Source organism: Streptomyces nodosus (assembly GCF_008704995.1).
In the GTDB taxonomy this organism is placed as follows: Bacteria; Actinomycetota; Actinomycetes; order Streptomycetales; family Streptomycetaceae; genus Streptomyces; species Streptomyces nodosus.
This window is the reverse complement of sequence record NZ_CP023747.1, coordinates 1-57,671: the sequence shown is the minus strand read 5'-3', so window position 1 is coordinate 57,671 and position 57,671 is coordinate 1. Positions and strand designations below refer to the sequence as shown.

The following is a 57,671-nucleotide window of genomic DNA, read 5'->3' as shown; positions in this document are numbered from 1 at the left end:
ATCACCGACGCTGACGGCATGCGGATCACCTGCTTCGCCACCAACACCGCCGGCCGGCCCATCGCCGAACTCGAACTCCGCCACCGGCTGCGGGCCCGGGCCGAGGACCGGATCCGGGCCGCCCGCGCGAGCGGACTGCGCAACCTTCCCCTGCACCACACCGCGCAGAACAAGGTCTGGCTGGAGGTCGTCCAGATCGCTCTCGACCTGCTGGCCTGGATGCCCATGCTCGCCCTGACCGGCACAGCCAGGCTCTGGGAGCCCCGGCGTCTGCGGTTCCGCCTCTTCTCCGCGGCCGCCCAGCTCGTCACCACCGGCCGGCGCCGCATCCTCCGCCTCGCCCGCCACTGGCCCTGGACCCATGAGATCACAGACGCCCTCGAACGGCTTTCCCTCCTGCCGAACCCCGGTTGACCAGCAACTCTCCCGCCCCTACGAGAACACCAGCCCAGTCCGGAGCAGTGGAACCCGGTGCCCACCCGAGGCGACACTCGGGCCCCTGGCCTGCCCTCCACCAGCCGCTGAAAGCGAAACGGTCCACCGACTCCGTCGGCAGACCGTCATGCAAGATCAAGGTTAGCACTACCGAAAATGTGCAATTACACGATCACAAGCGCTCCGCCACGCTCAGCGCGAAGCATCGTCCTCTTTGAGCAGGGCACCTGCCAGACATCGATGTCTGTGCGGATGCGATGTGGCCGGACCAGATGCCGCCACCGCCCAGCGCGGTCCCGAGCGACGCTGACAGCAATCTCCACCATGACGTCGGACTGGACCAGGACGACGTCATGGATACCCTGCGCTTCCCAGCCAGCCGAGAACTTCCACCCCTGCCACGGATGTGCACCCGCTGGTGACGCGGTGCCGCCGACCGGGCAAACAACGACGGACCGCATCCGGTGCGCGAGGACGACCAGCACGCGCATCGCCCGCAGCAGCCCGGACCGCGCCGCAGAAGAGGAACCGGCCACTGAGTGCATCCGATGCCGCGCACCCGATGCCGCGGTGCGCACCGACGATGCACCGCATTCCACTCCCGTGAGCGGAGCCCACAGGCCGGGAGCGCACCGCATGGTGCGGGAGCGCGCGGCATCGCCAGTGACGATGCCGCGCATCCACCCTGAGCACGGCCCGGCCGGGGCGATCTTCCGGCGCTTCGGCCGCGCGCAGAACCAGACACTCCTGGAGGCGATCGGCAACCCCCACCGGAGAACGCACACGACACCCGCCAGCAGGCCGAGTACGAACCCCGTGAGCGGTAGTACAAGGAACAGCTGCCCCGCGCGGCCGAGCAGCAGAGGGCTGAGCGGGAGGCCCACGGCCCCGTGTGCGCCAGCTGCGGCACCCGGTTCACCGACCGATCAAGGCGGAAGGCCATTGAACTCCGGGTGGGACGCCCTGCGGGACACTCACCCGCACCTGCGTGACGACTGCAAGCAGCGGGCCGTCACCGCCGAACACCAGGCTGAGCAGGCCCTGCCCGTACGACAGAAGCAGGATCAGGCCGTGCCCGCGCAGAAGACCGACGGTACCTGGCTCTGGCGCTTCCGCACCTGACTCGGGCCGCCATCCCGGTCGCACGGGCAAGCCCAGGCCCCCCGGGCCAGCCCGCGCTGTCGGGGGCGGCTGGGAGGCTGGGACCCATGGACAGGGATAAGGAGTTGCTGTGCGGCCGGGTCTACGGAGAAGTCCACGACCATCCCCGGCCCGGCCTGAAGCCAGGCCGGGCCTATGCCGAACTGCCCGGCATCACCGGCTGGACGCTGGACAAGATCGACGATGGCGCCTCCCCCCGAACCGAGCTCGGGCAGTTCGGTCCCGGCGGGCGGGCGCTGTACGACCCTCGCCCGGGCGATGCGGTCCGCTGGTACTGGGTAGGCGACAGCGCCTGACCGTCGGCCACTCTGTCGGGTGAAGACGCCGTAGCGACGGAACCCGCCCGGCAGCGCGTGCGTAGTGCCGTACATGGATCCGATCAACGCAGTGCACGTAAGCCGGCCGGGCCTGGTCGTTGTCGACGTCGCGGCCGCTGATGACGCCACCGCGCTCGCCTTCCAGCAACTGCTCGCCGACCGGTGGGCGACGGCGACAGCGGAGCAGACGACGCGGGACGCGGGCGAGCCCGGCGTGCGGCTGCGCTGCTACCTGGACTTGAGTCAGTCGGTCGGCTCAGATGCGCTGGCCGAAGTGCTGCTGCGGCTCCGCGCAGAGGGACAACGATGACGACCGTCACTCAGGTGGCACCCACGGTTCCCGGCCGGGGTAGTTTCTCGTGGCCCCGTCCGCGTACGAGTCAGAAGTGGTCCTGGTTGGCGCGCTGCCGTGAGGCGAGGCCAGCGAATGCTTCCAGGCCGCTCCTGGGGTGCATGTACACATAGCGGTCGGCGGCGTAGACCTGCACGGTGTTGAGCCGGTCGACGAGGGAACGGGGGACGGTGCTCACGATGTTCTCCGGGCCCAAAGCCAGAAGGTGCCTTGGGCCGATGGGAAGTACGAGGGTCTGAGCATCGCCGAAGGCCATGCCGTACGTGGTGGTGCTTCCTTCCGTGCATATGGTCACTGCCGGGTTGTCGCCGATCAGGAACTGGCCTGTCTGGGGTATGAGCACCTCCAGCCGCCAAGTCGACGCCATGTCCCGCACTTTGTGGAAAACACTCTCGATGCTGGTGCGGAAGAGCTTCCCGCTCTCATAGTCGCGGACGATCGAGGACCGTTCGATGAGACGCTCAGCGAAGGCGCCTAGCGAACCCGAACCGGACAGATGCAGACCTGTTTCGCGCAGTGCCTCGCGGCTCAGCTGCTTCGGGAACTCCCTGACCAGCTTGCCGACCAGGCCCGCGCGAGCCTGCTCGAACGCGCCGGTGTGCACATCGCGGTAGTGGTGAGACCGGACGTAGTGGAGCACGACTAGGTCGCGCAGCGCTGCCACGTGAAGCGGGTCGGCGAACGGAATGCCAGCGTGCACGGCGGAGAACGCCGCAGGAATACGTCTCTCCACGGCGCACCACAGTTCTTCAGCGGACGTGGAGTCGAATGCGACGAAGTTCTCGGCCCAGCCGCATGCCCGGGTGCTCTTCAGCTTGTGCAGGCGTTCGGGGTTGCGCAGGTCGAACGGGAGCAACTGCCAGCCGTTGCTCTTTGGTCCGGGCATCGTGAACTGTTTGAGCAGGACTTGGGAGATGAGGTGCTGCCGCGATGTCTGCTGTGCCGTTCCCACACGCCGGATTCTGCCAAGTGCCCCTCTCCAGCTGCCAAGGTTTTCCGGACCGCAGACCGACGTCGCCACCGGTCAACGCAGCCTCACCACGGTGACGACCGCGTGCCAGGTCGTACCTGCGTTCCTGACCGTCATGGAAGTCGCTTCCGTTATGCGCGTCTCCAAGATGACGGTCTACCGGCTGGTCCACAGCGGCCACCTCCTTGCCATCCATGTCGGCCGGGCTTTCCGGGTCCCTGAGCAAGCGGTCCACGAGTGCCTGCGCGAGAGCTACCCGGGCGTGGAAGCCGGCGGCGAACGACCGAGCGACGGTGCGTAGACCCAGCCCCATGCCCCGTCGGCAGACTGGCGGGGGCAGAAAGGCTCTGCCAAGCCCCGCGCACTCGGGACGCCGCGCCCCCTGCAAGCGCGAACAGCACCGTCCCCGTGCCGTTCTCACCAGGGTCAGCCCACCACCGTGCGCTGACCCGCCAACTCCCCGAGAAATCCACTGCCGCCCGGGTCGGTTGACCTGCCACCATCAGACAGGAGCTCAATCAGGCAAGGGAACGATGGCCAACTTCCGATTCGGATCGAACGACTACACCGTCAACATCCGGGCACAGCAGCACGTCAACTTCTTCCAAGGCTGGGAGTACACCGCCTCGCCCTGACCTTTGAGGCGACTGCCCACGGCGACTACACCGTGGACGCGCCCTTCCTTGTCTCCGGCGCCCTCTGGATGCACGAGACACCAGGCCCCGCGAGCTGGATCGGCGTCCTTCACACACCGCGGCCGGTCGGGCTGAAGTCCCTCGCCACGAACCTCACTCCCAAGACGAGCGTGACCGACCAGCAACTGCGCGGACTGGAAAAGACGCGGACGGGCAACGACCTGCCCCTGCGCGCCGAACTCTCCCTGACTGCACTGGCAGAGACGACGCACTGGCCCGTCGCCGACGACCAGCAGATCATCCGCGTCCCGCACACGACGTGGAGCAACGCCCTCACCCAGCTCGATGCCGGTGCCTTCGTCGACGTCCTCATCCCGGTCACCACCGTGGACGCCCGGGCCACCGGCGCGCGACGGATCCGCGAGGCGAAGACCGCGATCCGTTGCCCTCGCCCGAGCGGCCCTCGATCCCGTACGCGAGGCCTGCAATACCCGGAGGGTCCACGACCAGGCGGTGCAGAAGAAAGCCGGGGAACGGGACCAGGAGGAGCGCTGGGCGATGCTCACCTAGAGCGCCTACGCGCTGTTCAGCGGCGCACCGCACGACGACTCCGGCACCACCGAGAACTTCACCTGGACCCGCGCCGACGCCATCGCGGCCGTCGCCACCGCCGCCAGCCTGCTCGCCCGGCTGGAAGACCTGCCGTAGTGCCCCAGGACGCACGAGGCTCCAGCCCGGCTACGCTTGCTGTCCGGGCCGCTTCAATACCTGCTCCTATGGCGTTCTCGGCGGCTTTACCATTATGGTCGCCAACACGGGCGGCCCGGCGATGTCGCTGTACCTGCTGTCCGCTGGCTTCCGCAAGCTCGGCGTCCTGGGTATTTCGGCGTTCTTCTTCCTCATCCTCAACGTCTTCAAGGTGCCTTTCAACGCTGGTCTCGGCCTGTTCGACCGGCCGCACGCTGCTCCGGGACGCCGTGCTCCTGGTCTGCGTCGTGCTCGGGGCACTGCTCGGCACGTGGGCGGTGTAGCGTGTCGATCAGTGGCTATTCGAACAGTTGGCGATCGCGGCTACCATCCTGGGCGGACTGCAGCTTCTGCTGCGCCGAGGCGTGTTCGGGCGGTGGGCTGTCCTGCTAGAGGTTGTAGCCACCCGACACCTCGATGTTCTGGGCGGTGACCCAGCGACTCTCGTCGGAGACGAGCGCGGCGATCATCGCGCCGATGTCCTCGGGGTCGCCGACCCGGCCCAGGGCGGCCTTCGCGGCGAGGGCCGGTACGACCTCGGGGAAGCGGGTGAAGGCGTCGTCGGCGATTCGCGTGCGGGTCGCACCCGGTGAGACGGCGTTGACGCGGATGCCGCGAGTGCTGAACTCTTTTGCCATATACCGGGTCAGCACGTCGAGGCCGCCCTTCATCGACGCGTACACCGAGTAGCCGGGCTCCAGGCCAGCCGCGGCCGTGGAGTTGCTGCTCGTGTTGACGATGGCTCCGCCGTCCGCCAGCAGAGGCAGCAGCTTCTGAGTCAGGAAGTAGGGCCCCTTGAGCAGAACCCGCATGAGCCCGTCGAATGTCTCTTCGGTGGTGTCCTCGATCAAAGACGTCCGGGAAAAGCCGGCGTTGTTGACGAGGTAGTCGAAGGTGTCGCGCTGCCAGGTGTAGTGCAGGACGCCAGCCACCGTGTCCCGGAAGGCCGAGAAGGTATCCGTCTCGCCGACGTCCAGGGGGAGTGCGACGGCCGTGCCGCCCCGATCCTCGATGACGGCGGCTGTCTCCTGACCTCCTCGCGCGTTGGCGTTGTAGGTGAGGATGACTCCGTTTCCGCGTTCGGCGATCTTGATCGCGGTGCTGCGTCCGATGCCGGAACTGGCGCCCGTGACGATGGCGACCTTCATGGTTTCCTCCTCGGCGATGAGTCAGTGAATGAATGCGGGGTGGGCGACTGTGCCGGTGATGTTATGCGTTGGGGTGTGGGCGTAGGGCTCAGGCGAGCCAGTCGGTTCGGGTTCGGCGGGCTGTGGCCGAGACGTGTGCCTGGGGGTAGAGGGCGTCGAAGCCGTGGAAGCCGCCTGCCCAGACGTGGAGTTCGGCTTGGCCGCCGGCTGCCCAGATGCGGGTGGCGTAGTCGGTGTCCTCGTCGCGGAAGACTTCGGCGGAGCCGGTGTCGATGTAGGTGTCCGGCAGGTTCGAAAGATCGTTGGCCAGCGCCGGGGAGACGTACGTGGGCACCGCGTCGTCGGTGAGGTCGCCGAGGACGGCGCGCCATCCGAACGCGTTCATCTCGCCGGTCCAGACGCCGGGTACGCCGGAGTACTGGCGGCTGGAGGTGGTGGTGTTGCGGTGGTCGAGCATGGGGCAGATCAGCATCTGTGCGGCGATCGCCGGGGTGCCGAGGTCGCGGGCCAGCAGGGTGAGGCCGACGGGTCAGAAGGCGGCCTTGCCGCGGACCGGGACGTGGGCGGTGTACTCGGGCTCTTTGGCCAGCAGCGGCTCGATCCGGGCCATGAGGGCCTGGGCGGCCTCGCCGGCGAAGAACCGGTGGTGGTCCTCCTCACTGGTCCAGCCCCCGGTTACGTGGACGATGTTGGGGTTGGACGCGGACCGGGAGAGGAGGTAGACCATGCAGTGCTCGCTCGCGCCGGGGCTGCTCTCGTCTAAGCCGGTCAGCAGCAGGTCGACCAGCCGGTCGCCCGTGCCGGGCCTGGCGGTCAGAGTGATATTGAAGCCATAGGTGGCGATCATGGAGCCTCCTCGGTGACTGGAGTATCGAGAATCCATTCAACCCAGGTGACCTGCTCAAACAATAGAACGATGCTCGCTCCTGCTTGCACGATCCTCGCTGTCCCGGAAGCACGATGGCCCGCATCGGTGTTGCAATGGACGTATGTGTCTCGAAGAGCTCCGTACCCTGCTGGCCCGGCATGTCCGGCCCGACTTGACCACTGCCATTGACGGCGTCCTCATCTCGAAGGTCGACCGGTCGGATCCGCCGGCGCCCTCCATGTCCGGCACGGTGCTGGCGGTCATCGCCCAGGGCGCCAAACGCCTCGCCCTGGGTGAGAAGGTTTACGAGTACGGCCCTGGCCAGTACCTGGTCGCCTCCGTCGACCTGCCCGTCACAGGGCAGTTCACCCGGGCCGATCCCGGACAGCCAGCCCTCGGCTTCGGCCTCACCCTGGAGCCGTCCGCCGTCGCCGAACTACTGCTGCAGGCCGGTCCCGGCGACCTTCCCCACGCCGACGGAGGCATTCCGCCGGGGATCGCCGTCAGCGATGCCCCGCCCGTGTTGCTCGACGCGGTGGTCCGGCTGCTGCGCCTGCTCGACGAGCCCCGCGACCGGGCCGTGCTGGCACCGCTGGTCAAGCGCGAGATCCTGTGGCGCCTGATCACCAGCGAGCAGGGCGCGACGGTGCGTCAACTCGGCCTCGCCGACAGTGGCCTCAGCCATGTCTCCAGGGCCGTGCGCTGGATCCGCGAGAACTACGCGCAGCCGTTCCGGGTCGAGGACGTGGCGCGCGTGTCCGGCATGAGCGCCTCCGCCTTCTACCGCAACTTCCAGGCGGTGACCGCCATGAGCCCCATCCAGTTCCAGAAGCAGATCCGGCTCCAGGAGGCACGGCTGCTGCTCGCCACCCACCCGAACGACGTCACCGGAGTCGGCAGGCGTGTGGGCTACGACAACCCTTCACAGTTCAGCCGCGAATACCGCCGCCAGTTCGGCGCACCCCCGAGCCAGGACGCCGCCCGCCTGCGGGACGCCACGCGCCCCCCCCACAGATATCCTTTCCCGAGCCCGCCGGACAGGCAAGGTCGTTCGGTCAGGTCGTTCGGTCAGCTAGGGTCCGTCTTCACAGATACTCGGCGCTGACTACCGCCGGACCTGGCGCACAGCCGGACAGCTCTGGGGCATCACCCTCGTCAACTACCAGTTCATGGTGCTGTTCCACAAAGCTGTCGAACTGGCCATGGACCGCTGGGGCATCGACGAACAGGACACCCTCTTCAGCCAGTTGCTGTGCGGTGGGCGCCAGCTCAAAGGCGCGGAAATCGCGCTCAGTGCCGTACACCTGGCCGAACAGGTGCGTGCCGACACGGCACTCCACGATCTGTTCCTGACCGGCCAACCACATGCGATCTGGGACCGCCTGGCAGCGGGGGAGCTTCCTCTCCAGTTCACCGAGGGGGTACACCGGCACGTCGAACGGTACGGCGACCGCGGCATCGCCGAACTGAAACTGGAGAAGTCCAACCTCCGCGACAACCCCTGGGAGCTGATCCGCCTCGTTCAGCAGTACACCGCGAGCGACCTGACCGTCACGGCCATGGAAGAAGTCGAACGCGCAACCCGCCTGGCGGGCGAGGCACTGCTGCATTCCAAGCTCCCGCGAGCCCGACTGCGGCGCGCCGTGCTACTCGCCCTGTTCGACCGGCTGCGCACCACCCTGTACTACCGGGAAGCCGGCCGGTACATGCGTAGCGAGCTGTTCGGCTACAGCAAGCACATCATCCGCGCCCTCGGCGTCGAGCTGCACCGCCGCGACGTGCTCGACGACCCGCAGGACGTGTTCTTCCTCGACCTGGACGAACTCTTCGGCTTCATCGACGGCACGGGCTCCACCCGCGACCTGGCGGGAGTGGCCGCCCTCAGGAAGCGCGACCTGGAGAAGTCCCGGGCACAGCTACATCCCGCTGCCTCGTTCGGACCGGGTCCGGGCGGAGAGGGGCGGCCGACCGGTGCCGCTGCCCCGGCCGGTGGCCGGTCGACCGAAGCGGACGGCCACGGGCCGGTCGACCAGTAAGCGTCATGTGGCCGACCGACCACTGGCCGGGGCTCGTCACATACGGCCGGGCACGGCCGACAGGATCCCGAACGGCCGCTGACCCGAGACGTGCCTGGTCAGTCGGCCAGTGCCGTCAGAACCACCTGCCTGGCCTCGTCCTGGACCTGGCGGAGGTGGTCGTCGCCCCGGAAGGACTCCGCGTAGATCTTGTAGACATCCTCGGTGCCCGAGGGGCGGGCGGCGAACCAGGCGTTCTCGGTGGTGACCTTTACGCCGCCGATCGGCGCGCCGTTGCCCGGCGCCTCGGTGAGCACGGAGGTCACCGGCTCCCCGGCGAGGGTGTCCGCGCTGACCTGGGCCGGGGAGAGCCTGGCCAGGCGGGCCTTCTCCTCACGGCCGGCCGGGGCGTCGATGCGGGCGTAGGCTGGCTCGCCGAAGCGTTCCGTCAAGGCGGCGTAGTGCTCGGACGGCGTCTTGCCGGTGACCGCGGTGATCTCGGAGGCGAGCAGGGCGAGGATGATGCCGTCCTTGTCGGTGGTCCACACCGAACCGTCCCGGCGCAGGAAGGACGCCCCGGCGGACTCCTCGCCGCCGAAGCCGATCGTGCCATCGACGAGTCCGTCCACGAACCACTTGAACCCCACGGGCACTTCGACCAGGCGTCGCCCGAGGCTGGCGGCGACCCGGTCGATCATGCCGGAGGACACCAGCGTCTTGCCCACGCCCGCCTCGGCGGGCCACTGCGTGCGGTGAGCGTAGAGATAGGCGATGGCGGTGGCCAGGTAGTGGTTGGGGTTCATCAGCCCGCCGTCCGGGGTTACGATGCCGTGCCGGTCGGCGTCGGCGTCGTTCCCGGTGGAGATCTGGAAGCGGTCGCGCTGCTCGATCAGGGAAGCCATCGCGTAAGGCGACGAGCAATCCATGCGGATCCTGCCGTCCCAGTCCAGCGTCATGAAGCGCCAGGTGGGGTCGGTGAGTGGGTTGACTACGGTCAGGTCGAGTCGGTGCTGTTCGGCGATGCGCCCCCAGTAGGTGACGGATGCGCCGCCCAGCGGGTCGGCGCCGATCCGTACGCCCGTGGACCGGATCGCGTCCAGATCCAGCACACTCGGCAGGTCGCTGACGTAGGCGTCCCGGAAGTCGTAGCGGCCGGTGCCGGGCGCGGCCAGCGCCCGGGTGTAGGGGACACGCCGCACGTCCTTCAGACCGGCCGCGATGATCTCGTTGGCCCGGTCCTGGATCCAGGAGGTGGCCTGCGAGCTGGCCGGGCCGCCGCTCGGCGGGTTGAATTTTAAGCCACCGTCGGTGGGCGGGTTGTGCGAGGGGGTGACGACCACGCCGTCCGCGAGGCCCGAGGAGCGTCCTCGGTTGTGGGTGAGGATGGCGTGCGAGACCGCCGGAGTGGGGGTGTAGCCGTCGGCGGTGTCGATGAGCACGGTGACGTCGTTGGCGGCGAACACCTCCAACGCCGTGACCCGGGCTGGCTCGGACAGGGCGTGCGTATCCGCGCCGAGGAATAGCGGACCATCGGTGCCCTGTACGGCGCGGTATTCACAGATGGCCTGACTGGTCGCAGCGATGTGGTCCTCGTTGAAGGCCGTCGCCAGCGACGAACCGCGGTGCCCGGACGTCCCGAACGCCACTCGCTGACCCGGTTCGGCCGGGTCGGGGTGGAGCGCGTAGTACGCGGTCACCAGCCGGGCCACATCGATGAGGTCCTCGAACTCGGCCGGCTTGCCTGCTCGTTCCTGCTGCATGGCAACTTACTCCTCATCATTCGATCGAGTATCCGGTCGCGATTTCATTCTTCCCTCTCGGGGAACGGAAGGTGCCACCGGCTCGGCAGCGGTGGCGATCTGCGCCGGGCCGGATAGCACCGGTACGGTTCGCGGCGCACACTGCGGGCGCCGCTCGTACGAATGGCGCCCGCGGGCGTCCCCGAGAGCAGGATTCCGCGGGTGTCCGGGCCGGAGCAGGACATGCCCCGCGAGGTCCCTGCCGCCCGGAACACGCCGACTCATGTCTGTATTCCGTGCCCCGAAACGTACCGGATATGTGTGCGTACGGGGCCGCTCACTCGCTGCCGCCGGCCGTGTGTGCGGGGAGCGGGGGGCAATCGACCTGCCCCGCCATCCCCCAGACGTACTGTCGGCGAGTGCACGGCCGCCCAGTCGCTCGAACTGCTGCTGGGTATTGGCGGCGGGCGAAGGCCCGCGGCTCGGCGTCGGTGTGACCCCGTGCCTGTTCGTCATGCTGTCACCCAGCCCAGGAACCACTGCGCGGTCTTCGTTGACGAGTTGCCACGTGTGGTGGGGACTTCGCTGACGATCTTCACGCCGGACATCGCCGCAATCCGTGTCACTGAGGTCTTTTCAACCTGCAAGTGAGCTGGCGTGATGCATGGTGAGGACAGCCTGGACCAGGCCCGTGATGTGGGTGGTCGAGCGGCGGAGTTTGCGGAGGAGCCGCCAGTTCTTGAGGGTAGCCATGGCTTGTTCGACGAGGGCACGGATTTTGGCCTGGGATCGGTTCACGGCCTGCTGACCTGTGGAAAGTGTCTCCCATCGGCCGCGGAAGGGAAACCGGACCGTACCGCGGGCGCCCTGGTAGAACGGCTCCTGGCAGTGCGGGCGAGGCCCATAGCAGCTGGCCGAACGGATCGGCGATGACCTGCACGTTCATGCCGTGCTTCTTATGCTTTCCCGAGTAGAAGGGCCGGTCGGCGGCGATCCGGTCGATGGGCAGGAGCGTCCCGTCGAGCAGGACGTACGCTTTCGTCGAAGCAGCCCGGACGGCCTCGTCGAGGGTCGGTGCCAGTGCGGCCAGCAGGTCGACGGCCTCGCTGATGTAGCGGTAGACCGTGCTCGTCCCGACCCCGAAACCCGCCGCGAGCCGGGCGTACGTGGTTTCGCTCTGCAGATGCGCCAACACCGGCAGGGCTTGACGGCCGACCGGGAGCCGGCGCCAGCGGCTCTTGATCCGACGATGGTGTTCTCGCAGGCGAGCAGCGAGGAAGGACAGGGATCGACTGGACACGTCCAGCCCACACGGGTAGACAAGCATGCGAAGCCTCTGGTGAGTACGGGGTGATCTTGGTCGTGAACCCGTCTACGAGGGGCTTCACTCATCTGACGAACCAACTGGCCAGCTCATGAGGCAAGTTGGCAAAGGCTCATTGGCTTCGCCACTCCCGTCCAACCATTGGATCAACGCCGTCGATACGCACCTCATGTTGGTGGCAGGCGCCGCCGTATATCTGTGAGGTCTTTCGACGAGCGCGGCACGACGCCTGGCGGTGCCAATCCGCAAGGTCAGTTTTTGCCACCTTGCCAAAGCCGATGACGCAGATATCCGCCTGGAGGCTGTCCAATATATGGATCTTGCCGCCTGCGCGGAGGGGTGCGAAGGTGTGAATGTTGCATGTTCTGTCGAGGGAGTTCCATGGATACTCTGAGTCGGCTCATCCGCCTGGCACGCCTGCGCGGCAGCAGCGAGTCCGCTGCCTCGTCGTGGGCCGGCACACCATGGACAACCCGCAGGCCAAGGCCAGGCAGGCTCCCTTTCCCCTGCTGTTGAGCGGAATGTGCGAACTGGAACTGGACCTCACAGGTTGCCGGTTCGAGCCGATGGCGGGCGACGAGGGGCTGCTTCCGTGGGGCGCGGCACACCGGCTGCGCGTCGAGGGCCGACGCGCCGCCGCGAACGTCGAGCGCGGAGAAACGGGCCTCTTCGCGTTTGTGAGCAACGCGACAGCCGAAGATCTGGAACGCGACGCGAACGTCGCGGACAAACACCTCGGTTGACTTCTTCTGCGGTCACCACACCTGGCAGCCGGGCCCGGAGCAGATCCTGATGCACGTGCTTTCCGGCGTCGTTCACTTCTCCCTGCATGGACCGGGGCTCGGCGCTGCGGATCTGTCGGCCCCTGTGTCCGGCACGCCGCTATTGACCAGCTTGTCCGGCCGGGATCCCGCTGGCGAAGACCTGCATCTGGTGGATGCGTGACGACGAACGCACGGTGTACACGACCGTGTGACCTGGCCTGAACCCAACGGCCGGTCTCTCTGCTCCCCTCACTTCCAAGAATCCACTGCTCCACCCACACCCACCGGTCACCTAGACCGCACGCGAGCGAAGGAATTCGATGCATTTACATCGTGAGTCCATGTTGTGTTCCCTCAGCGTGGCCATGGTCCTCCTGGCCGCCACCGCATGCTCCTCCTCCCACGACGGCAACGCGGTCGCGGACGGGCCCACCGCAGGTCCAGCCAAGGGCACCATCACCTGGTTCGCCAACCAGTTCGGGCCGACGGACGTCGACGTACGGAAGACCCTTATCACGGCCTTCGAGAAAGCTAACCCGGGTATCAAGGTCGAGCTGGAACAGGCTCCCAGCAACTCGGACACCTTCCGCGCCGCACTGACCGGTCAGATCTTCGGCGGATCCTCCGGTTTCGACGTCTATAACGGAGACGTCACGTGGCCGGCGCAGTTCGGCAAGGCCGGGCTGGCCCTCGCCCTCAACAAGTACTTCCCGGCGAGTTACTGGAAGACCTTCTCGCCCGGTCTTGTGGACAGCGTCACCTACAACAATATGATTATGGGCGCGCCCCTGTTCACGGACCATGCCTTCCTCTTCTACCGCAAGGACCTCCTTGAGAAGGAACACCTGCCGGTTCCCACGACGTGGGAGCAGATGCAGAGGGCGGCGCAGAAACTCCAGCAGGACCGCCTGGTGAAGTACGGGTTCGCCGGGCAGTGGGCCTCGTACGAGGGACTAACCGCAGGCTGGACCGAGTTTGCCGCCGACGCGGGCGCCCGGAGTGTCAACCAGGCAGGCACCAAGGCCACGGTGGACTCCGCTGCCTCTCTCAAGGCTCTGACGTTCATGCGTGGCCTGATCACCAAGGGCATCGCCCCACAGGCCATCACGACTTTCAAGGAGCCTCAGAGCGAGACCCTGTTCACCTCTGGGCAGGTGGCGTTCGAACGCAATTGGACTTACGCCTACGCCGACGCGAATTCCCCGGCCTCGTCCATCGCCGGGAAAGTAGGGATCGCGCCGCTGCCCACCTTCGCCGGGCAGCCGGGCCCTGGCTACTCCGTCACGGGCGGCTGGAACATGTACCTGAACCCCCACAGCAGGAACATTGGGGCCAGCGTCGCCTTCATCAAGTGGATGACCGGCGCCCAGGCCCAGAAGACCTTGGCAACAGCAGGGGGTGAGATCCCGACCAACGCCTCAGTGCTGGCTGACCCGACGGTGCAGGCGTCGAACCCCGCCTACCCGATCGCGGCGAAGAACAAGCTGCGGGCACGCCCGTCCCATGTTGTGGCCTATCCCCAGGTGAGCCAGGCAATCTACAGGAACATCAATGCCGCCCTCACCGGTGGCGCAAGCCTCTCCCGGGCTCTAAGCAAGGCGAGTAGCGCCATCACGTCCGCCCTCGGGAACAGCGGACTCTGACCCTGCCCGGGGGGCCCGGCTTCACGTTCCTTCCGCCGATCGACGAAATCTTCCCGAGGTGTTGTCATGACAGTCGCTCCAGTCGAGAAAGTGCTTCCTGAGCAACAACCCCAGAAAACGCGTCCCCAGCCACAGCACCAGTCACCTCCGGCCGGCCGTGCGGAACGGCACATGGTGTCGGCTGGCTGGGCTTTCTCCGCGCCGTCCCTGCTCGTCGTCGCCGGTGTCATGGTGTTCCCGATCGTCTTCTCCGTGGTGATGTCGCTGAGTAATGTCAATGCCACAGTCAGTGGATTCCACCTAAGTGGTTTGACGTTCGACAACTACTCAATCCTCTTTCACGCGGACCGTTACTGGCATTCCCTTTATTTCACGGTCCTTTACACCATCGGTACGGTTTTCGCTGAGATCATCGCGGGAATGCTGATCGCGTTGGTCCTGGAACGCCTCAAGTCCGGACGCGGATGGATGATGACTCTGCTCCTGATGCCCTGGGCGATCGTCAGTGTGATATCCGCCGAACTCTGGGACTACATCTACAACGGCGTCTACGGAGTACTCAACGCCGCCCTGAGCCCCCTCTTCGGGCACGACATCAACGTACTCGGCACGCCGTTGGGGGCCACCGTGGGTATGGCCGTCGCAGATATCTGGAAGACGACACCGTTCGTCGCCGTCATTATCCTGGCCGGCCTGGTCATGTTACCCGGCGACGTTATGGAGGCCGGCCGGATGGACGGTGCCAACGGCTGGCAGATTTTCTGGCACATCCGGTTCCCGCTGATGCGTCCGACGCTGTCTATCGCGGTGATGTTCCGCATTCTCCAGGCTTTCGGCCTGTTTGACCTGCCTTACGTGCTGACCAACGGAGGGCCTGGGAACAGCACTGAATCGCTGGCGCTCTTGGGTTACCAAGTCCTCTTCGTCGATCTCAAATTCGGCCCCGGAGCCGCTGTCGCGACCAGCACGGCGGTGATCGTGCTGATCGGCTGCCTGCTGTTTCTCAAAGTGTTCCGCTCGCAGGTCGGACAGGAGGAGATCTGACATGACGTCCCACGGTGCAGCGGTGACCCCACGGACCGCAACGTCGCCGAAATTCCATTCGCGTAGGCGTGCCCGGTACGTGAACGGCACTAACCTGTCAGTCCTCCTGGTCGTCCTCTTCGTGTCGCTCCCGCTGTACTGGCTGGTCGCGACGTCTCTGAAGGGCACCAGGGAAGTCGCCACGGCCAACCTGTTCCCGCACGCCCCGACAGGGAGCCAGTACAGCACCGCATTCTCGACCTACGACTTCGGCACTTACATCGAGACGTCAGTAATCGTCGCGGTGGCCACCACCGTCCTGGTCCTCCTGCTGGGGATCGGTGCCGGGTACGCCCTGGGTCGGCTCCCCCTGCGTGGACGCAACGGCATCATGGTCAGCCTGTTGATGATCTCTTTGTTCCCGGCCGTGGCTCTGGCCGCGCCGTTATACCTCCTCATGCGAGGTATCGGCTGGCTGAACAGCTACCAGGGGCTCATCCTGGCCTACACCGCCATGACACTGCCCTTTGCCATCTGGATCCTGCGCAACTACTTCATCTCCATTCCCAAGGAGATGGAAGAGGTCGCGAGGATGGACGGCGCGTCGCCGCTGCGCACCGTGGTGTCAGTGATCCTGCCTCAGGCCACCCCTGGCATCTTCACAGCGGGGATCTTCACCTTCGTAGCCTCGTGGACGGAGTTTCTGATCGCGCTAACGCTGAACAGCGAGGACCGCTACCGCACCATCCCGGTCGGGATCGCACTCTTCGGAGGCCAGTTCACCACGCCGTATGGGACGATCTTCGCCGCGTCGACCGTGGCGATGCTGCCCATCGCCCTCCTCGTCCTCGTCTTCCGGCGTGCGGTGGTGTCCGGGCTGACGGCGGGAGCCGTCAAGGGCTGACCGGAAAAGAGCTGTTCCTTCCGTCCGTGTCGACCCGAACCGGCAGCCAGGCGCGACAAGGTTCGATCGGGCCGGGGCCCGCCCCAGGGCCGCTTCAAGGGCTGTACCCGCGTTGTTCGCGGTGACTCGGTCGCGCCTGGCACCGCCGTTTGCAGCGCCCTGTCGACCAGTGCGGGACATGGTCGACAGGGTAGGACGGCGGCCGGTGAGCCGGGCGACCAGTCGTCTGATCTCGCCGAGGCTGTGGATCCGCCGACCGTTGGCGCCCCCGCACGAGCCGCGTTCCACTTCTGTCGCGGCAGGCCGGGAAACTGGTCGTGGAAGACGTCGGCTGGCGCCATGATGGCGGCCGTTCGTCGCGGTTCGACCGGGGACCTACCGCCGACGCAACACCGTCGAACGCTGCTTCAACTGCGTCGGAGCGCCGTCATCAGCAAGGATCTCTCTGCCGGTTCCTGAAGGTGATGTCGCCGTAGTGTTTCGGTGCTACGTGTTGGCCTGCTCGGTGAATTCCTTGATTAGGTCCATGTAATCGGCCAGGAACGTGTCCGCCCACTGTGGGCCGTACCGGGAAGCGTCCGTGCGTAGTTCCACCAGGACACGCTCCCTCTCGTCCCGCACGAGCAACCGCACCCCTCCCCGAGGTACCTCGTTGCGCGGGATCCGGATCATCGTCACCCGCAGGGCCTCGTCGGTGAAGGACCAACCAGTTCCGGCCTCCGACACGTCGAAATTGACGTACTCCGGCACCGCCCCGGAACCGACCCGGTGACGCACTCCATAGCGCTCAGGGTCGAGTTCCCGCGTCATCAGGGCATGCGGCAACTCCTGGTGTCGGAGTGTGCCGAGGAGCGTTCCGGTCTCACGACGTACGAGTTCGGTGAAGGGCGGCGCGTCGCTCAGGTCGGTACGCAGGACGCATGGTGTGGCGAAGTAACCGACCGAGTGAACCACGTCACTGCGGTGGCGGTTGCTGATCGAACCCATGACGGCCACGTCGCCGGCCTGGTCCGGGTTCATGCCGAGGGCCAGACGGCGTCGGCGGACGACATCCTTCAGAGCGGCGGCGGACACGGCCGTCAGGGTCACGCGTTGCTGCCGCGCGGCCTGTCGTAGCCGAGTGCACGACGACGGTTCGATCACGGCGCGGCGTACCAGAAGTTGGCGGCTGGCCATGGGCCGATCCTCGTCAGCCGCCGGATCGCGCAGGTGGGAACGGGGAATCGCGCCGACTCCGTCAAGCTTGCGGCGCCAGTACGACAGAAGCCTGTCGAGGGTTCGTCCCCGCAGGTGGAGACGCTCGGAGTGGGCGAAGTCGAGGAACTGGGTGTTGATGGCCGGCAGAGTCGCTGAGTCGACCGCATCCGCCGCGTAGAGCCTGAACAGGTCCTCTGCCATGATCCGGCAAGACTCGCCGTCGACGATGATGTGGTCGACCACGCATCCCACCAGGTGCAGCGCCGGGGAGATCCGCACGCACAGCAGTCGCAGGAGCGGGCCGTTCGCTAGGTCGAAGGGCACCTCGGCAGCCTCGGCGACCAGGGCCTTGGCCTGTTGGAGACCGGCGGCGGGGTCGTCGGTCCCGGCTTCGACGACGCGGAAGCCTGCGTTGTCGGCTGTGCGCAACGCAGCGGAATCCACCGCTAGCTCGGGGCCCCTGGGGAAGATGAGGCGCAAGCTCTCGTGACGTTCCTGGAGGGCCACGAACGCTTGCCGAAGCCGTCCCGTGTCCAGCGGGCCTTCGACGAGACAGCCGAGGGCCAGGATGTTGTTCTGGAGGTGCACGTCCCGTCCGGTGGCCAGCCGTTCCTCCTGGGTGAAGGACGCCCTCAGCGCCGCCCCGCGATCGACTTCGACCAGTTTCATCGCATACATGAGGATCCTTCCCGGGTGCAGAGCACCTCCGTCACGTCGCGCGGGCGCCCCGGTCCCGCGGCGGCAGCGAGCAGGGCCTCATGCCGTGGGCGCAGGTACTCGGGATCGAAACCGGCGTTCCGCCACTGCTCGTACCGAACGCCGAAGCCCAGGTTGCACCAGAGGCGGGCGTTGTGCTCCTCGTGCTGTCCCGAGGGTTCGAGCAGGACGAGGGGCGTGGCGGACCACAGGGAGTCCAGGAGGGTACCGCCGCCGGGTTTGCTGATCATGGCCGTCGCCTCGCGGGCCAGGTCGAATGAGGAGTGGTGGGAGGTGCCGCGTCGGTATTCCACCGTGTCGGGATCCCGTCCTGGTGCGAGGAGGCCCAACGGCGGATAGCCGTCGTCGTGCCATGGGTGCCAGGACGGATCCATCAGGTACGCGCGCGTTCCCACGGGCGCGGATGCGGCTTCCTCCGGCTCGTGCACGACGAGGTTGAGAACATGCCCGGCAGCAGCGAGGTCTGCTGCGCGCTCTCGATAGGTGCCCATACCCCAGCCGCCGCCGTGAACGAGGAGCCGCCTGCCGCGTTCGGCCCACGGCACCGGCGGGCGGTGTGTGACCGGGATTGTGTACGGCAGGTCGCCGGTGACCGACGAGGCGAGCCTGATCACCTCCGTGTCGGCCGCAGCGGGACCGGCGCGGCGGAAGGACGGGGAGTCCACGGAGTCGACGTGGCACACGGTCACTTCCGGAAGCCGCAGGCTCATCGCGGACAAGCGTCGCAGCGCGCCCAGCCAGAAACCGGAGAACACCACCACGCGACGCACGCCGAGTCCCGTCCAGCGCCGGTGCAACGCGACGAGCGCCGAGTCGTCGACGGCCTGGGCCGGGTCGGAAGCGAGGCGCTGGCCCACTCGTGCGACGCGGAAGTCCCGGTGGAACACGCTGCGGGACGCCTCGATCATGCGGAGCCGGTCATCGGGAAGCAGTCGCTCGATCACCTCCACGACGGCTTCCGCTCCGCGTTCCTCCAGGCGGGAAGCGAGCAGCAGACCCGGTACGTGGACGCCGAGGGCCACGCCCGAGGTCAGCATCGCGATCACGGTCGACCGGCCAGGGCGGACGCCACCGCGTCGAGACTTACCGACAGGTGGCCCCCGACGTGCTGCCGGGTCCAGGCCAACTGTTCCCGGGGATAGCGCCGGGGCACCGCCTCGACCAGCATGATCAGGTACAGGTAGCAGCGGTACAGGTGAAGGCGCAGGCGTACGGAGTCGGTGAACGTGGCATCGCCTCCGGCTGCCGCGTATCCGGTCAAGAAGGCGTCGTCCTGCTCGATGTCATCGAACAGTGCGAGGGAGACGAACTCGGCTACCGGGTCGCCCCAGAACATGCGCTCCGCGTCTATCACTCCACTAAGGATCCTGGCCCCCGGCGTGCCGTCGAGCAGCAGGTTTCCCTGCCACAGATCGAAGTGGACCAGGGCGGGGCGGGTCACCTCGGTCAGCACGTCCCCGGTCTCGGCGATCATCTCCCGAACCTGCTCCACGGGCTGGGGAAGCTGTACTCCGTAGCGCTCCGCATCGTCCAGGACGGCGTCGGTCATGGCGGTGAAGGTGCCCCTCCAGTCGGCGGCCGACGGGCCGAACGGCCAGGCGGGATAGCCGAACTCCGGCCCCGTCGCGGTGTGCAGCCGGGCGACGACTCCACCCAGCTCCGCACGGAGCCGCGCCCGTTCCCCGGGTGCCAGGGACGCGTCGGCCTCGTTCCACGGGACACCGGGAAGCTCGGTCATGATGAGTCCCGACACGATCGGTGGCTTACCGCCGGTTTCCGTGTGGACCAACCGGGGCAGCGGTACACCCGGCACATGCCGCGCCGCCCTGTAGTACTCGGTCTCGCCGCGCAGCAGGTTGTGCTCGTACCGCAGTGTCGCCCCGCTGCCTGCGGACGGCGGCCGTTTCACGACCCACCGCCGCCCGTCCCGCAGCACCAGGCGCAGTAGGGAGTTGTACGTGCCTCCGGCCAGCGGCGTACACTCCACCACATCCGCCGGTGTGACCGAGACCGCCGTGAGCACGGCGGTGACCGACGGGTCGAGGTCCTCAGGACTCATGTGTGCTCCATGTCGAAGACGCCGGCGCGGACCTCGCGCCGCGCCGTCCGGTGAATGCCTTCCATCGTGGCGATCCTTGGCCGGGCCGCCGCCAACTGCGCACCCCAGTGCCCTGCGCGGCCGCTCATCAGGTCGGCTACGCGGTCGAGTTGCCGTTCGTAGTACGACACTGGTTCCGTGCGCGTGATCTCCGTGTGTCCCGTCGTGGTGCGCACGGCGACGTTCAGCGGCACCGCGCCCGCAGTGGGCAGGAGGACCCCGCGGACGCGCACGTGTGCTTCGTCGAACTCGAAGACGTGTTCGGCGGTGTGATGTGCGGAGAAGGAACATGACAGGACGGCCTTTGCCTCGCCCAGGAGGGGCAGCTCCGCCTCGAAGGCATGGTCGACGCCGCGCAGCTCTGTGCACTGTGCCGTGCCGATGCCGCCAGAGGGAGGCAGCCCGACGGTGTCCTGGAGCGCCTGGAGCCAGTAGCTCGCCGAGTCCAGAAAGATTCCGCCGCCGAGCTCGGGCCGCAAGCGGTAGCCGCCGGGGGCAGGTACCTGGAACGCGAACCGGCTGCGCACACCGTGCAGCCGACCGAACCTTCCTGCATCCAGCATGTGCCGTACGACACCGTGCCAGGGATGGCGCAGGGTGGGGAGCGCCTCTAGTGTCCGCCCTCCGTGCAGACGTTCGGCGTCCCGCAGCGCGTCACACTCCGCGAGGCTCAGGCACAGGGGCTTCTCGACGAGCACCGTCTTGCCCGCGGAGGCGGCACGTTGCGCCCAGCGGGCGTGCGCGGAGTTGTGCAGTGAGATGTAGACGATGTCGATGTCCTCTGCTGCCACCACGTCCTCGTAATGCGGCAGAGCCCTGACGCCGTGCCGCTGCCCGAACGCCGTCGCGCGGTCCCTGTCGAGCGCCGCCACGGCACGCACGGCGATGTCGCGCCGTCCACGGCTCGGGGCGATCACCGCACGCACCGCGATGCCGGTGGCACCGATCAGGCCGATGCCCCAGGTCACGCTGCCCCCACGAGGGCGACGCCGGCCGACGAGGCGACGGCCAGGGTGCTCGATCGCACACGGCCGAACGACTCCGCCGGGCAGATGGCTGCGCAGATCAGACGCCCGCGGGGAGCCACGAGGGAGCCGCCCACCAGGGGGAGGACGCCGGGAACGCCTCCACCCTCGTAGAGCAGGCCCGCCGCGCGCAACGCTCGCAGGAAGAGGTCCACGGTGAAGCCCTCCGGGACGGTCACATCCTGCTGCCACAGATGACTGCGCAGGCCGTGCTCGCGCACGCGCTCGTCGAGCCGCAGGTTCAGACCGCCCATGGACATGCGGGCGTTCACCTCCAGGATGGGGATCCAGGTCCCGTCCCGAAGCACCATGGAGTCGATGCATGCAGGGCCGAAGTACCCTTCGCCTGCCAGTCGGCCAGCCACGGTGTCCAGCACCTCCGGGAGGGAGGGATGCACCAGTGCACTCGTGAGATCGCGCGGTGCCGGTCCGGATATTGCGTGGCGATAGCCGGCGTTGGTCAGGTTCTGCACACCGAGCAGCCGCCAGGAGCCGTCACGGTCGAGGTGGAGGTGGCTCGAGAAGTCTGCGACGCGATCGTAGCGCGGTTGCACCACGAGTTCGACGCGCAACCCCTGTTCCTCCTGGCCACGCAGGCGTGCGACCAGCCGGCCCAGTCGCCGGTCCGAGGCCACCTCCAAGGTGCCCCGCCCAGCCACCCCGTAGGTGTCCTTGACAAGGACGACCGGGTAGCCCTGGTCCGCAATGGACCGTACCGTGGCGTCCAGCTCCGCCGCCGAGCAGACGACGTGACCGGCACCCGGCAGTCCGTGGCGTGCAGACAGACAACTGGACCACGCCTTGCCGTTCACCCGGGCCACGGTCTCCCCCTGCGGTACAGCATCTGTGTGGCCCGTCAGCTTGGCCAGCTCAGTCGTTCCGGGAAGGACCGCATAGGGTGATATCTTCCTGAACCTACCCATCTCGGACAGTAGTTCAGGGGCTCCAAGAAGCTGATGCTCCACGTCGGCGGTGTTGTCCGGGCCGCCTACGTGGCGATGCGCGCAACCGAACCCGGCGGTCTCGAGGGCACGGCGGTGTGCCTCGCTGACCGGCCTCCGGGTGACTAGCAGGTCGCCCGGAGCGGCAGCGGTGACCAGCGCCTCGTCCATGCAGGCCACGAGACGGTCGGCGATCGGATCGGGCAGTTGGGGCAGAGCCGCGAGGTCGTCGGGACGCCAGCACTGCTCGGCGTCGAAGGACCCGAAGTACACGGCCTCATCGCGGGGCGGGCGCGAGGTGCTCACTGCTCGTGCACCGGCTGTCCCAGGACCTCGGCCGTGAAGTAGCGGACCGACCTCAGATGGTCGAGACTCAGGGTCTCGTAGTCCAGCTCCACGTCAAACTCGTCCTCGACGCCCAGCAGGAACTGGATGGCCTGTAAGGAGTCCAGGCCGAGTTCCTGGACCATGTCCGCGTCCACGGTGATCTGCTCCACCGGGACTTTGTCGGCCAGTACTTCCGCAAGCACGCTCCGCACGCGGGCTTCTGCCTCGGTGACCTGAGTGGCGTTGCTCATGGAACTCACACTCCGTTCAGGTAGAGAAGGATGCACTTGGAGCAGACCGGCATCATGCCGGTCTCGGCGAGGACGGACCGGACCCGGCGGAACCGTTCGCTCTGCCACAGGTCCACCGTCGAGGACTGGTACAGGTTGCCCACCACGAACTCCGGAAAGAACTTGCAGGAACTGACGTTCCCGTCGGCGTGCACCTCCATCCGGTTGGTCACGGCGAGACAGCGGGTGCGTCGCTGTGCCGGGCGGGAGGTGCCGAGGATGAACGACTCGACCTCGTCCGGCTCCAACTGCGGCTGGTAGCGCACCCGGGGGCGCCAGACCCGGTCGGCCAGCCGAGCCATGGAGTCGCGCAGCGCAGGCAGCAGTTCGGGGGGCAGCTGGTACGTATACGAGTGCCAGGTGGGGCGCGCGGTTCCGGTCTCCGGCGACAGCCACGCGAAGTGCTCGCGGTAGACGGAGTCCATCGCCTGTGCCACCTCGGGGCTGATGTACCAGGGGAACTGGAAGTAGACGGTGTTGACGTCCAGTTCCTCGGCCCATTCCATGAACTCGTACATCCGGTGCACCGTCACGTGCGAAACCATGCAGGACAGCGACAGTTCACCGCGGAACTCGCCCTTGCGCTTCATGTCGAGCATCGTCTCGATGTTGCGCACTGTGCGCCCGAAGGTGCCTTTACCGCGCAGCTCCTCGTGATCCGCGCCGAGACCGTCCAGACTGACCAGCAGATTCAGGTTCTCACCGATCCGCAACAGGTCGTCCGTCCGGCGCCGGAACAGCAGTCCGTTGGTGCACATGTTGACGGTGCGAGGGTAGCGCTCGATCAGGCGCGACACGTCGGTGAACCGACTGTGCATCAGGGGCTCACCGCCCCAGAGGAAGAGTTTGCCGCGCACCGAAGCGGTTGCTTTCAGCACGTCCTCGACGACGGACAGGTCGAGTTCCGTCCGCTGCTTGTCGATCCCCCAGTCGCGGAAGAAGCCCTGTTCGTTCCACTGGTAGCAGTGCGTACAGCGGAGATTGCACTTGTAGGTGAGTTGGAGGCTGACTTCGCGAGGGACGTCCGACGCGTAACCGGCGTCCCGGCGCAGTCGTGATCGTGACTGCGACCGGATCGACACCGTGTGTGTGATGTCGGAGAACTCCTTGGTGGTCAGGGTGCGACTCGTTCGAGGGTGCATTCTGCTCCTAGGCGTCACGGGCTTCGAGTGCGTTGGAGGTCGGTTCAGCCGGGCTGCTCGCCCCCCGGGGCAGCTGCACGGCAGGCAGGGTGCGTACGGCGGGCACGAGCAGCAGCGCCATACAGCCGACGAGCAGTGCCACGGAGGACATGGACAGGACGGTCGCGGTGCCGATGTAGCCCGCGGCCGCTCCGGTGAGCGCCCGGCCGACGGGCATGAGACCGATGGAGCCGATCATGTCGTAGGCGGTGATGCGGCTCAGCACGTGCGGGGGCGCGTGGGACTGTACCGAGGTGGACCACATCACCGCCCAGTAGGCGTTGGCGGCGCCGCCTGCAATCATGGCCACCGCCACGAGCGCCGCCGGCAGGTCGAAGCTGATCACGACCGGCAGCGGGGTGAAGCCGAGCAGCGTCAACAGCCCTGTCCGCAGGGGCCGGCCCGGCGAGGCTCTCAGGGCGAGCAGCCCACCGAGGACGGCGCCCAGGCTGAATCCGGATATCAGCCAGGCATAGGCCGACGCACCGAACCGGTCGATGAGCACGACGGCCTTCAGCACGTCGAACGGTCCGAACACCACCAGGCCGAACAGCGAGAACACCGACACCACGGACCACAGCCACGGTCGGGCGGTGAACTCGTGCCATCCTTCTCGCAGTTGCCCCCAGAACTTCGGGGCGGCTGCGACAGGGCCGGACCCCAGCCGGATGCCGGCCAGCAGCCAGGCGCTCGCGGCGAACGTACAGGCGTCCAGGGCGATGACGGCCGCGGCATCCGTGACGGCGATGACTACACCGGCCAAGGCGGGCGCGCCGAGCGAAACCACCGACTCCACCGTCCGCACCGTCGCATTCGACTGCCGCAGCCGGTCCGGTGCCAACTGCCTCAGCATGTTGGAGACTCCCGGCTGGAAGAATGCTTGTGCCGCGCCTGAGGCCAGCGCCGGCACCAGTATCTGCCACAGGGGCGGAGGCCCGGCCAGCAGCAGCGCCGCCAGCACTCCCTGGAGCACGGTGCGTACGACGTCAGCGACGACCATCGGGGTCTTGGGGTTGAAGTGATCGAGGATCACTCCTCCGAATGGCATCAGCAACACCACGGGTGCCAAGGAGGCCCCCATGACCACACCGACATCGGAGGCGCTGAAGTCCTTCTGGAGCATGGCGGCGGCCAGACCGATGGGGAAGACGGTGTCGCCGGACCGGGAGAGCGCTCGGGCAATGACGAACCTGCGCGGTCCGGAGTCAAGCCCTGGAACTCTCATGGGGAGGCGGTTCGCCTTTCGTCTCAGGTGGTGTGGACTGGGCGCGACGTCGGCTCAGGAGACCTGCACGCTCTGCTTCTGGAACAGTGGCAAGGTGCGCTGCACCCGTGGTGATCATCGCCGCGCAGGTGCGGTACGGACGGTCGTGGAGGCAGTCGGCCGGAGGATGCTGACCAGGGGGCGGCCCCGGCCGGGGCGCGACCGAACCTGCTTGCGAGCATGCTGTTTTCCCCTTGCTCGTTCGTCCGTCTATCAAAGTGAGTCGACTGAGAAAGCCACGCGCCGTTCTAGAATCAGGTGGTCGAGGGCGACCGCACGTCCGGGCACGGGGAACAGCGGCACGCGGGGCGATCGTGGGTCTGCATGACGACCCGCCGTCAGGAAAGACGAGTATTTGCTGCAGCGCCTTACGAAAGTGAAGCGTGCGGCTTTTTTCATGTCAACAGTGCACCCCCGAGTAACTGATCGTTTCGGAATGAGTTTTGCAGGCGGCGGAGGCGTATGAGGCCGCAGGCCAGTTCGAGCAGGCCCTGATGGGGGCCAGCGCGATTTCGTGACGGACCCGGAGCCGTTCGAACAGGTGCAGCCGGGTGTAGGCGTGCTCGACCGCACGATGCATCTTGCGGTCCTGGGATGTGAGCGGTACCGCGACGGACCGTCACCGGCTAGACGCAGTGAGGCTTTTCCATCATTGGTCTGAGCTGGCCAGATGCAGGGTGAGGACGGCTTGGACGAGGCAGGTGTTCCGGGTGGTCGAGCACCGGAGTTTGCGGAGGAGTCGCCAGGACTTGGGGGTGGCCATGGCCTGCTCGACGAGTGCGCGGATCTTCGCGTGGGACCGGTTCACCGCCTGCTGGCCGGTGGAAAGGGTCTCCCATCGCCCTCAGCACGGGGTACGGACCGTGCCGCCGGCACCCCGGTAGCCTTTGTCGGCCCAGCACTTGATGTCGGCCTCGGCAAGGGCGTCGATGATGCCGTGTTCGCGGGCCGCGCGGACGTCGTGGACGGCGCCGGGCAGGGCCGGCGAGGCCCACAACAGCGGGCCGAAGGGATCGGCGAGGACCTGCACGTTCATCCCGTGTCTCTTGTGTTTGCCGGAGTAGAAGGGCCGGTCCGCGGCGATGCGGTCGATCGGCAGGAGTGTGCCGTCCAGGAGCAGGTACGCCTTCGCCGACGCGGTGCGGACGGCGTCGGCCAGGCTGGGTGCGAGGGCGGCCAGTAGGTCGACGGCCTCGGTTACGTAGCGGTATGCGGTCGTGGTTCCGACGCCGAATCCGGCCGCGAGCTGGGCATAGGTATGCCCCACCCGCGGATGGGCGAGTGTGAGGAGGGCCTGACGGCCGGCGTTCAGCCGCCGCCAACGGGAGCCGATCACACGGCGGTGCCGCCGCAACTCCTGAGCGAGGAAGCGAAGGGCAGAGCTGGACACGTCGATGCCGGACGGGTAAACAAGCACGTGAAGCCTCTGGTGGAGACGGTTCTCTTGGTCGAAAACCCATCTACCAGGGGCTTCACCACGTTGTCAGCCCAACTGCCAAGCTTGGACCTCAAGTTGGAAAGGGCTCAGTGCCGCCCACAGCGGGCGATGCTTGTCGAAGGCGTGGCCCCGGTAGGTGTACAGGCCCCGCGACTTACGGTGGGGCGTTCCCGCACTCTTCGGATCGGTGGGACCGTGTCCAGCGGCAGGAGCCGGCTGACGTCGTGCCGGTTGTCGCCGATGAGCGTGACAGCGAACCGAGTTCCGTGACGGTCGACGATCGCATGGCGTTTCGAGAGCCGGGACGGGCGCGGTCGACGGGCGAGGGGCCGGTGTGTGATCTGCCTTCGAGTGCCAGGACGTGGGACACGTCCATGGTGCAGTCGCCCAGGTCCAGCAGGCCGTCGCCCCGGAGCGGTCCACGGTCTCCGCGGGACGTCGCACCAGGTGACAGGCCCGCAGCACTTGCAGGACGCCGGCGGGCGCCGCAAGGACCGTGAGCGACCCATGAGAAGCGCAGGGCACCATCACGCCTGTCTGGACCACATATGCTGAGATATCTCATCAAAACATATGTTATCGGGTGAAGTGGAAATGAGGGTCAGCAGGCTCGACGAGGGCAGGCCCGGCGGCGTTATTCGATCGACTTTCTTGCCCGCTCGCCGGAGGGGGGCTCCATGTGTCATCGCATGGGTCTTGAGCTGCCCGTATTTTCGTGACACTCCAACGATATCTGACCAGCACTTCCCGGCGGGGCCTCCGGCGGGTGTCGGCAAAGTATAATAAATGGTATAGATCAACCCTGATGGACGTGGCCTGAAAGTAGTTGTTAAATTCTACTGCGAGGATCTACGTTCTTAACCATGGCGAATCATCGCGAGAAGTCGCACCGCAGCGCCGAAGGAATTCCTCCCTCGGTGGTGTGGTGGTAGACATCTCGGCGTCCCTGACTTACCTGCCAGGCTTGAGGCGGGTGATCGAGCCGCGTCATTCTGTGAGAATCAGAGAGTGATCGCTGCTCGCCGTTCGCCCACTAGTTTCTGCTTACCTCAAAAAAATCTGAGTAGATCCAGGAAATCGGCTTCCGGTCCACAGGGCGCACGGGGACAGCGACCTCGGACGCGGTCCCGCCGAGACCGGCTGCCGGATCCCCGCGGTCGAGGCGCACGGCGCCGACACCGTCCGGACCGAACGCCAGAATGTCGACACCACGTACGTGGTGTGTCCGGCGTGACCCCGGCTTGTAGGCATGGCGGCGTCATCGAAGAACCCGGCCCTGTCGTGCCGGCAGGGCTTCCTGGACGATTCGCCGAGCGGAGTACCGGCCGAGCGGGCGGTGGAGCATCTCGTACCGGCTTCCTTTCCTGTTCGCTCACCACTGGGAGCAGCCGTAACGATGCGCGAGACAGACCACTTCAGGTCCGAAGTGAACCTCGGCCGGTCAGAAATCGCCCCCTGGACCCTCACTCCGGCCCACGAGGACGAGGCCGTCCGGCGGATCAAGGACCGGCTGCCGGAGCAGGCCCCATGAAGGGCATTGTTCTGGCTGGCGGCAGCGGCACCCGGTTGCTCCCGCTCACCTCCGCCGTCTCCAAACAGCTCCTGCCGGTCTACGACAAGCCTCTGATCTACTACCCGCTGTCGGTGCTGATGCTGGGTGGCATTCGTGAGATCCTGCTGATCTCATCGCCGGATCAGCTGCCCCTGTTTCACACACTATTCGGCGACGGCAGTCGGCTCGGACTGTCCATCTCCTACGCGGAACAAACCCGGCCCGACGGCATCGCGCAGGCCCTGACCATCGGTGCCGACCACATAGGCACGAGCTCTGTCACGCTGATCCTCGGCGACAACATCTTCCATGGCCCCGGCTTCTCCCACTTGCTTCAGAGCAGGCTGCGGCAGGTCGCCGGCGCGCTGCTCTTCGGGTACGCGGTCAGTGATCCCCAGCGGTACGCAGTTGGAGAGACCATCGAGGACGGAAGCCTGGTCTCCATCGAGGAGAAGCCTGCCGAGCCGCGCTCCAACCTGGCACTCACCGGGTTGTACGCCTATAACAATGACGTCGTGGACATTGCCAAGAACCTGCGCCCCTCGGCGCGCGGCGAACTGGAGATCACCGACGTCAACCGCGCCTACCTGGAGCAAGGCCGTGCCCAACTCGTCCGTCTGGGACGTGGATTCTCCTGGCTGGACGCCGGCACGCATGACTCTCTGCTCCAAGCCGCCAACTACGTACAGGTCCTGGAGCAACGGCAGGGCATGCGAATCGCCTGTCTGGAAGAGATCGCCTACCGGATGGGCTTCATCACCGCCGAGGAATGCCAGGAACTCGCTCTCCGTATGGGGCAGACCAGCTACGGCCACTACCTCCTCGACATCGTCGAACGGGAAGCGACAAGAAGCGACTGAGCAACACAGGAGGGGTGATTCGTGCGCCTCGTCGTCACCGGAGGGGCCGGCTTCATCGGCTCGCACTTCGTTAAGCACCTCTTGGCTGGCGTGTACCCTGCGTTCCGCACCGCCCATGTCACCGTACTCGACAAGTTCACCTATGCGGGAAGCCGCAGCAACCTGAGTGAGGTGATCGACCATCCGCGGCTGACTGTCGCGGAGGGAGATATCTGCGACGACCCCCTGGTGGAGCGTCTGCTGGTCGACGCCGACATCGTCGTCCACTTCGCGGCCGAGTCGCACGTCGACCGGTCGATCGCCGCGGCTGACTCGTTCATCCGCACCAATGTCATGGGCACCCACTGCCTGCTCGCAGCGGCGCTAAGGGCACGGGTGGCCCGGTTCGTGCACATCTCCACCGACGAGGTGTACGGATCGATCGCGGGGACCGACCGTTGGGACGAGCACTCTCCCGTCGCACCCAACTCCCCGTACTCCGCCTCCAAGGCCGGCTCCGACCTGCTCGCCCTCAGCTACTACCGCACCCACGGCCTGCCCGTCTGCGTCACACGGTGCTCCAATACGTACGGCTCCCACCAGCACCCGGAGAAGGTCATCCCCCGCTTCGTAACGCGTCTGCTGAGGGGAGAGCGAGTCCCCCTGTACGGAGACGGCTCCCACGTACGCGACTGGCTGCACGTCGACGATCACTGCCAGGGTGTCGCCCTGGTGGCAGCCGACGGTACGCCAGGGCGGGTGTACAACATTGGAGGAGGCATCGAACTGAGCAATCGGGACCTGACCCGGCGCATCCTCGCCCTGCTCGGCGCGGATTGGTCCCAGGTCGAGCACGTGGTCGACAGAAAGGGCCACGACCTGCGGTATGCCCTGACGGCCGACAGGATCCGCACTGAGCTGGGGTACCGGCCCACTGTGGCCTTCGATGACGGTCTGGCGCGTACCGTGGCTTGGTACACGCGTCATCCGGAGTGGTGGGAGCCACTGTGCACCGTCGATTCCTCCCGCCTGCGGGAGGTGCCTGCATGACGTCGCGAGTCGGCGATCGCCAGGAGCGCTCGAAGGTCCACCGGCCTGCCTTGGCCGCGTCGGACGAGACATGGGACGGGTTGGTCACGGCCTCGCGCAGAGCCCGGATGACACATGGCGGTGTGCGTATGGGCAATGCCGTGCCATGGGACGGTGCTGTCGGTGGCGCGGTGAGCGGCGAAGAGCCGGGTGACCGCGACTGTTCGCTCGCCTGGTGCGTATCGAGCACATTCGTGCACAGCCGGATCTCGGATCCGCTCTGCCGCCTCCAGAAGTCAGGTTGCCTTGGCGGCACCCCGCCTCACCGGTTCGGCGAGCCGCTTTTCGTCGGTGACCGGCCGGCCGACGTTTCCGGAAACGGCGACGAAGGCTGTCCGTGGTGACCCCGCACCGAACCCTTGCGGTGGAAGTGATCGGCATGCCCGGCGCTTACGACGACACGACCTCGAACTTCGTACGACGAAGTCGTGAAAATCCACCACCGCGTGGCGAACCTCCGCGCGGACGCCCTGCACAAGCTCACCACCGCCGTGGCGGCCGAGTACGGCACCGTCGTGGTCGAAGACCTCAACGTCGCCGGGATGCTCCGTAACCGGCGCCTGGCCCGCCGTATCGCCGACGCCGCACTCGGGGAGATCCGCCGCCAACTCGCCTACAAAACCCAGCGCAACGGCTGCCGCACTCTGGCCGCCGACCGCTGGTTCCCCTCCTCCAAGACCTGTTCCGGGTGCGGCGCGGTGAAAGCCAAACTGCCACTGCACATCCGGACATACGAATACGGCGCCTGCGGCCTGGACATCGACCGGGACACCCCAGCGGTGTCGAAGCCTCGTGGAGCCGACCAGAAACCCGCACCACCCGCCGTAGCCGCAAGGCCACGACAGGGCGGGCAGGTGGCGCAACCCTGCCGCAGCAACGGCAGACGGAAACGAGAGACCGTACTCAAGCCGAAGCCCTTACGCGTCGGTGACGAGACGGACCTTCCTGGCCGGAATGCTAAGAGCCCTTAAGGCTCAAAGCAACGGGCGTGTTGATCGGTGACGATCAGGCGAAGTCGTTCCCGGCGCCGGTCACTGGATCCGTTTGGGCGGGGCGACGTTGGGGGGCGGTTGGTGATCCACGGCCGGGCTGCTTCCGGGGGCGCCAGCAGGGCCATGACAGGACAGCTCACCCTGGAAGAGCCCGTGGCCCTTCAGATCGAGCAGCATCTGGACGTTCTTCTCCAGGATCGTTTCACCAGCGATCACGGTGGGCATGCCCGCACCGCCGCCGACCGGCGCGGCGAGCGGCACGATCTCCGCTTCCGGATCCGCATCGAAGAAGTAGACGAGGGAGACCATTTCCTCCTGCGGAGCACTCGCGCTGGGGGCCAGCACGCGGTGCAGCAGTGAGCGCCACCGTCCGTTCGTCCACTGGTTCGTCAGATCGCCCAGGTTCACCACCAAGGTTCCCTCCACGAACGGCGGCGCGAACCAACCGTCCTCCTCGTTCCACACCTCGAGGCCGGAGACACCCTGTTGGCGGTCCAGCAAGGTGATGGTGCCGAAGTCAGTGTGCGGACCGACCCGCATCTGCCCCTCGGCCGTCGTGCCGACGGTGTCCAGCGACGGATACCAGTTGATGCTCTGTGTCCAGGTGGCACGCCCACATCGGGACGTGAAGAAGGAGGGCTCAAGGCCCAGCACCTCGGCCAGCATCTCCATGACCGCGCCTGCGACCCGCGTCATGTGGCTCGTGTAGGCGAGCGCCGCCTCCCGAAGCTCCGGCAGTTGCGGCGGCCACTTGTTGGCAGGGTAGTACAGGGCGTCGAAGGCGTCGTCCCCGGTACGGTGGCCCGGACCCATGTGGAACGCCTCGTGTAGATCAGGAGCGCCCCCCGTGCCTCCGGCAGCGGCCACCTGCTGCTTGCCGAGGCCGCGCCAGCCATTGTCGTGCGGGCGCTGCACGGCGTGGGGCTCCTTCTGTTCCCACGGCAGGTCGAAGAAGGCGCGCCCCGTCGTGCGCAGACGCGCGGTCAGCTCCGTCGGCACGCCGTGGCCCGCCAACAGAAACACGCCCGTGGTGCGCAGGACATTGTCGATGGTCTTCGCCAGGGGTGCCCGGTCGTCGGCGTCGGCTGCCTGCCACACCTCCAGGTCGACGACGGGAACACTTGTGGTCATAGTGATGGTCCCAATCCGTGTGTAGGGATCCAGCCGGGCCCGGGTTCGGGTGGCTGGTCTGGCTGATGGATGGGTTCGTGCTGGCCCGCGGGCGCCGGTGAATCCCTTGAGGCTCCCGGCCCCTGGGGGCCTGACGAGAGACCGGTGACCGCCGGAGCCCTCGGGCGGCCACGAACCCATCCGGAACCGATGTTCGTCGGTCGTCCTGGTGCGAGCCTGCCGCAGGGCGACCCGATTGCACGGACGCGCCAGCCCATCGGCCGTTGTCCGATGACCCCGGCCTGGCCCGTGCCGCCGCCGTTGCTCGCCCGCGCCAGGCAGGACGCGGTCTGGAATCGCCGGCAGCCGGTCGATCAGGTCCGCTCGCTGCTGCGCGAGTACCACAGCCGCCCTGGACCCCCTCATGGGCAAGCGGCACGGCCCGGCCCACGCTGAGGCCCGTGTCGCCCTGGCCACGGGCTCCGATCCCCGGCCGGAGCCGTCCTCCCTGATCTCCCCCAGCTGCGGTCCGCACCTGAGCGAGCCGGCCACCAGCGGGGAACTGATGCCGGGACCGAGCGCCTGCGTTCCGTCTTCCGCGCCGAGCGCGCTCGCCGACCCGGAGCTGTCGAGGATGCCCCGGGACTCCTCGTCGAGATCGGAGACGACCGCACACGCCTCGCCGACGCCCTGGCACTGAGGGCATACTCCAGTTCCGCACCGGTCACCCGCCGACAGTCCTTCGACGAGCGGCATGCGTTCACCTCCAGTCCTTCAGAGGCCCTGACCACGGCGGCTTGACCTGTTCCGCACGCGAGATGTCTCTCTGACGCGCTGGCATGGCACGGCGGTGCACCGGAGCGGGCGTGAGTATCGCAAATGAGGGCGTTGACGAACTCTCCGTCCTCCCGCAGCGCGGCGGGTGGTGCATACGCAAGAGGGGCCATGGCACGGATCGGACGGGGAAACGAGTGCCCATCCGGTAGGCGAAGCCGTTGCCTCGCCGTCGCATCCCTCGAAGCGCTCGTCCGTGCCGCCGATGCGGTGGAACGCGCTCGCGCGTGCTCCCACACAGCACCCCGGTGGCCGCCGCAGGACGAAGGCCCACGCATGATCCGGATCCACCTGCGGGGGGGCCTGCCCGCGAGGCGGTGCCGGATCGCCCGGCTGGTGGGCGCCTCGTACACGCACCGGATGTCTCGGTGGCTGAGATGACCCGTCGTGCGAGGCGCTCGGAACAGTGGGATCCCGCCTGCTGGAATCGCGGTCTGCCAGCGTGCCGATATCCAGGATACAGATCACCTCCGCGTCGCCGGGCGCATCGACCACGCCCACGTCCACCGCCCGGGACTTGTCGGGGTCGCCGTTCTCGTGGGCGAGGAGACACCGTCGGCGACAGCCTCGATCGCCTGACGGTTGCGCGGCTCCTCATTCGTCCCGACGGCTCGGTAGCTGTCGCACGGAGCCCCCGCAGACAGGCCGGCAGCTCGCGCAGGCGCCGCCGCGGCCCGTGAACACGAAACGACACGACCACGGTCGCCCGGACGTCCGCGTCTCGTCCATCGTCGGAGCCAGTGTCGTGTCCTGGTACACGCAGCCGATGTGATGGCCGAGCCGTGAGCGGGTGCTTGACCGCCGCCGCGATCCGTGGTTCAAGGACGAGCCATGCCGAGTCCGGTGCCGTCTGCCGGTACAGCTGTCCGCGCTCCCCGTGGAAGATCTGTGCCTCGCGGGCCTGCGGATCAGCAAGGACTGCCAGGGTGGTGACACCGGCCGGTACGGTGGGAGCGACCGGTGTCAGGGCCGGCATGAGGTTCCTCTCCCCCGGGGACGCCGCTGAGTGCTCGATGCATCTGGCCCGAGGCTGTCCGGCACAGTGTCCCGGGCGGGCCGGGGTGGCGTACGGTCGGTCCATGACAGCTCATGCGCGGCCCTGCGTCGGGCGGCGGTGGTGCGTTCGTAGGGCAGTGCGCCGTCCGGCATGCGTACCACCTCCACGTACAGACCGAACGGGGCGCGTGTGTACACCCATCGGTCGCCGGTGAGTGGCCCCTCGTCGATCGTCTCCGGCTGGCCAAGCACGGCGCAGCCGTGCGCGGCCAGGTAGGCGGCAGCCACGTCCACGTCGCGGACGTGCAGGGCGAGATGGCTGCCGCCGACGTCGCTGTTGTGCGGAGGGTGTGGGTTGCCGGCCGACGGCCCCTCGTAGCAGGCCAGTTCGATGGTGTCGGTCGGGCCCATGCCCAGCACGGCCCGCCGCAGGGTGCCACCGGGCGGCACGCCGAGCGCCGCCGCCATGTCCATGGGAAGCACGCTCTGCTCGTTTCGGTACAGGGACTCGGCGCCCAGGACATCCACGAAGAACTGCTCGGCCGCGTCGAGGTCCGTGACGGTCCTGGCGAAGTGATCGACGCCGACTGCGCCGGGCAGGCCACGTCGGCTCCCCGCGCCGTCGTCCCGGTTGCACCATGGCCCCGGCGGTCGGCGGCGTGGTGTGCCGCCACCCGCCTCGTACGGCAACACCTCAGGTACGGAACGCAGTTCGAGGGGCGCGCCGAACGGCGAGGACAGTCTCATCCAGTGCGTGCCCGCATCGGGCTGCCCGTCGGGGACACGGAGGACCGGGCCGAGTGGGTTCACCCCCGTTCGACGTGTGAGTTCGGCGGCGGCCCGTGTCACGTCCGTCACATGCAACGCGAGGTGGACGTGCCCCGCATCGTGCGGTGCCCGTGGCGCGGCGGTGTGGTCCGGCGACTCGTAGGCGAACAGTTCGAGGTTGGTGTCGGGTCCCAGGCGGACGAGGGCGATCTCGGCGCTGGCTCTCGGGTGGACGTCGAGGTGTACGCGCATCCAGTTGTCGGCGTGCGCCAACGGCGCGAGCCGGTACACGAGTTCGCCACCGAGTGCCGTGACGGCGAAGTCGATCGCGGCGTCCAGGTCGGACACGGTGAACGCCAGGTGGTCGACTCGTTGGGCGCCGGGCACCCCACGCGGCGGCGGTCCTTGGCCGTCGCCACACGAGGACGAGCCGGCATCGGCGGAAGAAGGCGCGGCTGCTCCGAGCGCGCGCGGGCGGTCGGGGGAGAGCAAGGGCTGCCTCCTCAGGCTGGTTGATGGGTCGATCGCTGCGAGCCGTCCGTGTGGACCGCGAGGCGTGCGACAGATGGCGGGCGCCTCGCGAACCTCACGGACCTGAGGGAGCGCGAGGCCGAGGGCGCCAGCCAGGCAGCTGCTCGGGGGCCTGCTCGTACACCGTCCTGCGGCCCGTGACTCGGTCGGATCCGCCGGTGTGCAGAGGGACGGACCCTTGTACCGTCACGAGCGCGCTCGTGACGGTACAAGGACCGGAGTCGTCCACCAGTCACGGGGGCGCGCGCACCTCGTGGCCCTCGACCGGTGCGTGCGCGCGCCGAGCGAAGAAATGCAGCCGGCCGAAAAGCGTCAGGTTCTCCGGGCCGTGGACGAAGCCGACTCGCAGTACCGTCAGACTGGCCGGCTGTTGCTCCGCCCTGCCGTACGCGCTGGCCGACGCCGTTCGGCGGGTGGCACGTAGGCCGTTCCGCCTCGACATGTCCTGTCACGGCGTCCTATGGCTCCCCATACCGGGTGACGTCCGAGGGTCCGGACACGAGGACGGCCTGCCCGGTGTCGCAGGCGGCCAGCACCCGGGTGACGTCCCCGGGCGGTGTCACGTCGAGCCGTTTCCACGGGACACCCTCGGTAAGCGTATCGGACCTCGGCCGCGTCCTGGAGACAACCACGACGACTTCCGCAGCCGACGCAGTCCTGTGGTCAGCGTGACGCCCGTGGAGCCGTTTCCGACGATCAGCGCGGTCATGCCGTCGCCTCGAGGGCCCCGGGAGTGCCGAGGCGATCTGCCGCCAACTGACCGATGCCGATGAGGCAGTGGTCGTCGTCGTCCTCGCCCAGCGCGAGCATGGCGCGCGTCGCACGCTCGTCCAAGCCGAAGCAGCCGATCCGCACCAGTTCGTCGCCGAGCAGCGTCAGGAAGGTGTCGCCCAAGGCCAGGGCGAAGCCCCCGACGAACAGGTAGCGGCGCACACCGATCGCGGTGAAGAGCAGGCTCACCGCGGACGCAAGGGGCTGCAGTGAGCGGCGCAGCGACTCCCGCGCGAACCTGTCGCCTGCTCGGGCCGCCGCCGCGAACGCCTCGTTGGTGATGCCGTCGGGCACGCCGCCCGATGGCTCGGCCAACGCCGAGCGCGCGAAGGCAACGGTGTCGGCTGCCGCCGCCGCGCGCACCGCGAATAGCGCGCCGCGTCCTGACGCGATCGCCCCGAGGTGGCCGCGTCCTCCGCACTCGCACGGCGCGGCGTCCTGGGCGGGGTCGACGAGCCAGTGGCCGATCTCCCCGCCGTACCCGTGCTCGTCGATGACGATCTCGCCGTGGCGGAACACCTTGTTCCCGATGCCCGAGCTCACAGTGGTCAGGCAGAAGGGCTCGGACTCGGCCGAGGCGTAGCGCCAGGCCGCTGCGGTCACGTCGTTGGCCGCTACCACTGGCAGGCCCAGATGCTTCGCCAACACGTCCGCGATGGGCAGTGGTGCCGCAGGTCCTCCCCACAGTGTCGGGCCAGCAAGCACGACTCCGTCGGACGTCATTGGCCCAGCGAAGGACACTGCCACGGCCTGAGCAGGTGGTTGCCCCGGACAGGCGAGGCGAGCCGCGATCTCCCGCCCGAGCTGCTCCACGACCCGGTCCTGGAGTTCCTGCGGGGCGAGTGCCCCGTACCGACCGAGTCCGTCGGTAGGCACCCGCTGCACATCGCGCACCTCGGACGTGCCCGCCCCGATACGGCCCACGCGCAGGGTCGTACCACCGAGGTCGGCCACCACGAGGTCACACGGCGCGGGGATGAGTGCCGTCACGGTGCGACCTCTTCCCGTGCCGCCTCGCACTGCTGGACGGAGCCGTCCTCCAGCACGACGGCCGACGACAGGCGTGCTCCGTCGGGTACCCGGGCGCCCGGCAGCACGACGCAGTCGACCACCTGTGCTCCGGGACCGATGCGTGCGCCTGGGTACACCACACTGTCCACGATCTTGCCCTCGTTCACCACGTCGGCCGCCACGATACTGGCGTGGCCGCCGGGCCCGTCTAGGACGAGGCGCCGCGGCACCTCGGGGGCCACGGTGAGCGGCATGTCGGCCAACGCGAGCGTCGGCTCGGCCTGCAGCAGTCCGCGGTGAGCACGGTGGTAGCGGTCCACGGTGCCGATGTCCTCCCAGTAGCTCTTGACCTCATACCCACGGATGAATTCGCCGCCGGCCAGCATGGCCGGGATGACATCCCTGCTGATGTCGTGCTGCCAGTCCGTGCCGTTCAGCTGTTCCAGGTAACGCCGCAGCGTTGCCGCGTCGAAGAGGCAGAAAGCAGCGAACACCAGGTCGCTGGTGGGGTGCTGAGGCTTCTCCTCGAAGGCTGTGAGCAAGCCGTTCCTGTCGAACTCAACCATGCCGAACAGGTGCACGTACCGCCGCTCGATGCGCTGATACGAGACGGTCAGCGCGGCCTTTGACGCGCGGTGCTCGCGGATCATGCTGCCGTAGTCGAAACGGTAGACGTGGTCCGCATGGAGAACGAGGATTTCCGAGGCCGCTGAGTCACCCTGTCCGAAGATGTACTCGGCCTTGCTGAGCAGTGCGTCGGCTGTGCCGCGCTCCATCGGCCACGTGCGCTCCGGCATCTGCTCGGGCAGCTCGCCCGGTGAACTCCGGTACACCGCGTCGTAGGGGCCGAAGTGTATTCGAAAGTCGTGGTGGCGCCCGTTCCACACCAGATGCAGGTCGTCCATGAGGTGGCGTTCCTCGTACTGGGACAACAACAGGACATCCCGCAAGCCCGACCGGTGGACGTTGGCGATGCTGAAGTCGATCAGGCGGGAGGTGCCGCCGAACGGCACCAGCGGCTTGAGCCTGCCGTGCCCCAACGGCCCCATGCGCCGGCCTTCGCCGCCCGCCAGCAGTACGGCACGTACTCCGTCCATGCCCTCAGACCCCCAGATCCAAGGGACCGCGCAACGTCGGCTGCTGCGGCGCCTGCTCATGCTCGGCGAGCATGAGCAGCGCGGCTTCGACCTCCTGCTGGGTGAGGTCATCCACGAACACGGCGTCGCCGATCCCCCGAGGAAGGGGCAGGTGCTGCCGGCCGTCCCGATGCTTGACCGTGTCCGCGAGCGCCCTGCGCATCAGTTCCGGCGTGCACACAGGGTGGAGCACAGGCAGGTGGAGGACGCGCATGACATCGAGGACGCGGCCGAGCTCGGCCACGGTCAGAAGCCCCCGGTGGTGAGCGAGGACCGAGCTGAGCGCCATGTCGACGCAGACGGCCTCGCCGTGAAGCAACTCGGGCAGCGCCGCCATCTCGACGGCCGGCGAGAAGGAGTGTCCGAAGTCCACCAGGCGCCGCAGCTGGTGCTCCCAGAGATTGGGCTGGAGTTCCTCCAGCATGCCCTGGACCGCCCGGCGCAGCACCGTGAGCGCCGCACCTTCTGCCGCGTCCTCGCCCGGCTGCATCCGCTGCTCGACCAGACTCGCGCCGTACTCCGCCAGGAGTTCGAACAGTTCGGCGTCCTTGATCAGGGCTATCTTCAGGATTTCCGAGAGGCCGTTGCGTAGGTGCCGGGCATCGAGCGTGTTGAGGAAACCGGGGTCGATGAGGGTCAGCGACGAAGGATGATAAGTGCCTAACCGATTCTTGTGCTCACGGAAGTTGACACCCGTCTTGGCACCGATGCCCGCGTCGACCATCCCGATCAGGGTCGTGGGTATGCGGACGTACGGCGTGGCCCTGCGGTACAGACTCGCCGCAAGCCCGACGACGTCCGTGAGTACCCCGCCGCCCATGGCGAGTACCGGTGCGTGGCGCCGCGGCACACCGAAGGCGTCCATGGCGTCCACGACCTCGAAGACGGTGTCCATGACCTTCACTGACTCGTGTGCGTCGATGACGCATAGGTTGAACTCCACGTCCTGACTCGCCAGATAGGCGGCGAGCTGCTCGCCGTAGAGAGAGTGCACCGTAGCGTCGATCACGATGAGCCGGCGTGCAGGTGCTGCACCGGACGTGACGGCACGGGCGAGCGCCGGATTCGCCGGATCGAGCAGCCGCGGCTGCACCATGACGTCGTAGCTCACCTTCTTGAGTGCGCTCACCCGCCAGGCTGCGCCGTCCTCCGTCTCGTAGTCCTGCAGACGATCGCCAGGGGCGGAAAGGCTCTTAGAACTGGTCATGGTTATGGTCATGGTCATCGACCCTCTCGTGGTGAAAAGGAGGAGCGGTGGGCATGGACGGAGACAGTCACAGGAGCGGTCACGACATCGTGGCTGCTACGTACGCGGTGCGAAGACGACTGTCACGTGGATGTGCACCGGGCGAACGCAACTCTCTTGGTGACGAGGCGACGGGACGAGACAGCGTGGTGGCGCTTCGGGCGACGGGGTCGGAGGCGTCCCACAGCAGGTGACAGGAGCGGCACACTACTGCCGACGTTAGATGTTTGATCGCGGTGATGGGCGGGCTTTCACCCGTGGACGCGACGCTTCTGCCTGTCCGGCTTTCTGCGCGCCGTGTCTGCGTCGGGCGGTGATGCCGGTACGGCATTTCCTCCGCGGTTTCGGCTCACTCGGTGGTGAGTGATCCACACCTTATTGATCTAAGGCCGCGCACATGACCTTGTCAAGAGACACATAGCGCCCTATGTCCATTTTAGTACGTATTGACAGACTTGCTCGTACCACTGGTGTCGGCTGAGGCCATTTTTCGGTTGTCGGTCGGGTGTTCCATATCGCGCAAAAAGGTGCAATATACCCCCGGGTGGGCGAGGTTCGCGTGGGTACGAGAAGTGTCACAGGGGCGATCGAGCCAAAAAAACCACATCCTTGACAACAAGTTGTTTCACTGCCTGTAATAAATGAAGATCTGAAGCTCGTGAGTCATCCGCAGCAAGGTGTGGAGAAAGATGCTCCCGTACGTGAAGCGCGCGGCTGCGACCATGCTGGTTACAGACACGCAGCGGCGAAAATTAGACTGGGTTCCGGAACCGTCTCCACGGCGCCAGTCGCCTGCGATGAAAATCTTGATTTCTGCGACAAACCTCGGCGATGCCAGACCTGCGCCGTAGCATTCAACGCTGGTCAGGGCCGGCACGAGAGCGTCAGCGGAAGCCTTCGCTGATGCTCGGGCTTCGACCTGTGTGAGTTGCATGTATGTTGGCTGATTTCTCTTTCTCCTCTGGTGCCGCGTGATTCGGCTTGTGTCGCTTTTTCTGCTCTTGGCTCGTCAGGCAGTGCATGAACCTTTTTTGGAACAGATGGCGAGTTTATTGGCGTTGATGGCGAACTGGCAGGTGGCGATGTATAGCCCCTTGCAGAGCCATATCGTGTTGTGGCGGGGGAGTGACGGGGTCGTGAGGACAGCACTGAACCAGAGGTCGTGCCCACGTGAACGTTGGAACTACACCAGGTCCTGTCATTGAGAAAAACGGGCCAGCAGGTCTGGCGCAAAAAAAGCGGCGGAGACGGGAAGGGCTGGGTGCTGCCACTGCAGGCCACGTGATCGTACCGAGTTGGGTGCTACGGCTGCAGAAATCGGCCCTGTTGTACGGACTGCCGCGCACACTGGCCGATCATCTGAATCGGCATGAGGGTGTCGAGGTCTCTTTGACCATGCTGCTGGTGTCTGGCGGGAGAGGAATCTGTAGCCGCACCGGTCGGACCTCTTCAAGCTGCCGAAGGACTGGCATGCGCGGAGAGGCCGCCAACATCGTCGAGCTCTACCTGGCGTCCGGGGGCTGCCGTCCTATCGGTTGACGAGCGGACCAGGCACAGACGGCAGGCCGATCCCGGCCAGTGCTGGACCTTCGCCGCCACCCGTGCCGCACCCAGGGCTGCGGCACGGCACTACGAACCTATTCGGCCCGTTCGACGTCGGCGCCGGCCAGGGGACCCGCGTGGGCCGCTGGCATGACGGAATTGAACGCTCGCTCACCCGACCGGGACATGCTGCGCTATGTCCGCCTGCGGCATCAGCTGGAGGAAGTACATGTCTGATCTTCGCCCTTTGCCCGTCACGCCCCGGCCGACGGTGGGCGCCGTCATGCCTGGCCGGGTCCTGGTCATCGGCTCCGGCTACCTCGCTGGCCACATCGCCGCTCGTCTCACCGGGCTCGGCGTTGAGACGGTGCTCAGCTCTCGGGGTGCCCCGGTCATTCCTGAAAGCCGTGGTGTGCGCTGGACTCGGGTCGACGTCACGTCGGGACCACAGGTGGCTGCTCTGATGGATGCCGTCCAGCCCGACGCCGTTGTCGCCGTGCACGGCCCGTCCGACATCACCTGGTGCGAGGCGCATCCCGAAGAGGCGTACGCCACCCACCATGGCGGCGCCCGCAACATCGCGGCTGCACTGGACGGTCGGCCCGTCCTGCTGGTGTCGACCGACAACGTCTTCCCCGGCAAGGCGGAGAGCCATGGCGAGTCGGCGCAGCCCTTCCCGGCCAATGCCTACGGCCGGGCGAAGCTCGCGGCTGAGCAGGAACTGCTCGCCACCTCCTCTGCCCTCATCCTGCGGGTGAGTCTGGTCTACGGTTGGGAGGACTGCGGCCCGCGGCCCAACTTCCTCACCAGCGTTACTCGTTCGCTGATGCGTGGGGAGCAGCTGCGGATCCCCGCTGACCACTGGAACACGCCCGTTCTTGTGGAGGACGTGGCCGCGTGGGTGACGACGCTGATGAGTTCCGGCCGTACCGGGATGCTGCACCTCGGCGGGCCACGTCGCATCGGCCGAGTCGACTGGGCCAGGCACATCGCCCAGCAGATCGGTGCAGACCCCACGCTCATTGTGCCGACGCCGCGTGTCGGTACGGCCTATGCCTGTCGGCCGCGCAATGCCTGTCTGCACAGCGAGGTGGCCGCGGAGCTGCCCGAACTACAGCGCCACCGTCCGGTCGATGTTCTCGAAGCCACTCATGCCCTGATTTCCTGACGCTTCGCCTATATCGTCTTAAATCGTATACACATTTTTGTCCACCCTGGCCGACCCGCTTTCGGCCCTCGACCCATGAATGGGGCACCCATGACCGGATCTGAGATTTTCCTCGCCAGCAAGCGCGCGGCGATCACCTACGACACCGACCCTGCCACCGGCGAACCTCGCGCCTGGCTGGCCCCTGGCGGCACCGGCAACGTTGTCGCCGAACAGGCCGGCGTCCTCAACATCTCCTGGATAGCCAGCGCCGACTCCGAGGACGACCGCCGTGCCTCGGCGCGCAACCCCGACGGCGTGACCATGGAACTGCATTCCGGCCGGGAGATCTTGGTCCGGCTCATCAGGCACGACCCCGCCGTCTTCCGTAACGTGCAGAACTTTATGACCGCCGACCTCATGTGGGCGGCCAACAACTACGGCTGGGACCGCTGGACCCAGCCGTCGTTCGGCGCCGACACCCGCGAAGGCTGGGCGGATTTCCGCCGCTTCACACGAGACTTCGCCGACGCGATCATAAAGAGCTCGGCCCAGTCACCGGACCCCGTCTACCTAGTCCATGACTACCAGCTGGTCGGGGTCCCCGCGCTGCTGCGCGAACAACGGCCGGACGCGCCGATCCTGGTCTTTGTGCACATCCCGTGGCCGTCGGCCGACTACTGGGAGGTGCTGCCCAAGGAGATCCGCACCGGCATTCTCCACGGTATGCTGCCCGCCACCACGATCGGCTTCTTCGCTGACCGTTGGTGCCGCAACTTCCTGGAGAGCGTGGCCGATCTTCTGCCCGACGCTCGGATTGACCGCGAGGCGATGACCGTCGAGTGGCGCGGCCACCGCACCCAATTGCGCACCATGCCGCTCGGCTACAGCCCGCTCACCCTGGAGGGCCGTGACCCGCGACTGCCCGACGGGATCGAGGAGTGGGCTGACGGCCACCGGCTGGTGGTGCACAGCGGGCGTACCGACCCGATAAAGAACGCCGAACGCGCGGTGCGCGCCTTCGTCCTGGCCGCCCGGAGCGGCGGGCTCGAGGACACCCGCATGCTGGTGCGGATGAATCCCAACCGACTGTACGTGCCGGCCAATGCCGACTACGTACACCGGGTGGAGACCGCCGTCGCCGAGGCCAACGCCGAGCTGGGCCCTGACACCGTGCGCATAGACAACGACAACGATGTGAACCACACCATCGCGTGCTTCCGCAGGGCCGACCTGCTCATCTTCAACTCAACCGTCGATGGTCAAAACCTCAGCACGTTCGAAGCGCCGCTGGTTAACGAACGCGACGCCGATGTGATCCTTTCGGAGACCTGCGGCGCAGCCGAGGTCCTGGGTGAGTACTGCCGCAGCGTCAACCCCTTCGATCTCGTCGAGCAGGCCGAGGCCATCTCCGCCGCGCTCGCTGCCGGGCCGCAGCAGCGGGCAGAGGCCGCCGCCCGCCGTCGCGATGCTGTCCGCCCCTGGACGCTCGAAGCCTGGGTGCAGGCCCAACTGGATGGACTCACTGCCGACCACGCGGCCCGCACGACAACCGCCGAGCGCCCCGACGCCGAGACGGCCGTCCCGGCACGAGCAGACCTCTGATCTCCATGACCACGGAGCGCGCCATGACAACGACAAAACGCCTCCCTGCGCCGCAGGACGCGGCTCAGTACCAGTTAGGCGACATCATGCTGGTACGTGGTGAGGGTATCCGCGCCTGGGACGCCGAGGGGCGCGAGTTTCTCGACTGCGTTTCTGGCACCTTTAACCTGCTGCTCGGACACAACCACCCGGAGGTGATGGCCGCAGTACGGGAACAGACCGAGCGGCTCGTCTTCGCCAGTTCGTCCTTCCAGACCGAACCCACCAACCGGGTAGTCCAAGAGCTGGCTGCCATCAGCCCGCCCAACCTCACACGGATCAACCTGCGCAGTTCCAGTGGCTCCACCGCCAACGAAGGCGCCATCAAGATGGCCCAGCTCCATACCGGCCGTCGCGACGTCATCGTGCCTTTCCGCGCCCACCTCGGCCAGAGTCTCGCGACGGCGAGCCTCAACGGCACCACCAAAATGCGCGCACCGTTTCCGCACCGCTACCCCGGCAGCCTTCACGTGCCAGGCCCCTACTGCTTCCGCTGCTTCTACCGCCAGACCCCCGAGAGTTGCGGCATGCTCTGCGTCGACCGCATCGAGGACTTCATCACCTACGCTAGCTCCGGCAGCGTGGCCTGCGTGGTGATCGAGCCGATCAGCGGCGCTGGCGGCAACATCGTCCCGCCCGACGGCTACCTCCAAGAGTTGCGTCGGTTCTGCGACGATCGTGAGATCGTGCTCATCTTCGACGAGATCCAGACCGGGCTGGGCCGCACCGGACAAATGTTCGCCGCCGACCACTTCGGTGTCCAGCCGCACATGATGACCCTCGCGAAGGGACTCACCGGAAGCGGCCTCCCCATGGCCGCCATCCTCACCGAGGAACGCATGGCCGGCTGGGACCGTAGCCTGCACAGCTTCACCTACGGTAGCCACACCCTGTCGGCTGCGGCCGCCCTGGCCACCCTGGAAATCGTCCAGCGCCCCGGCTTCCTGGAGAACGTACGGGCCAGCGGCGACGTGCTCCTGGACCGGCTGCGGGACCTCCAGAAGGACAACCCCGTGATCGGCGACGTCCGAGGGGTCGGCCTGATGATCGGGGTCGAGCTGGTGGAGCCCGACGGCACCAAGGCCGTCGCCCGTGCCCACGCCTACCAAAGGTCGCTCCAGGACCACGGCATTCTCACCCGTGTCTCCGAGCACGGAGACGGCAGCACGATCGAACTGCGCCCACCTCTCATCCTTACACCTGCCGACGCCCACACGGTTGCTGACCGGTTCGGCGAGGCGCTGGAGGCCGTCGCATGAGAGTGACCCTGGAGGAGGGCGGACCCCGCCTGCACCACTCGCCGCCGCCACGCCCGCGCGAGGATCCCGCTGTACTCGTCAACGTCGAACTGGCCGCGCTGTGCCGCTCCGACCTCAAGGAGGTGGCTGGTACCCGCCATGGTCCCAGCCAGTTCGGACACGAACTCGTCGGCGTCGTCTGTGAGTCCACCGTCCCCGCACTCGCCGAGGGCACTCGCGTCGTCCTGGACCCGAACGTGGTGGTGGACCGGGGCACCGGATTCGCCGACCAGATGTGGGCGGCGGGTCCGGCTGACCTGCTACGGCATGCTCTGCAACCGGTGCCGCACGGCCCAGCCGCCCGTCGCTTGGTGTTTGCCGAGCCGATCGCCTGTGCCCAGCACTGTCTGAGCGCCGTCAAGCGGCAAGTCGGCGGTCTGCACGGTGCCCGAGTTGCAGTGCTCGGTGCTGGGACTGCCGGTCTTTTCATCGCGGCGCTCGCCGATCGAGCAGGTGCCCGGGTATCGGTCTGCAACCGGAGCCGCGCTCGGATGGATGAGGCCCGCAAGGCCGACCTGCTCGACGTACCTGCGTTGCTTTTCGGTGAACTGGCCGGCGAGAGTGCCGACGTGGTGGTGGTCGCCACCAGCTTCGTACTGCCCGCCGTGCTGGAGGAGGCGCTACGCTTGGTCGCGCCCGGCGGCCTGGTGCTGCTGTACGGCGGCACCGCGCCAGGAGACCGGCACCCGGGGCTGGAATGCGACCTGGACCGGGTGCGGCGCACCGGAGCTGTCGCGACCTGCACCTGGCGGGGCCGCTCGCTTCGAGTGGCCGGCAGTTACGGGACGAACCCGCAGGATTTCGCTGCCGCGATCGGCAACCTCACCGACGTCGTGACGCCTCTGCGCGCTGAAGCCCTGGTCGCCGCCGAAGTGGACCTACCGGGGTTGTTCGAACTACTGGGGACCCCGGACGCCCTCGGGCCCGGCAAGATTGTTGTCCACCCCCGACCCTTTTGACGGAACGCCCGCGGCAATGGGCGCGCCTCCCCGTAAACAAATGAGACGAGGGACGAGGTCCGACTGATGTACAAGGCTGCACTTTTCGATCTGGACGGTACATTAATCAACACGGAACACAAAAATCGAGAGGCTTGGGCGCGTCTCTTCCGTCAGCATCGCGTTCCGTATGACGACTCTGTATTGCGCAGCTTCACCGGCCGCCCGGCCAAGGAGGCCATGGCAGACCACGTCGCATCCTTTGCCGGACACAGCATCGACGAACTGTGCGCCGAGGCGGCAGCGTATGCTGCTCTTCCTGACATGCCGGCCGCAGTCACGGTTGACGGAGCAATGGAATTGCTCGACAAACTGCAACGCGTGGGGATACCTCTTGGAGTGGTTACCTCGGGCCCGCGTGACTACGCCGAGAGCGCGCTTACGACCCTTGACGTGCTGCAACTACTGGATGTTCTGGTCACTGCTGACGACGTCTCCCGAGGGAAACCAGACCCCGAGGGTTACAGTGCCGCGTGTTCAGCATTGAAAGTTGAGCCGAGTCAAGCGATAGTATTTGAGGACGCGCCGGCCGGCATCCTCGCGGCTAAGCGTGCGGGTATATTCTGTGTCGGTCTGACAACAACGCATGAGGCCCATGACCTCACGGAAGCGGATGTTATTCTCAAGGATTTGACCGATGTGAACTGGCCAAATATTAGATCTTCCTCCGGGTCGGACCGTTGAACCGTCCTGGGTTCGGTAGAGATCTCAGATGCGGGGTGTGGCCTGAGGCCTCGCGGTTGTGAGGCAGCGGTTGCGCTCGGGCGGGACGTGGCCTGTCTCACCGTGAAGTCGCCGATGGCTGTACCAGTCGACGTACTCGGTGGCGGCGAGTTCGGCGTCGGACGACGCTCCCCACAGCCACTGGGGCTTGATCAGATCGGTCTCGAACAGGCCGACCGGCCGCCGACGGCAAGGTCGGCAAGCACGTCACCATCGGCCGCGCCCGCCACCCCAGGCCGACTCGACGCGCAATCAAGGGCATCGCCGACAACCGTGCCGAGAAGCACTCGGACGTCTCCCCGTGGCGCTGCCCGCCGACGGCAAGGTCCTCACCTGAGTTCGCGGTCGGGTCGGGACAGGCCAACGACCGTGGCCGCCTCGGCGATCGACCTCGCCCATGCCCTCAGTCGGGTGCTAAGGGGCTCGGTGGGCTCGCGGAGTTCGAGATCCCGGAGTCGGCCACGCTCTGTTCGGCGGTGTCTGACTGCTGGGTGGGGCCGGGGGACACGGTGCCTGCTGCCCGGGTCGCTCCGCCGACCGGCCCCTGGCAGGGGTTTGGCGTATCAGTATGAGGAGGGCTTCTGTATGGGACAGCCGCAGATGTCGGGTGGGACTGAGGTGAGCCGGCCGCCGCTTCGTATCGGTATGGTCGGCCATGCCTTCATGGGTGCTGCTCACTCCCAGGGCTGGCGGACCGTGGGCCGTGTCTTCGACCTGCCGCTGCGGCCGGTCCTAGCCGCCGTCTGCGGCCGCGACGGCGCCGCCGTGCGCGCGGCGGCCGACCGGCACGGCTGGGCAAGCGCCCTCACCGACTGGCACGAACTCGTCACTCGCGACGACATCGACCTCGTCGACATCTGCACTCCCGGCGACAGCCACGCCGAAATCGCCCTCGCCGCCCTCGCCGCCGGCAAACACGTACTGTGCGAGAAACCCCTCGCCAACACCGTCGAAGAAGCCACGGCCATGGCCGAAGCCGCCGAAACCGCCCGCACCCGCGGCCAGCTGGCCATGGTCGGCTTCAACTACCGACGACTGCCCGCCCTCGCCCTCGCCCGGCACATGATCGCCGAAGGTCGCCTCAGCACCCTGCGCCACGTCCGCGTCACCTACCTCCAGGACTGGCTCACTGACCCCAAATCTCCGCTTACCTGGCGTCTGCGCAAAGAACACGCCGGCTCCGGCTCTCTCGGCGACCTCGGCGCCCACATCATCGACCTCGCCCAACACCTGACCGGCGAAAAACTGACCGGCGTCTCCGCCCTCACTGAAACTTTCGTCCACGAACGCCCCCTGCCCGCACCACCCACCAACAGCCTCACCCCCCACCCGGCCGCCCGCACCGCAGCAGTCACCGTCGATGACGCCACCCTCTTCACCGGCCGCCTCACCTCCGGAGCCCTCGCCTCCTTCGAAACCACCCGCTACGCCACCGGCCGCAAGAACGCCCTGCACATCGAACTCAACGGCGAACACGGCTCCCTCGTCTTTGACCTCGAACGCCTCAACGAACTCTCCTACTACGACGCCACCGAACCCGCCATACACGCTGGCTTCCGCCGCATCCTCGTCACCGAACCTGACCACCCCTACCTCGACGCCTGGTGGCCCCCCGGTCACGGCCTCGGCTACGAACACAGTTTCATCCACCAAGCCCGCGACCTCACCCACGCCATCGCCCAACACCGCACCCCCGACCCCTCCTTCGCCGACGGACTCCAAGTCCAACGCGTACTTGCCGCCGTCGAGGAAAGCGCCCGGAAGAACTCCCTCTACACACCCATCGCAGACTGAGGAGGCCCACCACACGCCACGCAACTTGACCCTCTTCACCGGATAGTGGACCGACCTCCCACTCGAACAAGTCTGGTGCCACGCCCACCACTTCGGCTGCAACGGCCTCGAACACGGCCACGCCTCATGGACCAGCACTGCAAGCTGTCGTGAGGCGTCACCAAGAAAAGTTCAGCCTCCGCAGACGTACGCGATCAAGGGGTAGACTCAGCACGCGTGGACCGGGCCCCATGGCCAGAGCCAATCTGGCAGTGAAGGTGTGTGCTGCCCTCTCGTCGTCCGACCCCTTCCGTCGAAGGGTTCGATATACCCGGCCGCCCTTCCCGATTGGCGTGTATTCGTAACCCGACCCCAAGCTCATCCGATCAACGCAAAGGTGGCCCCCATGCCCGGCGCGACGTCCAATGTGCCACTGCTCTCGATCGTCATCCCGACCTATAACCGAGCGGCTCTCCTCGACCGCACGTTAAACACGCTGGCCCGCCAAACAGTGGCGCCGGAGGACTTCGAGGTCGTGGTGTCCGATGACGGCTCGACCGACACCACCCGCGACGTGGTGCGCTCCTACGAGGACCGGCTGCGAATCCAGTACGTGTTCCAGGAAGATCTCGGGTACCGAGTCGCCAGCGCCCGCAACGGTGGGGCGCGTCTGGCCTCCGCGCCACTGCTGGCCTTCCTCGACACTGGTGTCCTGGCGGGGCCGCGGTACGTCCAGTCGGTCCTCGCCGCCCACACAGCGTCGGCGCACGCCAAGGTCGTCCTCGGCTGTTGCTATGGCTACGACCCGCGCAATCCCCACCCCGAGCTCCACTCTCTCGTCGCCGACTTCCCTCCGGAGGAGGCTGTGAGGAAGGTTGGGGACGCCTCATGGTTCCAGGATATGCGGATTCCGGAATTCGCCGCGGTTGACTTCGACCTCAGCCGTATGGCCATGCCTTGGCTGTGGTTCTGGACGCTCAACGTGTCGCTGCCGGCGGCTGAATTCTGGCGGGTCGGAGGGTTCGACGACGAATTCACCGGCTGGGGAGGGGAAGACATCGAACTCGGTTACCGGTTGCACAACCACGGCGTCCCTATGACGGTCTCGCGGGAGAGCTGGGGGATCGAAGCGCCGCACGAGCGTACCCACGAGGCGAATGTCTCCAGCCTCATGCGTAACTGCGATCGGTTCGTCCGCAAGCACCCTTCCCTGCTCCCCGAGCTCTTCTGGGCCGTGACCAACAGAGGGATTTTTGGCTCCGTTGAGACTGAGCGACGTCGCTTCGAGGAATGGGCGGCCCAGGCCCGCGGGCAACGGGTCCCGGACGAGATCAAAATGGGGTTGGACACCCTGCCTCCGTCGCAAGACACGCAGCGGGTGGCAGTGTTCGGAAGCGGCACGGAGGGTCTTCCTGCCGCGCCGCGGCAGAATGTCGAACTCTTCCTGTGCGATTTCGATGAAGCGGTGCTCACCCAGCGGGGGAGCCGCGACGGTGATGGCGTCTCGACCTGGCACCTGTCCGGGCTGCGTACCCCCTGGCCCAACCAGTACTTCGACCTCGTCATCATCACCTCGCGCATGGACGTGCCTCAGCGGGCGTGGGGCGAGGGGATCACTAAGGAAGCACACCGGATCGCAGGCTCAGTCGTTGAGCCGTCTCGCGGTGACTGACGGCCGCTTTGATCGCGGTCACTACATCCGTCACACCGGGTGGTGTGCTGTCCACCTGCGGTGGCCGTGCGGCGCTCCCGGGCCCCCGAGTCGTTCCTCGTCTGCCACCCGGCTTGTGACGCAGCGCTACAAGAGTGAGAAGGGCTATTCACCATGACCGATCGCGTGTTGAATCGAACGCGTCGTCGGGTCTCCATCGTCTTCGCTGGCCACGGCGCAGTCGTAGGGGCGTTCGCCACCCGCATCCCCTGGCTGCAGCAGCATCTCGGCCTCAGCGAAAGCACTCTTGGTGTGGCGCTCCTTGCCCCGGCTGTCGGCTCGTTTGTGGCGATGCCCTTCACCAGCCGCCTGGTTCACCACTTAGGTAACTCCCGCGCTCTGACCTGCCTGTTTCCACTGTGGTGCGGCTCGCTCATCCTGCCGGCGTTCTCGCCGAACCTGCCTGCCCTGTGTCTGGCTCTGGGGATATTCGGTGCGACCTCGGGTATGACGGATGTCCTGATGAATGCGCAGGGGGTGCAGGTCGAGCAGCGGCTACAACGCCCCATCATTCCCAGCCTGCACGGCATGTGGGCTGTGGGAGGGCTGGTCTCCTCGGGCTGCGGTGCGCTCGCCGCTGGCGCCGACATAGACGCCCGCTTGCATTTCACTGTCACCGCCGCGCTTCTGGCGGGCGTCGGATTGCTGGCCACCAGGCACCTGCCGGAGGCGGAACCCACCGAGGCTCGGCAGCCACCGCCTCGCTTCGCGCTCCCCCCGCTGTCCACCCTGCCCCTCGGCGTTCTCGGCTTCTGCGCTGTCTTCGCCGAGGGCGCCAGCGGAAACTGGAGCGCGGTGTACCTGACCTCGACGGCGAACGCCTCCGAGGGGGTTGCCGCACTCAGCTATACCGGACTCAGCTTCACCCTGGCACTGGCCAGGCTCGCCAGCGGCTTCGTCGTCACCCACCTCGGGCCGGTCCGTACGGTACGGCTGAGCGGTGGGATTGCGGCGCTAGGCGGCACGCTGGTCGTGCTGGCCCGTACCCCACCAGTCGCTATCTCCGGGTTCGCCCTGATCGGCATCGGCGTCGCCGTTGTGCTGCCCCTCTCCTTCAGCGCTGCTGGCGGGCACGGAGGCGACCCGAGCCGGAACATCGCAGGCGTCGCCACCATCACCTACACCTCCAATCTCCTTGCCCCCGCCGTGACGGGAGCTGTTGCTGATGCAACCTCCCTGCCGGCGGCCTTCGTCCTGGTCACCGCGTTCGCAGCGTCCCCGCTGTTCCTCGCGAGCACGCTCGCGAGGCCGGTCCAGTCGCCCGGGAGGGAGAGACAGAACGAGCCGCAGCAGGCGGACCTCTCCTCCTGACCCACACCGGCAGTGTGCCGGACGAGAGCACCACCACGGTGCCCGTCCGTCCCGCCGCATGATGAACGACGATCTCACCGGATAGGTGTGCGGTCCCCCGGGGCAGGGCCGCTGGATCATGTGGGAGCCCATGGCATGCGTCACGATCGGTGTCATCATCAGGGTCGACACCAGCGACCTGACCGCCCGCTTCGCCAGTATTGACTTCGTCGAGCGCCGCCGGATTCTGTTCCCCGACATGGTCAACGCCTTCGACCAGGCACGCGGATACAGCGCCGGCCACTAGCGCAAGGCTCCCGAACCCGCCTTGAAAAAAATCTGAGAGGGTCGACGCCCGGGGCCCGCAGCCAGTACGCCGCATCCATCGCCCTGACCGACTACCACCTCCGCCCCACGACCTCTGAACAGAAGAAGCACCATGCCCATATTGGCCGCATTACCCAGCCGCACTATCAGGCCGTTCGACGACCACGTTCTTGACGATCCGTACCCCACGTGCGGGGTGCAGCGGTTGCCGGGCCTCGCAGTTCACCTCGACGAGCGCGAGGCTTGGGCCATGCCGCGCTGCGCGGAGGCGCCGACCGTGTTGAAGGATCCGGACACATTTAGCTCGGTCGGTGGGGTTGCGCTGACGCAACTGGCCAATGCCGAGATCGTTGCTGGGACGATGTTCGCCTCTGACGGCCACTCCCAGCTGCGCCGGGTGCTGTTCTCACAATGCCCACTGCGGGCCATCGCCAATTTTAGGCGGCAGAACGGATGCCGTGGGCGGCGCATGGGCGAGCCTTCACGCCGTGTGGGGCGTTGCCGGGCGACATCACCGTCCAGAGGGGCGGGAAGCGCTGATGCGCTGGAGAGGCTTCTGACGTCGGCCACGTTGGCCGTCGCGACGTTGAGCTGAGCACTCAACTCCCTGCTCCGTTATGACCTGTTCGACCGGGTCAGTGGCCCGGCGACCCGCGCTGATCGACATCTGTGGTCACCCCGCCGAGGGTGGCCGAACCAGGAACTACTACACGGTGGTGGCCCGACGCTGGGTCACCTCCAAAGGACGGATATTCATGGCTGGGCGTATCGAGGACTACGCACTCATTGGCGACTTGGAGACGGCCGCGCTGATAGGCCGAGACGGAACGATCGACTGGTTGTGCCTGCCCAGGCTCGACTCCCAGGCTGTATTCGCCGCCCTCCTCGGCACAGAGGACAACGGTTCCTGGAGTATTGGCCCGGCGGACTCTAGCGGCCAGAGCCCGACGGCGGATCGTCGCGCCTACCGCGGCGACTCGCTGCTTCTGGAATCGGAGTGGGACACCCCGACTGGCACCCTGCGCGTCACCGACTTCATGCCACCACGTGGGGGTGGGGCTCCGCGTCTAATCCGCATCGTCGAAGCCGTCCGCGGCACCGTCACCGCTGTGTCGACCCTGCGCCTGCGGTTCGACTACGGCAAGGTCGTGCCCTGGGTCCAGAGGACCGATGACGATCGGGTCCGCGCGGTAGCGGGCCCTCATGCGGTGTGGCTGGACACTGAAGCGGAGACGCACGGTGAAGCGCTCACCACCCGCTCCTGCGTCACGCTCGCCGAGGGTGAGCGCATGGCATTTGCCTTGAGCTGGCATCCCTCGTACGCAGGCCCGCCTGACAGCCTCGACACCGATCAGGCCCTTCAAATGCAGGAGGACACGGCGAAGTTCTGGGCGGACTGGGCATCTCACTGCGCCTACAACGGTCCCTACCGCGACGCTGTGATTCGTTCCCTGATCACGCTGAAGGCCCTGACGAACCCGCTGACCGGCGGGATCGTTGCCGCAGCGACCACCTCGTTGCCCGAGGAGATTGGTGGCGTCCGCAACTGGGATTACCGCTACGTCTGGCTCAGGGACGCTGCGATCACTATGTCGTGCCTCCTGCGGGCGGGCTACCGCGACGAAGCCCGCGCCTGGCGGGACTGGCTTCTGCGCGCGGTTGCTGGTGACCCCGAGAACCTCCAGATCATGTACGGAATCGCCGGGGAACGGGAGATGCCCGAGACCACGCTGTCCTGGCTGACCGGCTACGAGAACTCGACCCCGGTACGTATCGGCAACGGCGCCGCCAATCAGCGTCAACTCGATGTGTACGGCGAGGTGATCGAGGCCCTGCTCCTGGCAGCGCACCTCGGCCTGGAGCGCGACGAGCCCAGCAACACCTTGTTGATCGAGCTTGTTCAGTTCGTCGAAGCGAACTGGCGCGAACCCGACAAGGGCATCTGGGAATCCCGCGGCCCTGACCGGCACTTCGTGCACTCCAAGGTCATGGCCTGGGTCGCGGTCGACTGCGCCATCAAGCTGATCGAAGGGGGCCACGCTGAGGGTCCCCTGGATCATTGGAGGCTTCTGCGTGACACGATCCACCAGGACGTGTGCGAGAACGGATACGACCCCGACCGCAACACGTTCACCCAGTTCTATGGCAGTTGGGAACTGGACGCCGCTCTGCTGTTGATCCCCCAGGTTGGTTTCCTGCCGGCCGACGATGAGCGCGTCATTGGCACCGTCGAGGCGATCCAGCGGGAACTCTCCACCCCTGACGGCTTCCTCCGGCGCTACCCGACCGAGGGGGACAACGTCGGCAACGACGGTCTGGCCGGGGACGAGGGAGCGTTCCTCGTCTGCGCGTTCTGGCTGGCCGACGATCTGGCGATGATCGGTCGTGTCGACGAGGCGCGTGACCTGTTCGAGCGTCTGCTCGCCCTGCGCAACGACGTCGGTCTGCTGGCCGAAGAGTGGGACTCACACCAGCAGCGACAGGTTGGGAACTACCCGCAGGCATACTCCCACATCGGCATCGTCGATGCCGCCCTCTCCCTCGAGAACCCGATCCAGCGGCGCCCGCTCGCCATCGTAAGCACGCCGCGATGACCCTCCTGTCGTCCACGGTTCACTGCAAGCTGCTCGAGATAGCCGGTCATGCCGCCCTTTCCTCCCCTGCCTTGGGGAGGGATCGTCGTGGTTCCCCAGCAGCGGGTCACCTGGCGCGGAGAATTTCAGGATGAGCTTCGCAGGCGGCGAAGGTATGTGAGGTTATAGGCCGGTTCGAGCAGGCCCTGGTGAAGATCAGCGCGTTGTTTGTGGGGTGGCAGATGCGGAGTCGTTTGATCCGGTCAGCCAACCGTGTCGGGCGATCACCGGCTCGATGCCAGGCTTCCCAGGATTGTGTCTTCAACGATCTTGCGTAGTGGATCACGGTCCTGTGATGCGTCACCATGAACTGTGCGATGCAGAGTGGGAGTTCGTCCGGTCGCTGCTGCCCAAGGCTTTGTGGGGCGAAAGCGGCTGGACGACCGCAGGGTTCTTAATGGGATCGTGCGGAAGTTCCGCACCGGCTGATGGGTGGCGTGTGAGTTGCAGTGGAGCGCGTCGGTTGTCTGCACCGGCAGTGTTGGGTGTTTGTGCTGGTCGGGGGCACTTTGCTGGTGAGGATTGTTGTCGTTTGCCGGTGAAGGTTTGTTGTCGTGGGTGTAGGTGCGTGTGTGTGGGCAGCAGACCAGGCGTTCAAGGCGGATGGTCAGGTTGGCGAGGGGGTGAGCTGGTTGACCGTCCGGGGTGAGGCATTGGGTGCCGGATTTTATGCGGAGGGGTGTGCGCGGCACTGCCCGTGATCCAGTTTTGGTCTGGGAATAACTTTGATGCAAAAACACATAACGGATGATGTCCCCTATGTCTGATGCTGCATCACCCCTGTTTGCTCTTGAGCTTGTCGGGTGGTGTGGGATTGACCGGAGCGCAGCGTGACAAATTCGCTGGCGATCACCAGGTGGGTAATGCTCTGACATGTGTGTCTAAGGGCCCCGCAGAGAATCAAGGTGTTGCTTCCCGTGATGCGGCTCGTTGTTGTGGTGTGAGCGTCTCCGACGAGGTTCGTGGTCAATTTGCTGTGAGGTTCAAGGTGCACGTCTTCACGTGGGTGAAGTCCGTCACCCAGTACCGGGTCGGAGCGACGGCGACGAAGTCGCGGTCGACCAGATCGGGGGCCCGCTCGACCTGCCCTCCGGGGATCGTGGTGATGGCGCGCCGGCCGCGCACCGCGCCCTGGATGCCGAGCTCGTGCATCAGGCGCGCTCGACGGTGCAGCGGGCCACCGCATGTCCCTGCCGGTTCAGCTCGCGCCAGATCTTCTTAGACACGGTAGTTGAACGTGTAGACGTCCTGGAGATCCTCTCCTTGAGCTCCTCGTCACGCATGCGGCGGGCGGAGGGCGTCTGGAGGCGTTTCTTGTGGGCGTAGTACGTGGAAGGGGCGATCTTGCCGGTCGCGAGCGAGGTGGGCACCTGCGAGGGTGATGCGCGAACAGGGCCCCGTGAAGGGGAGCCGCGCGGATACGATGGCATCCGCCGCTACCTCACCAACCTCCAGTCCGCCCTCACCGCCTGGACCACGACCGCCGGCGTCACCTCACTGAGGGAGATCAGTGAGGACCAGGTGGAGGACGCAGTGGACGAGGTGTCCGGTTACGCCCGCCGATGCCTGGCCACGGCACTGCGCAGCCTGTCCCGCGCGCTGAAGCGTGAACGCGTGATCTTCCGCAACCCCGGCCGCGACCTACCGGTCGGCGATATCAAGGGCATCCCGAAGTCCATCCCGTCCGACATCTTGATGGGCTGCTCGATCGGGGACGACACCGCTCGGCCGCCTCGTCGTGGCCCGTCCATGCGCTGCCCGGCAAGGAGATCCGGACCCTGCGCACCACGGCCTCGATCTCTCCCGCGGCACCCTCGAAGTCCGGCATGGCCTGCTGCGGCAGACCCTCTACCCGGAAAGCTCACCCACCAACTCGCTGCCGACTGGGACGACCTACCGGCACCAGCGCTGGCCAGCCTCGTCCAACCCTCACCTACTGGTGAGCCAGAAGACCGTGGTCGACCACGACCTCCCGGCCGTCAGCATCGGCCTGCTGAGAGCCCTTTTCCCCGCAGGCTGACACTGAGCGGCCTGCGCCAGGACCGCATCCTCAACGGGACGGCCGAAAGCGCCGACCCGCTCCGGCTGATGCGCCTGTTCGGCACCACCGAGCAGACCGCCATGCGCTACGTCGGCGCCGCCCACCCGGAGCGAACAGCCAAGCTGCCGCGGTAGGCATCACATGGAACGGTGGCCGGCCCCGCGCGTATGCGCGGGGCCGGCTTCTGGCGTCAGACGCATCACCTTGCCTGCTGGTTGGTCACTTCGCTTGGGCGAGCCAGACCGCGTCGGGACCGGCAGGGAATCGCAGCTGACCGGTCGTGTCGTGCACGGCTCGCCACACCGCCTCGGCGACATCGGTCTCCTTGGTGAACAGGTCTTGGCCCGTGAAAGAGTCCATGGCCTTCTTCGCCCACGGTGCGTAGGGCGCCGGGACCAGCTCGTCCAGTGAGGCGCCGTTCGTCGCCCTGGTGGCGAAATTCGTCGTCAGGCAAGCGCCCGGCTCGACCGTCTTCGCATGCACACCGAAGGGGGCGAGTTCGAGCGCGAGGGACGAGGTGAATCCCTCGATGGCCATCTTGCTCGCCTTGTAGACGGCTGAGAGCGGCATGTGGCCCAACACCACGCTGGAGGTCACGTTGACCACCACGCCGGAGCCGCGCTCGCGGAACTGGGGCAGCACCGCCCGTGTGGTCGCCATCACGCCGAAGGTGTTGGTCTCGAACACTTCCCGTACCTGGGCCATGGGGGTGCCCTCGAACACGCTGATCGAGGGGACGCCCGCGTTGTTGACCAAAACGTCGATGGGTCCCGCCGCCTCGAGCGCGGCCGTGATGCTCGGGGGCTTGGTCACGTCGAGTTCGACGACGCGGAGCCGGTCCGACTCGGGCAGGCCGCCCGCGCGGGGGGTGCGCATCGTGGCAATGACGTTCCACCCCTGCGCGTGGAAGTGGAGGGCGGTCGCCCGACCGTATCCGGACGACGTACCCGTGATCAGAACTGTCTTCATGCTGCACCCCTCGGCGATGTGATGGGATCCGCGGAGCACAGGCACTTTCCTGCTCCGCAGAAGAACTGGTAATCCCATTACATCGCCTTGACCTGCGGGAATAGTGGAACTATCCTCGCTCTCTCTTGCATAATCCTCTTAGGGCAGGACGCAGGTGGGGGGGCGCGTGGCGTCCCG

At 66.8% G+C, this 57,671-nt stretch carries 49 protein-coding genes and 4 pseudogenes (1 of these 53 running past the window's edge); 30 read left to right on the top strand and 23 right to left on the bottom strand.

Going from position 1 to position 57,671, the window contains the following annotated elements; translation table 11 throughout:
• The 4 genes from CP978_RS00255 to CP978_RS35145 form a co-directional block, all read left to right on the top strand.
• A protein-coding gene (locus CP978_RS00255) for an IS1380 family transposase (RefSeq protein ID WP_150478098.1) crosses the window boundary here: on the top strand, positions 1-414 show its 3' end. It extends 963 nt beyond the left edge of the window; only the last 414 of its 1,377 coding nucleotides appear in the window; the start codon falls outside the window, past its left edge; its stop codon occupies positions 412-414.
• A 963-nt stretch (positions 415-1,377) separates the two neighbouring features.
• Positions 1,378-1,557, top strand: a complete 180-nt coding sequence (locus CP978_RS00250) for a hypothetical protein (RefSeq protein WP_150478097.1) — start codon at positions 1,378-1,380, stop codon at positions 1,555-1,557.
• Positions 1,558-1,643: 86 nt separating this feature from the next.
• Complete coding sequence (locus tag CP978_RS00245; RefSeq protein WP_150478096.1) at positions 1,644-1,892, top strand: hypothetical protein; 249 nt, start codon at positions 1,644-1,646, stop codon at positions 1,890-1,892.
• A gap of 73 nt (positions 1,893-1,965) precedes the next feature.
• On the top strand, positions 1,966-2,223 hold the full coding sequence (locus CP978_RS35145; protein ID WP_221501835.1) for a DUF6207 family protein: 258 nt from the start codon (positions 1,966-1,968) through the stop codon (positions 2,221-2,223).
• Positions 2,224-2,293: 70 nt separating this feature from the next.
• Here the strand turns inward: CP978_RS35145 and CP978_RS00235 are convergent, their stop codons facing one another.
• Complete coding sequence (locus CP978_RS00235) at positions 2,294-3,217, bottom strand: DUF4238 domain-containing protein (RefSeq protein ID WP_150478095.1); 924 nt, start codon at positions 3,215-3,217, stop codon at positions 2,294-2,296.
• A gap of 133 nt (positions 3,218-3,350) precedes the next feature.
• Here CP978_RS00235 and CP978_RS00230 point away from each other — a divergent pair, with 133 nt between their 5' ends.
• Complete coding sequence (locus CP978_RS00230) at positions 3,351-3,536, top strand: excisionase family DNA-binding protein (protein ID WP_150478370.1); 186 nt, start codon at positions 3,351-3,353, stop codon at positions 3,534-3,536.
• Between the two features lie 1,088 nt (positions 3,537-4,624).
• A pseudogene (locus CP978_RS35350) lies at positions 4,625-4,976 on the top strand (TSUP family transporter); the annotation flags it as partial.
• A 30-nt stretch (positions 4,977-5,006) separates the two neighbouring features.
• On the opposite strand, the gene CP978_RS00220 reads toward CP978_RS35350, so the two are convergent.
• From CP978_RS00220 to CP978_RS00210, 3 genes and pseudogenes are all read right to left on the bottom strand, one after another.
• Positions 5,007-5,765: an SDR family NAD(P)-dependent oxidoreductase gene (locus tag CP978_RS00220; RefSeq protein ID WP_150478094.1), complete on the bottom strand. Its 759-nt coding sequence runs from the start codon at positions 5,763-5,765 to the stop codon at positions 5,007-5,009.
• An 88-nt stretch (positions 5,766-5,853) separates the two neighbouring features.
• Positions 5,854-6,288 (bottom strand): annotated as a pseudogene (locus tag CP978_RS00215) (alpha/beta hydrolase fold domain-containing protein); the annotation flags it as partial.
• A 6-nt stretch (positions 6,289-6,294) separates the two neighbouring features.
• Positions 6,295-6,612 carry a putative quinol monooxygenase gene (locus CP978_RS00210; RefSeq protein ID WP_150478093.1) on the bottom strand — a complete coding sequence of 106 codons (318 nt, stop codon included), beginning with the start codon at positions 6,610-6,612 and terminating at the stop codon, positions 6,295-6,297.
• A 142-nt stretch (positions 6,613-6,754) separates the two neighbouring features.
• Between CP978_RS00210 and CP978_RS00205 the strand changes: the two genes are divergently transcribed.
• Together CP978_RS00205 and CP978_RS00200 are read left to right on the top strand one after the other, a co-directional pair.
• Positions 6,755-7,738, top strand: a complete 984-nt coding sequence (locus CP978_RS00205) for an AraC family transcriptional regulator (RefSeq protein WP_242647083.1) — start codon at positions 6,755-6,757, stop codon at positions 7,736-7,738.
• Positions 7,739-7,802: 64 nt separating this feature from the next.
• The gene (locus CP978_RS00200; RefSeq protein ID WP_150478092.1) at positions 7,803-8,669 is read left to right on the top strand and encodes a PEP-utilizing enzyme; all 867 of its coding nucleotides are present in this window, start codon (positions 7,803-7,805) and stop codon (positions 8,667-8,669) included.
• Between the two features lie 98 nt (positions 8,670-8,767).
• Here the strand turns inward: CP978_RS00200 and pgm are convergent, their stop codons facing one another.
• Complete coding sequence (gene pgm / locus CP978_RS00195; protein ID WP_150478091.1) at positions 8,768-10,408, bottom strand: phosphoglucomutase (alpha-D-glucose-1,6-bisphosphate-dependent); 1,641 nt, start codon at positions 10,406-10,408, stop codon at positions 8,768-8,770.
• Positions 10,409-11,023: 615 nt separating this feature from the next.
• Positions 11,024-11,714, bottom strand: a pseudogene (locus CP978_RS00190) (transposase family protein).
• Between the two features lie 446 nt (positions 11,715-12,160).
• On the opposite strand from CP978_RS00190, the gene CP978_RS00185 reads away from it, so the two are divergent.
• From CP978_RS00185 to CP978_RS00170, 4 genes are all read left to right on the top strand, one after another.
• The gene (locus tag CP978_RS00185; RefSeq protein ID WP_150478090.1) at positions 12,161-12,454 is read left to right on the top strand and encodes a cupin domain-containing protein; all 294 of its coding nucleotides are present in this window, start codon (positions 12,161-12,163) and stop codon (positions 12,452-12,454) included.
• Positions 12,455-12,840: 386 nt separating this feature from the next.
• Complete coding sequence (locus CP978_RS00180) at positions 12,841-14,118, top strand: ABC transporter substrate-binding protein (protein ID WP_242647137.1); 1,278 nt, start codon at positions 12,841-12,843, stop codon at positions 14,116-14,118.
• A gap of 66 nt (positions 14,119-14,184) precedes the next feature.
• A complete protein-coding gene (locus CP978_RS00175) occupies positions 14,185-15,162 on the top strand; it encodes a carbohydrate ABC transporter permease (RefSeq protein WP_207312854.1) in 978 nt (325 codons plus the stop codon).
• Between the two features lie 79 nt (positions 15,163-15,241).
• The gene (locus CP978_RS00170; RefSeq protein WP_242647082.1) at positions 15,242-16,045 is read left to right on the top strand and encodes a carbohydrate ABC transporter permease; all 804 of its coding nucleotides are present in this window, start codon (positions 15,242-15,244) and stop codon (positions 16,043-16,045) included.
• A 486-nt stretch (positions 16,046-16,531) separates the two neighbouring features.
• Here CP978_RS00170 and CP978_RS00165 read toward each other — a convergent pair whose 3' ends face one another.
• From CP978_RS00165 to CP978_RS00125, 9 genes and pseudogenes are all read right to left on the bottom strand, one after another.
• Positions 16,532-17,830, bottom strand: a complete 1,299-nt coding sequence (locus tag CP978_RS00165) for a condensation domain-containing protein (protein ID WP_242647081.1) — start codon at positions 17,828-17,830, stop codon at positions 16,532-16,534.
• Between the two features lie 77 nt (positions 17,831-17,907).
• The gene (locus tag CP978_RS00160) at positions 17,908-18,996 is read right to left on the bottom strand and encodes a hypothetical protein (protein WP_221501836.1); all 1,089 of its coding nucleotides are present in this window, start codon (positions 18,994-18,996) and stop codon (positions 17,908-17,910) included.
• A gap of 5 nt (positions 18,997-19,001) precedes the next feature.
• Positions 19,002-20,018, bottom strand: a complete 1,017-nt coding sequence (locus tag CP978_RS00155) for a phosphotransferase family protein (protein ID WP_150478085.1) — start codon at positions 20,016-20,018, stop codon at positions 19,002-19,004.
• Positions 20,015-21,025: a Gfo/Idh/MocA family protein gene (locus tag CP978_RS00150; protein WP_150478084.1), complete on the bottom strand. Its 1,011-nt coding sequence runs from the start codon at positions 21,023-21,025 to the stop codon at positions 20,015-20,017. Before CP978_RS00150 ends, CP978_RS00155 begins: the two co-directional genes overlap by 4 nt.
• Positions 21,022-22,329: an ATP-grasp domain-containing protein gene (locus CP978_RS00145; protein WP_150478083.1), complete on the bottom strand. Its 1,308-nt coding sequence runs from the start codon at positions 22,327-22,329 to the stop codon at positions 21,022-21,024. Before CP978_RS00145 ends, CP978_RS00150 begins: the two co-directional genes overlap by 4 nt.
• A complete protein-coding gene (locus CP978_RS00140; RefSeq protein ID WP_150478082.1) occupies positions 22,326-22,601 on the bottom strand; it encodes an acyl carrier protein in 276 nt (91 codons plus the stop codon). Before CP978_RS00140 ends, CP978_RS00145 begins: the two co-directional genes overlap by 4 nt.
• A 5-nt stretch (positions 22,602-22,606) precedes the next feature.
• The gene (locus CP978_RS00135) at positions 22,607-23,782 is read right to left on the bottom strand and encodes a radical SAM protein (RefSeq protein WP_150478081.1); all 1,176 of its coding nucleotides are present in this window, start codon (positions 23,780-23,782) and stop codon (positions 22,607-22,609) included.
• A gap of 7 nt (positions 23,783-23,789) precedes the next feature.
• On the bottom strand, positions 23,790-25,046 hold the full coding sequence (locus CP978_RS00130; RefSeq protein ID WP_150478080.1) for an MFS transporter: 1,257 nt from the start codon (positions 25,044-25,046) through the stop codon (positions 23,790-23,792).
• Positions 25,047-25,734: 688 nt separating this feature from the next.
• A pseudogene (locus tag CP978_RS00125) lies at positions 25,735-26,502 on the bottom strand (transposase family protein).
• Between the two features lie 1,417 nt (positions 26,503-27,919).
• Here CP978_RS00125 and CP978_RS36000 point away from each other — a divergent pair.
• The 5 genes from CP978_RS36000 (at position 27,920) to CP978_RS00105 (ending at position 30,974) form a co-directional block, all read left to right on the top strand.
• On the top strand, positions 27,920-28,054 hold the full coding sequence (locus tag CP978_RS36000; protein ID WP_260421446.1) for a hypothetical protein: 135 nt from the start codon (positions 27,920-27,922) through the stop codon (positions 28,052-28,054).
• Positions 28,051-28,935, top strand: coding sequence for a glucose-1-phosphate thymidylyltransferase RfbA (gene rfbA, locus CP978_RS00120; RefSeq protein WP_150478079.1), 885 nt, complete (start codon positions 28,051-28,053; stop codon positions 28,933-28,935). Before CP978_RS36000 ends, rfbA begins: the two co-directional genes overlap by 4 nt.
• Before the next feature lie 21 nt (positions 28,936-28,956).
• Complete coding sequence (gene rfbB / locus CP978_RS00115) at positions 28,957-29,964, top strand: dTDP-glucose 4,6-dehydratase (protein ID WP_150478078.1); 1,008 nt, start codon at positions 28,957-28,959, stop codon at positions 29,962-29,964.
• A complete protein-coding gene (locus CP978_RS00110; RefSeq protein ID WP_150478077.1) occupies positions 29,961-30,347 on the top strand; it encodes a hypothetical protein in 387 nt (128 codons plus the stop codon). The genes rfbB and CP978_RS00110 overlap by 4 nt, the downstream gene beginning before the upstream one ends.
• Positions 30,348-30,449: 102 nt before the next feature.
• Positions 30,450-30,974 (top strand): RNA-guided endonuclease TnpB family protein, encoded by a 525-nt coding sequence (locus CP978_RS00105; protein ID WP_242647080.1) that lies wholly within the window; start codon positions 30,450-30,452, stop codon positions 30,972-30,974.
• Between the two features lie 60 nt (positions 30,975-31,034).
• Here the strand turns inward: CP978_RS00105 and CP978_RS00100 are convergent, their stop codons facing one another.
• A complete protein-coding gene (locus CP978_RS00100) occupies positions 31,035-32,093 on the bottom strand; it encodes an isopenicillin N synthase family dioxygenase (RefSeq protein ID WP_242647079.1) in 1,059 nt (352 codons plus the stop codon).
• 436 nt (positions 32,094-32,529) lie between these two features.
• Between CP978_RS00100 and CP978_RS00095 the strand changes: the two genes are divergently transcribed.
• Positions 32,530-32,805 carry a hypothetical protein gene (locus CP978_RS00095; RefSeq protein WP_150478075.1) on the top strand — a complete coding sequence of 92 codons (276 nt, stop codon included), beginning with the start codon at positions 32,530-32,532 and terminating at the stop codon, positions 32,803-32,805.
• 1,097 nt (positions 32,806-33,902) lie between these two features.
• On the opposite strand, the gene CP978_RS00090 is transcribed toward CP978_RS00095, so the two are convergent.
• The 5 genes from CP978_RS00090 to CP978_RS00070 all read right to left on the bottom strand — a co-directional run bounded on the left by CP978_RS00090 (position 33,903) and on the right by CP978_RS00070 (position 40,332).
• On the bottom strand, positions 33,903-35,090 hold the full coding sequence (locus CP978_RS00090; protein ID WP_242647078.1) for a VOC family protein: 1,188 nt from the start codon (positions 35,088-35,090) through the stop codon (positions 33,903-33,905).
• An 849-nt stretch (positions 35,091-35,939) separates the two neighbouring features.
• Positions 35,940-36,995, bottom strand: coding sequence for an ROK family protein (locus tag CP978_RS00085; RefSeq protein WP_150478074.1), 1,056 nt, complete (start codon positions 36,993-36,995; stop codon positions 35,940-35,942).
• The gene (locus tag CP978_RS00080) at positions 36,992-38,113 is read right to left on the bottom strand and encodes a sugar phosphate nucleotidyltransferase (RefSeq protein WP_150478368.1); all 1,122 of its coding nucleotides are present in this window, start codon (positions 38,111-38,113) and stop codon (positions 36,992-36,994) included. The genes CP978_RS00085 and CP978_RS00080 overlap by 4 nt, the downstream gene beginning before the upstream one ends.
• 4 nt (positions 38,114-38,117) lie before the next feature.
• Positions 38,118-39,377: a sedoheptulose 7-phosphate cyclase gene (locus CP978_RS00075; RefSeq protein WP_242647076.1), complete on the bottom strand. Its 1,260-nt coding sequence runs from the start codon at positions 39,375-39,377 to the stop codon at positions 38,118-38,120.
• A 646-nt stretch (positions 39,378-40,023) separates the two neighbouring features.
• Positions 40,024-40,332, bottom strand: a complete 309-nt coding sequence (locus CP978_RS00070) for a hypothetical protein (protein ID WP_150478073.1) — start codon at positions 40,330-40,332, stop codon at positions 40,024-40,026.
• Between the two features lie 837 nt (positions 40,333-41,169).
• Between CP978_RS00070 and CP978_RS00065 the strand changes: the two genes are divergently transcribed.
• From CP978_RS00065 to CP978_RS00020, 11 genes are all read left to right on the top strand, one after another.
• Positions 41,170-42,108, top strand: a complete 939-nt coding sequence (locus CP978_RS00065; RefSeq protein WP_242647075.1) for an SDR family oxidoreductase — start codon at positions 41,170-41,172, stop codon at positions 42,106-42,108.
• 90 nt (positions 42,109-42,198) lie between these two features.
• Positions 42,199-43,692 carry a trehalose-6-phosphate synthase gene (locus CP978_RS00060; protein WP_150478071.1) on the top strand — a complete coding sequence of 498 codons (1,494 nt, stop codon included), beginning with the start codon at positions 42,199-42,201 and terminating at the stop codon, positions 43,690-43,692.
• 5 nt (positions 43,693-43,697) lie between these two features.
• Entirely contained in the window at positions 43,698-44,990 is a 1,293-nt protein-coding gene (locus tag CP978_RS00055) for an aspartate aminotransferase family protein (RefSeq protein ID WP_242647074.1), read from the top strand.
• A gap of 2 nt (positions 44,991-44,992) precedes the next feature.
• On the top strand, positions 44,993-45,988 hold the full coding sequence (locus CP978_RS00050; RefSeq protein WP_150478070.1) for an alcohol dehydrogenase catalytic domain-containing protein: 996 nt from the start codon (positions 44,993-44,995) through the stop codon (positions 45,986-45,988).
• Between the two features lie 66 nt (positions 45,989-46,054).
• Complete coding sequence (locus CP978_RS00045; RefSeq protein ID WP_150478069.1) at positions 46,055-46,711, top strand: HAD family hydrolase; 657 nt, start codon at positions 46,055-46,057, stop codon at positions 46,709-46,711.
• A 624-nt stretch (positions 46,712-47,335) separates the two neighbouring features.
• A complete protein-coding gene (locus CP978_RS00040; protein WP_150478068.1) occupies positions 47,336-48,544 on the top strand; it encodes a Gfo/Idh/MocA family protein in 1,209 nt (402 codons plus the stop codon).
• Positions 48,545-48,929: 385 nt separating this feature from the next.
• Positions 48,930-50,195 (top strand): glycosyltransferase, encoded by a 1,266-nt coding sequence (locus CP978_RS00035; protein WP_150478067.1) that lies wholly within the window; start codon positions 48,930-48,932, stop codon positions 50,193-50,195.
• 153 nt (positions 50,196-50,348) lie between these two features.
• Positions 50,349-51,545, top strand: a complete 1,197-nt coding sequence (locus CP978_RS00030) for an MFS transporter (protein ID WP_150478066.1) — start codon at positions 50,349-50,351, stop codon at positions 51,543-51,545.
• 130 nt (positions 51,546-51,675) lie between these two features.
• Positions 51,676-51,831 carry a hypothetical protein gene (locus tag CP978_RS34690; RefSeq protein WP_170307417.1) on the top strand — a complete coding sequence of 52 codons (156 nt, stop codon included), beginning with the start codon at positions 51,676-51,678 and terminating at the stop codon, positions 51,829-51,831.
• Between the two features lie 132 nt (positions 51,832-51,963).
• The gene (locus CP978_RS35140) at positions 51,964-52,446 is read left to right on the top strand and encodes a cytochrome P450 family protein (RefSeq protein ID WP_150478065.1); all 483 of its coding nucleotides are present in this window, start codon (positions 51,964-51,966) and stop codon (positions 52,444-52,446) included.
• 160 nt (positions 52,447-52,606) lie between these two features.
• Positions 52,607-54,445 carry a glycoside hydrolase family 15 protein gene (locus tag CP978_RS00020; RefSeq protein WP_150478064.1) on the top strand — a complete coding sequence of 613 codons (1,839 nt, stop codon included), beginning with the start codon at positions 52,607-52,609 and terminating at the stop codon, positions 54,443-54,445.
• 1,005 nt (positions 54,446-55,450) lie between these two features.
• On the opposite strand, the gene CP978_RS00015 is transcribed toward CP978_RS00020, so the two are convergent.
• Positions 55,451-55,636 (bottom strand): hypothetical protein, encoded by a 186-nt coding sequence (locus CP978_RS00015; protein WP_150478063.1) that lies wholly within the window; start codon positions 55,634-55,636, stop codon positions 55,451-55,453.
• A gap of 192 nt (positions 55,637-55,828) precedes the next feature.
• Between CP978_RS00015 and CP978_RS00010 the strand changes: the two genes are divergently transcribed.
• Positions 55,829-56,659, top strand: a complete 831-nt coding sequence (locus CP978_RS00010) for a hypothetical protein (protein ID WP_150478062.1) — start codon at positions 55,829-55,831, stop codon at positions 56,657-56,659.
• Between the two features lie 85 nt (positions 56,660-56,744).
• On the opposite strand, the gene CP978_RS00005 is transcribed toward CP978_RS00010, so the two are convergent.
• Positions 56,745-57,494: an SDR family oxidoreductase gene (locus CP978_RS00005; protein WP_150478061.1), complete on the bottom strand. Its 750-nt coding sequence runs from the start codon at positions 57,492-57,494 to the stop codon at positions 56,745-56,747.
• Positions 57,495-57,671 lie beyond the last annotated feature (177 nt).

What these genes read in the sequence shown, in the direction of transcription:
- CP978_RS00095 (WP_150478075.1), top strand. Translation starts at nt 32,530, where the DNA reads ATGGGCAAGCGGCACGGCCCGGCCCACGCTGAGGCCCGTGTCGCCCTG.
- CP978_RS00005 (WP_150478061.1), bottom strand. Translation starts at nt 57,494, where the DNA reads ATGAAGACAGTTCTGATCACGGGTACGTCGTCCGGATACGGTCGGGCG.
- CP978_RS00220 (WP_150478094.1), bottom strand. Translation starts at nt 5,765, where the DNA reads ATGAAGGTCGCCATCGTCACGGGCGCCAGTTCCGGCATCGGACGCAGC.
- CP978_RS00060 (WP_150478071.1), top strand. Translation starts at nt 42,199, where the DNA reads ATGACCGGATCTGAGATTTTCCTCGCCAGCAAGCGCGCGGCGATCACC.
- CP978_RS00230 (WP_150478370.1), top strand. Translation starts at nt 3,351, where the DNA reads ATGGAAGTCGCTTCCGTTATGCGCGTCTCCAAGATGACGGTCTACCGG.
- CP978_RS36000 (WP_260421446.1), top strand. Translation starts at nt 27,920, where the DNA reads ATGCGCGAGACAGACCACTTCAGGTCCGAAGTGAACCTCGGCCGGTCA.
- CP978_RS00245 (WP_150478096.1), top strand. Translation starts at nt 1,644, where the DNA reads ATGGACAGGGATAAGGAGTTGCTGTGCGGCCGGGTCTACGGAGAAGTC.
- CP978_RS00210 (WP_150478093.1), bottom strand. Translation starts at nt 6,612, where the DNA reads ATGATCGCCACCTATGGCTTCAATATCACTCTGACCGCCAGGCCCGGC.
- CP978_RS00075 (WP_242647076.1), bottom strand. Translation starts at nt 39,377, where the DNA reads ATGACCATGACCATAACCATGACCAGTTCTAAGAGCCTTTCCGCCCCT.
- CP978_RS35145 (WP_221501835.1), top strand. Translation starts at nt 1,966, where the DNA reads ATGGATCCGATCAACGCAGTGCACGTAAGCCGGCCGGGCCTGGTCGTT.
- CP978_RS00015 (WP_150478063.1), bottom strand. Translation starts at nt 55,636, where the DNA reads ATGCACGAGCTCGGCATCCAGGGCGCGGTGCGCGGCCGGCGCGCCATC.
- pgm (WP_150478091.1), bottom strand. Translation starts at nt 10,408, where the DNA reads ATGCAGCAGGAACGAGCAGGCAAGCCGGCCGAGTTCGAGGACCTCATC.
- CP978_RS00205 (WP_242647083.1), top strand. Translation starts at nt 6,755, where the DNA reads ATGTGTCTCGAAGAGCTCCGTACCCTGCTGGCCCGGCATGTCCGGCCC.
- CP978_RS00110 (WP_150478077.1), top strand. Translation starts at nt 29,961, where the DNA reads ATGACGTCGCGAGTCGGCGATCGCCAGGAGCGCTCGAAGGTCCACCGG.
- CP978_RS00020 (WP_150478064.1), top strand. Translation starts at nt 52,607, where the DNA reads ATGGCTGGGCGTATCGAGGACTACGCACTCATTGGCGACTTGGAGACG.
- CP978_RS00175 (WP_207312854.1), top strand. Translation starts at nt 14,185, where the DNA reads ATGACAGTCGCTCCAGTCGAGAAAGTGCTTCCTGAGCAACAACCCCAG.
- CP978_RS00130 (WP_150478080.1), bottom strand. Translation starts at nt 25,046, where the DNA reads ATGAGAGTTCCAGGGCTTGACTCCGGACCGCGCAGGTTCGTCATTGCC.
- CP978_RS00140 (WP_150478082.1), bottom strand. Translation starts at nt 22,601, where the DNA reads ATGAGCAACGCCACTCAGGTCACCGAGGCAGAAGCCCGCGTGCGGAGC.
- CP978_RS00155 (WP_150478085.1), bottom strand. Translation starts at nt 20,018, where the DNA reads ATGAGTCCTGAGGACCTCGACCCGTCGGTCACCGCCGTGCTCACGGCG.
- CP978_RS00030 (WP_150478066.1), top strand. Translation starts at nt 50,349, where the DNA reads ATGACCGATCGCGTGTTGAATCGAACGCGTCGTCGGGTCTCCATCGTC.
- CP978_RS00065 (WP_242647075.1), top strand. Translation starts at nt 41,170, where the DNA reads ATGTCTGATCTTCGCCCTTTGCCCGTCACGCCCCGGCCGACGGTGGGC.
- rfbA (WP_150478079.1), top strand. Translation starts at nt 28,051, where the DNA reads ATGAAGGGCATTGTTCTGGCTGGCGGCAGCGGCACCCGGTTGCTCCCG.
- CP978_RS00070 (WP_150478073.1), bottom strand. Translation starts at nt 40,332, where the DNA reads ATGCAACTCACACAGGTCGAAGCCCGAGCATCAGCGAAGGCTTCCGCT.
- CP978_RS00180 (WP_242647137.1), top strand. Translation starts at nt 12,841, where the DNA reads ATGGTCCTCCTGGCCGCCACCGCATGCTCCTCCTCCCACGACGGCAAC.
- CP978_RS00045 (WP_150478069.1), top strand. Translation starts at nt 46,055, where the DNA reads ATGTACAAGGCTGCACTTTTCGATCTGGACGGTACATTAATCAACACG.
- CP978_RS35140 (WP_150478065.1), top strand. Translation starts at nt 51,964, where the DNA reads ATGCCCATATTGGCCGCATTACCCAGCCGCACTATCAGGCCGTTCGAC.
- CP978_RS00135 (WP_150478081.1), bottom strand. Translation starts at nt 23,782, where the DNA reads ATGCACCCTCGAACGAGTCGCACCCTGACCACCAAGGAGTTCTCCGAC.
- CP978_RS00200 (WP_150478092.1), top strand. Translation starts at nt 7,803, where the DNA reads ATGGTGCTGTTCCACAAAGCTGTCGAACTGGCCATGGACCGCTGGGGC.
- CP978_RS00055 (WP_242647074.1), top strand. Translation starts at nt 43,698, where the DNA reads ATGACCACGGAGCGCGCCATGACAACGACAAAACGCCTCCCTGCGCCG.
- CP978_RS00160 (WP_221501836.1), bottom strand. Translation starts at nt 18,996, where the DNA reads ATGCTGACCTCGGGCGTGGCCCTCGGCGTCCACGTACCGGGTCTGCTG.
- CP978_RS00080 (WP_150478368.1), bottom strand. Translation starts at nt 38,113, where the DNA reads ATGGACGGAGTACGTGCCGTACTGCTGGCGGGCGGCGAAGGCCGGCGC.
- CP978_RS34690 (WP_170307417.1), top strand. Translation starts at nt 51,676, where the DNA reads ATGGCATGCGTCACGATCGGTGTCATCATCAGGGTCGACACCAGCGAC.
- CP978_RS00035 (WP_150478067.1), top strand. Translation starts at nt 48,930, where the DNA reads ATGCCCGGCGCGACGTCCAATGTGCCACTGCTCTCGATCGTCATCCCG.
- CP978_RS00040 (WP_150478068.1), top strand. Translation starts at nt 47,336, where the DNA reads ATGGGACAGCCGCAGATGTCGGGTGGGACTGAGGTGAGCCGGCCGCCG.